At 36.6% G+C, this 56,839-nt stretch carries 60 protein-coding genes, 2 tRNA genes, 1 pseudogene and 1 riboswitch (1 of these 64 running past the window's edge); of the genes and pseudogenes, 37 read left to right on the top strand and 26 right to left on the bottom strand.

Annotation, left to right across the window (positions count from 1 at the left end; genetic code table 11):
• The 4 genes from cgtA to rplU all read right to left on the bottom strand — a co-directional run.
• A protein-coding gene (cgtA, locus tag A9501_RS07450) for an Obg family GTPase CgtA (RefSeq protein ID WP_065265438.1) crosses the window boundary here: on the bottom strand, nt 1–2 show a 2-nt sliver of it. 1,171 nt of this gene lie to the left of the window's left edge; only 2 of the gene's 1,173 nt are visible here; its start codon straddles the left edge of the window (only 2 of its three bases are visible, at nt 1–2); its stop codon lies off the left edge, out of view.
• Nucleotides 3–29: 27 nt separating this feature from the next.
• Entirely contained in the window at nt 30–950 is a 921-nt protein-coding gene (locus A9501_RS07455; protein WP_065265488.1) for a DMT family transporter, read from the bottom strand.
• Between the two features lie 79 nt (nt 951–1,029).
• Nucleotides 1,030–1,287: a 50S ribosomal protein L27 gene (gene rpmA / locus A9501_RS07460; RefSeq protein WP_005626413.1), complete on the bottom strand. Its 258-nt coding sequence runs from the start codon at nt 1,285–1,287 to the stop codon at nt 1,030–1,032.
• A 20-nt stretch (nt 1,288–1,307) separates the two neighbouring features.
• Entirely contained in the window at nt 1,308–1,619 is a 312-nt protein-coding gene (gene rplU / locus A9501_RS07465; protein WP_005626416.1) for a 50S ribosomal protein L21, read from the bottom strand.
• A 213-nt stretch (nt 1,620–1,832) separates the two neighbouring features.
• On the opposite strand from rplU, the gene ispB reads away from it, so the two are divergent.
• From ispB to gorA, 3 genes are all read left to right on the top strand, one after another.
• The gene (ispB, locus tag A9501_RS07470) at nt 1,833–2,822 is read left to right on the top strand and encodes an octaprenyl diphosphate synthase (RefSeq protein ID WP_065265439.1); all 990 of its coding nucleotides are present in this window, start codon (nt 1,833–1,835) and stop codon (nt 2,820–2,822) included.
• A gap of 50 nt (nt 2,823–2,872) precedes the next feature.
• The gene (locus A9501_RS07475) at nt 2,873–3,610 is read left to right on the top strand and encodes an epoxyqueuosine reductase QueH (RefSeq protein WP_065265440.1); all 738 of its coding nucleotides are present in this window, start codon (nt 2,873–2,875) and stop codon (nt 3,608–3,610) included.
• 156 nt (nt 3,611–3,766) lie between these two features.
• Nucleotides 3,767–5,137: a glutathione-disulfide reductase gene (gorA, locus tag A9501_RS07480; RefSeq protein WP_065265441.1), complete on the top strand. Its 1,371-nt coding sequence runs from the start codon at nt 3,767–3,769 to the stop codon at nt 5,135–5,137.
• A 70-nt stretch (nt 5,138–5,207) separates the two neighbouring features.
• On the opposite strand, the gene pnuC is transcribed toward gorA, so the two are convergent.
• From pnuC to cysZ, 6 genes are all read right to left on the bottom strand, one after another.
• Nucleotides 5,208–5,885, bottom strand: coding sequence for a nicotinamide riboside transporter PnuC (gene pnuC / locus A9501_RS07485; RefSeq protein WP_048952733.1), 678 nt, complete (start codon nt 5,883–5,885; stop codon nt 5,208–5,210).
• A gap of 150 nt (nt 5,886–6,035) precedes the next feature.
• On the bottom strand, nt 6,036–6,803 hold the full coding sequence (locus tag A9501_RS07490; protein WP_065265442.1) for an amino acid ABC transporter ATP-binding protein: 768 nt from the start codon (nt 6,801–6,803) through the stop codon (nt 6,036–6,038).
• 9 nt (nt 6,804–6,812) lie between these two features.
• Nucleotides 6,813–7,529: an amino acid ABC transporter permease gene (locus A9501_RS07495; protein ID WP_065265443.1), complete on the bottom strand. Its 717-nt coding sequence runs from the start codon at nt 7,527–7,529 to the stop codon at nt 6,813–6,815.
• On the bottom strand, nt 7,513–8,286 hold the full coding sequence (locus A9501_RS07500) for an amino acid ABC transporter substrate-binding protein (protein ID WP_065265444.1): 774 nt from the start codon (nt 8,284–8,286) through the stop codon (nt 7,513–7,515). Before A9501_RS07500 ends, A9501_RS07495 begins: the two co-directional genes overlap by 17 nt.
• A 154-nt stretch (nt 8,287–8,440) precedes the next feature.
• Nucleotides 8,441–9,391: a cysteine synthase A gene (gene cysK / locus A9501_RS07505; protein WP_065265445.1), complete on the bottom strand. Its 951-nt coding sequence runs from the start codon at nt 9,389–9,391 to the stop codon at nt 8,441–8,443.
• A 99-nt stretch (nt 9,392–9,490) separates the two neighbouring features.
• The gene (cysZ, locus tag A9501_RS07510; protein ID WP_065265446.1) at nt 9,491–10,309 is read right to left on the bottom strand and encodes a sulfate transporter CysZ; all 819 of its coding nucleotides are present in this window, start codon (nt 10,307–10,309) and stop codon (nt 9,491–9,493) included.
• Nucleotides 10,310–10,461: 152 nt separating this feature from the next.
• Here cysZ and zipA point away from each other — a divergent pair, with 152 nt between their 5' ends.
• The 3 genes from zipA (at nt 10,462) to A9501_RS07525 (ending at nt 14,205) form a co-directional block, all read left to right on the top strand.
• Complete coding sequence (gene zipA, locus A9501_RS07515) at nt 10,462–11,442, top strand: cell division protein ZipA (protein WP_065265447.1); 981 nt, start codon at nt 10,462–10,464, stop codon at nt 11,440–11,442.
• Nucleotides 11,443–11,551: 109 nt separating this feature from the next.
• The gene (gene ligA / locus A9501_RS07520) at nt 11,552–13,570 is read left to right on the top strand and encodes an NAD-dependent DNA ligase LigA (protein ID WP_065265489.1); all 2,019 of its coding nucleotides are present in this window, start codon (nt 11,552–11,554) and stop codon (nt 13,568–13,570) included.
• Nucleotides 13,571–13,707: 137 nt separating this feature from the next.
• A complete protein-coding gene (locus A9501_RS07525; RefSeq protein ID WP_065265448.1) occupies nt 13,708–14,205 on the top strand; it encodes a hypothetical protein in 498 nt (165 codons plus the stop codon).
• Nucleotides 14,206–14,233: 28 nt separating this feature from the next.
• On the opposite strand, the gene A9501_RS07530 is transcribed toward A9501_RS07525, so the two are convergent.
• Together A9501_RS07530 and A9501_RS07535 are read right to left on the bottom strand one after the other, a co-directional pair.
• Entirely contained in the window at nt 14,234–14,656 is a 423-nt protein-coding gene (locus tag A9501_RS07530) for a hypothetical protein (RefSeq protein ID WP_065265449.1), read from the bottom strand.
• A 4-nt stretch (nt 14,657–14,660) separates the two neighbouring features.
• The gene (locus A9501_RS07535; RefSeq protein ID WP_065265450.1) at nt 14,661–15,698 is read right to left on the bottom strand and encodes an IS1595 family transposase; all 1,038 of its coding nucleotides are present in this window, start codon (nt 15,696–15,698) and stop codon (nt 14,661–14,663) included.
• Nucleotides 15,699–15,829: 131 nt separating this feature from the next.
• Between A9501_RS07535 and A9501_RS07540 the strand changes: the two genes are divergently transcribed.
• From A9501_RS07540 to A9501_RS09750, 7 genes are all read left to right on the top strand, one after another.
• Nucleotides 15,830–16,162 (top strand): helix-turn-helix domain-containing protein, encoded by a 333-nt coding sequence (locus tag A9501_RS07540; protein ID WP_065265451.1) that lies wholly within the window; start codon nt 15,830–15,832, stop codon nt 16,160–16,162.
• Nucleotides 16,163–16,197: 35 nt separating this feature from the next.
• Entirely contained in the window at nt 16,198–16,371 is a 174-nt protein-coding gene (locus A9501_RS09745) for a hypothetical protein (protein ID WP_179855788.1), read from the top strand.
• Nucleotides 16,358–18,145 carry an HsdM family class I SAM-dependent methyltransferase gene (locus tag A9501_RS07545; protein WP_065265452.1) on the top strand — a complete coding sequence of 596 codons (1,788 nt, stop codon included), beginning with the start codon at nt 16,358–16,360 and terminating at the stop codon, nt 18,143–18,145. Before A9501_RS09745 ends, A9501_RS07545 begins: the two co-directional genes overlap by 14 nt.
• Complete coding sequence (locus A9501_RS07550; RefSeq protein ID WP_065265453.1) at nt 18,138–19,202, top strand: restriction endonuclease subunit S; 1,065 nt, start codon at nt 18,138–18,140, stop codon at nt 19,200–19,202. Before A9501_RS07545 ends, A9501_RS07550 begins: the two co-directional genes overlap by 8 nt.
• A 202-nt stretch (nt 19,203–19,404) precedes the next feature.
• Entirely contained in the window at nt 19,405–20,496 is a 1,092-nt protein-coding gene (locus tag A9501_RS07555; protein WP_065265454.1) for an IS1595 family transposase, read from the top strand.
• Between the two features lie 387 nt (nt 20,497–20,883).
• The gene (locus A9501_RS07560; protein WP_065265455.1) at nt 20,884–21,231 is read left to right on the top strand and encodes a hypothetical protein; all 348 of its coding nucleotides are present in this window, start codon (nt 20,884–20,886) and stop codon (nt 21,229–21,231) included.
• Nucleotides 21,232–21,261: 30 nt separating this feature from the next.
• Complete coding sequence (locus A9501_RS09750; protein ID WP_179855789.1) at nt 21,262–21,399, top strand: hypothetical protein; 138 nt, start codon at nt 21,262–21,264, stop codon at nt 21,397–21,399.
• A 132-nt stretch (nt 21,400–21,531) separates the two neighbouring features.
• On the opposite strand, the gene A9501_RS07565 is transcribed toward A9501_RS09750, so the two are convergent.
• Entirely contained in the window at nt 21,532–23,064 is a 1,533-nt protein-coding gene (locus tag A9501_RS07565; RefSeq protein WP_005635196.1) for a DHA2 family efflux MFS transporter permease subunit, read from the bottom strand.
• A gap of 9 nt (nt 23,065–23,073) precedes the next feature.
• A complete protein-coding gene (locus tag A9501_RS07570) occupies nt 23,074–24,231 on the bottom strand; it encodes an EmrA/EmrK family multidrug efflux transporter periplasmic adaptor subunit (protein WP_065265456.1) in 1,158 nt (385 codons plus the stop codon).
• A 248-nt stretch (nt 24,232–24,479) separates the two neighbouring features.
• Between A9501_RS07570 and A9501_RS07575 the strand changes: the two genes are divergently transcribed.
• The 4 genes from A9501_RS07575 to hemN all read left to right on the top strand — a co-directional run bounded on the left by A9501_RS07575 (nt 24,480) and on the right by hemN (nt 28,504).
• Complete coding sequence (locus A9501_RS07575; protein ID WP_065265457.1) at nt 24,480–26,006, top strand: catalase; 1,527 nt, start codon at nt 24,480–24,482, stop codon at nt 26,004–26,006.
• Between the two features lie 120 nt (nt 26,007–26,126).
• Complete coding sequence (yihI, locus tag A9501_RS07580) at nt 26,127–26,687, top strand: Der GTPase-activating protein YihI (RefSeq protein ID WP_048952719.1); 561 nt, start codon at nt 26,127–26,129, stop codon at nt 26,685–26,687.
• A gap of 3 nt (nt 26,688–26,690) precedes the next feature.
• A complete protein-coding gene (locus A9501_RS07585; RefSeq protein WP_065265458.1) occupies nt 26,691–27,137 on the top strand; it encodes a DUF2489 domain-containing protein in 447 nt (148 codons plus the stop codon).
• Entirely contained in the window at nt 27,137–28,504 is a 1,368-nt protein-coding gene (gene hemN, locus A9501_RS07590; protein WP_065265459.1) for an oxygen-independent coproporphyrinogen III oxidase, read from the top strand. The genes A9501_RS07585 and hemN overlap by 1 nt, the downstream gene beginning before the upstream one ends.
• Nucleotides 28,505–28,542: 38 nt before the next feature.
• Here hemN and A9501_RS07595 read toward each other — a convergent pair whose 3' ends face one another.
• The 5 genes from A9501_RS07595 to rpmE all read right to left on the bottom strand — a co-directional run bounded on the left by A9501_RS07595 (nt 28,543) and on the right by rpmE (nt 32,304).
• The gene (locus A9501_RS07595; protein WP_065265460.1) at nt 28,543–29,289 is read right to left on the bottom strand and encodes a glycosyltransferase family 25 protein; all 747 of its coding nucleotides are present in this window, start codon (nt 29,287–29,289) and stop codon (nt 28,543–28,545) included.
• Between the two features lie 12 nt (nt 29,290–29,301).
• On the bottom strand, nt 29,302–30,111 hold the full coding sequence (locus A9501_RS07600; RefSeq protein WP_065265461.1) for a glycosyltransferase family 25 protein: 810 nt from the start codon (nt 30,109–30,111) through the stop codon (nt 29,302–29,304).
• A gap of 11 nt (nt 30,112–30,122) precedes the next feature.
• Nucleotides 30,123–31,016, bottom strand: coding sequence for a glycosyltransferase family 8 protein (locus A9501_RS07605; protein WP_065265462.1), 894 nt, complete (start codon nt 31,014–31,016; stop codon nt 30,123–30,125).
• Entirely contained in the window at nt 31,017–31,997 is a 981-nt protein-coding gene (locus A9501_RS07610) for a glycosyltransferase family 2 protein (RefSeq protein ID WP_065265463.1), read from the bottom strand.
• A 94-nt stretch (nt 31,998–32,091) separates the two neighbouring features.
• A complete protein-coding gene (gene rpmE, locus A9501_RS07615) occupies nt 32,092–32,304 on the bottom strand; it encodes a 50S ribosomal protein L31 (protein WP_005625828.1) in 213 nt (70 codons plus the stop codon).
• A gap of 173 nt (nt 32,305–32,477) precedes the next feature.
• Here rpmE and mutY point away from each other — a divergent pair, with 173 nt between their 5' ends.
• The 7 genes from mutY to A9501_RS07650 all read left to right on the top strand — a co-directional run bounded on the left by mutY (nt 32,478) and on the right by A9501_RS07650 (nt 36,717).
• A complete protein-coding gene (gene mutY / locus A9501_RS07620) occupies nt 32,478–33,614 on the top strand; it encodes an A/G-specific adenine glycosylase (protein ID WP_065265464.1) in 1,137 nt (378 codons plus the stop codon).
• Complete coding sequence (locus tag A9501_RS07625; RefSeq protein WP_065265465.1) at nt 33,592–33,864, top strand: oxidative damage protection protein; 273 nt, start codon at nt 33,592–33,594, stop codon at nt 33,862–33,864. The genes mutY and A9501_RS07625 overlap by 23 nt, the downstream gene beginning before the upstream one ends.
• Nucleotides 33,865–33,878: 14 nt before the next feature.
• The gene (mltC, locus tag A9501_RS07630) at nt 33,879–34,952 is read left to right on the top strand and encodes a membrane-bound lytic murein transglycosylase MltC (protein WP_065265466.1); all 1,074 of its coding nucleotides are present in this window, start codon (nt 33,879–33,881) and stop codon (nt 34,950–34,952) included.
• A 239-nt stretch (nt 34,953–35,191) separates the two neighbouring features.
• Nucleotides 35,192–35,267, top strand: a tRNA-Phe gene (locus tag A9501_RS07635).
• 2 nt (nt 35,268–35,269) lie between these two features.
• Nucleotides 35,270–35,345, top strand: a tRNA-Asn gene (locus tag A9501_RS07640).
• A gap of 67 nt (nt 35,346–35,412) precedes the next feature.
• The gene (locus A9501_RS07645; RefSeq protein WP_083071919.1) at nt 35,413–35,790 is read left to right on the top strand and encodes a cytochrome b562; all 378 of its coding nucleotides are present in this window, start codon (nt 35,413–35,415) and stop codon (nt 35,788–35,790) included.
• 102 nt (nt 35,791–35,892) lie between these two features.
• Nucleotides 35,893–36,717 (top strand): class II glutamine amidotransferase, encoded by an 825-nt coding sequence (locus A9501_RS07650; protein WP_048952709.1) that lies wholly within the window; start codon nt 35,893–35,895, stop codon nt 36,715–36,717.
• 85 nt (nt 36,718–36,802) lie between these two features.
• Here the strand turns inward: A9501_RS07650 and A9501_RS07655 are convergent, their stop codons facing one another.
• From A9501_RS07655 to bcp, 4 genes are all read right to left on the bottom strand, one after another.
• Nucleotides 36,803–37,576, bottom strand: a complete 774-nt coding sequence (locus A9501_RS07655) for an energy transducer TonB (RefSeq protein ID WP_065265467.1) — start codon at nt 37,574–37,576, stop codon at nt 36,803–36,805.
• Between the two features lie 9 nt (nt 37,577–37,585).
• Nucleotides 37,586–38,023 carry a TonB system transport protein ExbD gene (gene exbD, locus A9501_RS07660; RefSeq protein WP_065265468.1) on the bottom strand — a complete coding sequence of 146 codons (438 nt, stop codon included), beginning with the start codon at nt 38,021–38,023 and terminating at the stop codon, nt 37,586–37,588.
• A 3-nt stretch (nt 38,024–38,026) separates the two neighbouring features.
• On the bottom strand, nt 38,027–38,479 hold the full coding sequence (gene exbB / locus A9501_RS07665; protein ID WP_048952706.1) for a TonB-system energizer ExbB: 453 nt from the start codon (nt 38,477–38,479) through the stop codon (nt 38,027–38,029).
• A 163-nt stretch (nt 38,480–38,642) separates the two neighbouring features.
• Complete coding sequence (gene bcp, locus A9501_RS07670) at nt 38,643–39,110, bottom strand: thioredoxin-dependent thiol peroxidase (RefSeq protein WP_048952705.1); 468 nt, start codon at nt 39,108–39,110, stop codon at nt 38,643–38,645.
• A gap of 102 nt (nt 39,111–39,212) precedes the next feature.
• On the opposite strand from bcp, the gene dapA reads away from it, so the two are divergent.
• Together dapA and bamC are read left to right on the top strand one after the other, a co-directional pair.
• Nucleotides 39,213–40,109 carry a 4-hydroxy-tetrahydrodipicolinate synthase gene (gene dapA / locus A9501_RS07675; RefSeq protein ID WP_065265469.1) on the top strand — a complete coding sequence of 299 codons (897 nt, stop codon included), beginning with the start codon at nt 39,213–39,215 and terminating at the stop codon, nt 40,107–40,109.
• 86 nt (nt 40,110–40,195) lie between these two features.
• Nucleotides 40,196–41,197: an outer membrane protein assembly factor BamC gene (gene bamC / locus A9501_RS07680; RefSeq protein ID WP_065265470.1), complete on the top strand. Its 1,002-nt coding sequence runs from the start codon at nt 40,196–40,198 to the stop codon at nt 41,195–41,197.
• A 54-nt stretch (nt 41,198–41,251) separates the two neighbouring features.
• Here bamC and rpsT read toward each other — a convergent pair whose 3' ends face one another.
• Nucleotides 41,252–41,515, bottom strand: coding sequence for a 30S ribosomal protein S20 (rpsT, locus tag A9501_RS07685; RefSeq protein WP_005641305.1), 264 nt, complete (start codon nt 41,513–41,515; stop codon nt 41,252–41,254).
• A gap of 266 nt (nt 41,516–41,781) precedes the next feature.
• On the opposite strand from rpsT, the gene murJ reads away from it, so the two are divergent.
• The 7 genes from murJ to A9501_RS07720 all read left to right on the top strand — a co-directional run bounded on the left by murJ (nt 41,782) and on the right by A9501_RS07720 (nt 50,864).
• Nucleotides 41,782–43,356 carry a murein biosynthesis integral membrane protein MurJ gene (gene murJ, locus A9501_RS07690; protein ID WP_065265471.1) on the top strand — a complete coding sequence of 525 codons (1,575 nt, stop codon included), beginning with the start codon at nt 41,782–41,784 and terminating at the stop codon, nt 43,354–43,356.
• A 46-nt stretch (nt 43,357–43,402) separates the two neighbouring features.
• Complete coding sequence (gene ribF / locus A9501_RS07695; protein ID WP_065265472.1) at nt 43,403–44,323, top strand: bifunctional riboflavin kinase/FAD synthetase; 921 nt, start codon at nt 43,403–43,405, stop codon at nt 44,321–44,323.
• A 35-nt stretch (nt 44,324–44,358) separates the two neighbouring features.
• A complete protein-coding gene (gene ileS / locus A9501_RS07700; protein WP_065265473.1) occupies nt 44,359–47,184 on the top strand; it encodes an isoleucine--tRNA ligase in 2,826 nt (941 codons plus the stop codon).
• Nucleotides 47,185–47,260: 76 nt separating this feature from the next.
• The gene (locus A9501_RS07705; protein ID WP_065265474.1) at nt 47,261–48,820 is read left to right on the top strand and encodes a phosphoethanolamine transferase; all 1,560 of its coding nucleotides are present in this window, start codon (nt 47,261–47,263) and stop codon (nt 48,818–48,820) included.
• Between the two features lie 69 nt (nt 48,821–48,889).
• Complete coding sequence (gene lspA / locus A9501_RS07710) at nt 48,890–49,405, top strand: signal peptidase II (protein ID WP_005639176.1); 516 nt, start codon at nt 48,890–48,892, stop codon at nt 49,403–49,405.
• Nucleotides 49,402–50,346, top strand: coding sequence for a 4-hydroxy-3-methylbut-2-enyl diphosphate reductase (gene ispH / locus A9501_RS07715; protein WP_005634483.1), 945 nt, complete (start codon nt 49,402–49,404; stop codon nt 50,344–50,346). Before lspA ends, ispH begins: the two co-directional genes overlap by 4 nt.
• 170 nt (nt 50,347–50,516) lie before the next feature.
• Nucleotides 50,517–50,864, top strand: a complete 348-nt coding sequence (locus A9501_RS07720) for a ComEA family DNA-binding protein (protein WP_065265475.1) — start codon at nt 50,517–50,519, stop codon at nt 50,862–50,864.
• A gap of 28 nt (nt 50,865–50,892) precedes the next feature.
• Here the strand turns inward: A9501_RS07720 and copM are convergent, their stop codons facing one another.
• A complete protein-coding gene (gene copM, locus A9501_RS07725; protein ID WP_046942448.1) occupies nt 50,893–51,270 on the bottom strand; it encodes a CopM family metallochaperone in 378 nt (125 codons plus the stop codon).
• A 387-nt stretch (nt 51,271–51,657) separates the two neighbouring features.
• Nucleotides 51,658–51,745: riboswitch (TPP riboswitch) on the top strand.
• Between the two features lie 51 nt (nt 51,746–51,796).
• Between copM and thiB the strand changes: the two genes are divergently transcribed.
• From thiB to bioB, 4 genes are all read left to right on the top strand, one after another.
• Nucleotides 51,797–52,795: a thiamine ABC transporter substrate binding subunit gene (thiB, locus tag A9501_RS07735; protein WP_065265476.1), complete on the top strand. Its 999-nt coding sequence runs from the start codon at nt 51,797–51,799 to the stop codon at nt 52,793–52,795.
• Between the two features lie 4 nt (nt 52,796–52,799).
• On the top strand, nt 52,800–54,416 hold the full coding sequence (gene thiP / locus A9501_RS07740) for a thiamine/thiamine pyrophosphate ABC transporter permease (RefSeq protein ID WP_065250340.1): 1,617 nt from the start codon (nt 52,800–52,802) through the stop codon (nt 54,414–54,416).
• Nucleotides 54,400–55,047: a thiamine ABC transporter ATP-binding protein gene (gene thiQ, locus A9501_RS07745; RefSeq protein WP_065265477.1), complete on the top strand. Its 648-nt coding sequence runs from the start codon at nt 54,400–54,402 to the stop codon at nt 55,045–55,047. The genes thiP and thiQ overlap by 17 nt, the downstream gene beginning before the upstream one ends.
• Nucleotides 55,048–55,166: 119 nt before the next feature.
• Nucleotides 55,167–56,165 carry a biotin synthase BioB gene (gene bioB / locus A9501_RS07750; protein ID WP_065265478.1) on the top strand — a complete coding sequence of 333 codons (999 nt, stop codon included), beginning with the start codon at nt 55,167–55,169 and terminating at the stop codon, nt 56,163–56,165.
• 206 nt (nt 56,166–56,371) lie between these two features.
• On the opposite strand, the pseudogene A9501_RS09625 reads toward bioB, so the two are convergent.
• A pseudogene (locus tag A9501_RS09625) lies at nt 56,372–56,538 on the bottom strand (transposase); the annotation flags it as partial.
• Between the last annotated feature and the right edge of the window lie 301 nt (nt 56,539–56,839).

Consider the following 56,839-nt stretch of genomic DNA (forward strand, 5'->3'; position numbering starts at 1 on the left):
ATTAAAATTTCTCCAAAATAAACCGCACTTTAATGAGTTTTATGCGGTAATAATTTATGTCCAATAGCGGATAAAATTGCCCCGCATACTACAACAAATGCGCCAATATAGCTAATATTATTCAATTCTGGTTCGGCAAAATCTGATGGGCTAAAATAATGCGCAATATGAGAAAATAGGATCGTGAAAAGAGGTACAAGTGTGATAACAACACTGACTTTTGATACATCCCAACGATTAAGTGCTTCCGCATAAGAGCCGTATCCAATTAAGGTATTTAAACAGCAGTAAATAAAACAAATCAGAGTTAAAGGTGTGAGTTCTTGTACTTGCGAGAATTCAGCCATCGGCATAAAAGCTATGGCACAACCTAAATACATCATTAGCAAGATTTGTTGTGAATTAAACTTACGCAACATTAATTTTTGCGCCATTCCATAAGCGACCCAAATAAGAGAGCCTGCTACGCTTAGGATGACTCCTGTTGAATACTGATTTAGTCCGGCAAAAACATCAAAACGATCATTAAAGAATAATCCTAAACCAATTAACAATAAGAAAAGCCCAATCTTTTGGTGCAGCCCCAATTTTTCTTTGAAGATCAGTACACCACAGATGAGCATTCCAAAAGAGGATAAATGAATAAAAATTTGTGCAACTGAAGGTTCAATATAATTCAGAGAACTACTAAATAATAGAAAATTGCCGGTAAGACCAATTACCCCAATAAGAGCAAGCCAAGCATATTGGCCGACTTTCATTAGTTCAGGTAATTTCTTTTTATAAGCAAGTAGGACTAATAATGAGATTGCGGCTACAATAAAACGATACCATACGATAGTTTGCGCATTCATTACAGATAAAGCTTGTTTGAGAGCGATAGGTAAGGATCCCCAAGCCATAGCGGTAATAAGCGCAAAGGTAAAGCCTAATAAAGGTTGTTGTTTCATTGCTGCTCGCTTATGTGAAATTAAAAAAGACAAAACGCCCCACAAAATTGTAGGGCGTTTCAATCGAATAGATTTTAAATTATTCAGTAACAATACTTACGTATTTACGGCTTTTCTCGCCTTTTACTTCAAATTTAACTTTACCATCTGCAGTTGCGAATAAGGTGTGGTCTTTACCCATACCTACGTTGCTACCCGCGTGGAACTTAGTACCACGTTGACGAACAATGATGCTACCTGCTAATACAGATTCGCCACCGAAACGTTTAACACCAAGGCGTTTAGCTTCAGAATCGCGACCGTTACGAGTTGAACCACCAGCTTTTTTAGTTGCCATCTACTTGATCTCCTCTGAAATTATGCTTGAATCCCAGTGATTTTCACTTCTGTGAACCACTGACGATGACCTTGTTGTTTACGGCTGTGTTTGCGACGACGGAATTTAACTATTTTAACTTTCTCGCCACGACCTTGTGCAACTACTTCAGCCACTACTTTTGCCCCAGCAACTACTGGTGCACCGATTTTAACATCTTCACCATTAACGACCATCAACACAGAATCGAACTCAACTGTTGCGCCAGTTGCAAGTTCAAGTTTTTCTAAACGAACAACTTGACCTTCGCTCACACGGTGTTGTTTACCGCCACTTTGGAAAACTGCGTACATAAATACTCCGCTTAATTGTGTTTCCCTGCTCTTTAGCAGTCCACACTTAAAAATTCATATAAATAGGTCGCAAATTCTACGGAAAAATCCTACCTATGGCAAGAATTTATTTACAATAAAATAAAAAAATTCCCTTCATTTGCGGATTGATTTCAGAAAGTCTGAAAATTCGGGTAAAATGCACCGCACTTTTGACTAATAATTGATGAAAAAATGAAGAAACAAGATCTTATGAGCATAGACGAGATCCAGAAACTTGCAGCTCCCGATATGAAAAAAGTTAATCAAAATATTCTTGCTCAGCTTAATTCAGATGTTCCATTAATAGGGCAGTTAGGTTTTTATATTGTTCAAGGTGGGGGTAAGCGGATCCGTCCATTGATCGCAGTTCTCGCAGCTCGATCTTTAGGATTCGAAGGCGCTAATTCAATTACTTGTGCTACTTTCGTTGAGTTTATTCATACTGCTTCTTTATTACATGATGATGTGGTGGATGAGTCTGATATGCGTCGTGGGCGCGCTACGGCGAATTCAGAATTTGGGAATGCTGCCAGTGTACTTGTAGGAGACTTTATTTATACGCGTGCATTTCAATTAGTTGCACAATTAGAGTCATTGAAGATTTTGGGAATTATGGCCGATGCGACTAACGTTTTAGCGGAAGGCGAAGTTCAGCAATTAATGAATGTTAATGATCCTGAAACGAGCGAAGCTAATTATATGCGTGTAATTTATAGCAAAACTGCTCGTTTGTTTGAAGTGGCTGGTCAGGCTGCTGCAATTGTTGCGGGCGGAACAGAAGCTCAAGAAAAGGCTTTACAAGATTATGGGCGTTATCTTGGAACTGCATTCCAGCTTGTGGATGATGTATTGGATTATAGTGCAAATGCGCAAGCTCTAGGTAAAAATGTAGGCGATGATTTAGCTGAAGGAAAACCAACCCTTCCTCTGCTACACGCTATGCGCCATGGTAATGCTCAGCAGGCAGCTTTAATTCGCGAAGCGATTGAGCAAGGCGGTAAACGTGAAGCTATTGATGAAGTATTAGCTATTATGGCTGAGCATAAGTCTTTAGATTACGCGATGAATCGTGCAAAAGAAGAAGCTCAAAAAGCAGTAGATGCAATTGCAATGTTGCCAGAGAGTGATTATAAGAAGGCATTGATTTCTTTAGCATATTTGTCTGTGGATAGAAATTATTAGCCCTTAATTTAGCTTATATACTTGATACCAATTAATTTTAATTAAACTTTATGAATACAGAACTTCAATCTAAACCTGAGCAAAGTGCGGTTAACTTTCAAGGAAAAACTCGTAAACAAAAGGTACGCAAAGATCCTAATGCACCTTTTATTCGTGAAAAACTTGAGTTGCCAGATGGGCATAATAAACTTCTTTTACATTCATGCTGTGCGCCTTGCTCAGGTGAAGTGATGGAAGCAATCCTTGCATCTGGCATTGAATTTACTATTTATTTTTACAATCCGAACATTCATCCACTCAAAGAATATTTAATTCGTAAAGAAGAAAATATTCGTTTTGCCCAAAAATTTGGCATTCCATTTATTGATGCAGATTACGATCGTCAAAATTGGTTTGATCGTGCCAAAGGAATGGAATGGGAGCCAGAGAGGGGAATTCGTTGTACTATGTGTTTTGATATGCGCTTTGAAAAAGCTGCTGAATATGCTCATGAACATGGTTTCCCTGTATTTACTAGTTGTCTTGGTATTTCTCGCTGGAAGGATATGAATCAAATAAATGATTGTGGGCATCGTGCTGCGGAAAAATATGATGATGTTATTTATTGGGATTACAACTGGCGAAAAGAAGGTGGCTCGCAACGCATGATTGAGATTAGTAAGCGTGAGCGGTTTTATCAACAGGAATATTGCGGTTGTGTGTATTCTTTACGTGATAGTAATAAATGGCGAGAAGAGACAGGTCGTCAAAAAATTGAAATTGGTAAACTTTATTATACGCCAGATTAAGCTCTCTCTTTAATAAGGCTGATATTTTCAGCCTTATTTTCTTTTAAAATTAAGATTGATAGACATTTAAAAAGACCAATTACATCAATTTATAGCATTCTTCATAAAAATTAGGCAAAATACGGGAAATTTTTGAATTCAAAAAAGGATCAAACTATGACTAAACATTATGATTACATCGCTATTGGCGGTGGCAGTGGCGGTATTGCTTCTCTAAATCGTGCTGCAAGCTATGGAAAAAAATGCGCAATCATTGAAGCCAAACATCTTGGCGGCACTTGTGTAAATGTAGGTTGCGTACCTAAAAAAGTAATGTTTTATGGTGCACATATTGCAGAAGCAATTAACAATTATGCGCCAGATTATGGTTTTGATGTTGAAGTAAAAAAATTTGATTTTTCAAAACTGATTGAAAGTCGCCAAGCCTATATTGGTCGTATTCATGCATCTTATAACAATGTATTAGCGAAAAATAACATTGATGTAATTAACGGTTTCGGAAAATTTGTAGATGCGCATACTATTGAAGTAACACTTGCTGATGGTAAAAAAGAACAAGTAACCGCAGATCATATTTTAATCGCAACTGGTGGTCGCCCATATCGTCCAAATATTAAAGGACAAGAATACGGTATTGATTCAGATGGTTTCTTTGCATTAACAAAATTACCAAAACGCGCTGCGGTTATCGGTGCCGGCTATATTGCCGTTGAACTTTCTGGTGTATTAAACAGCCTAGGCGTGGAAACCCATTTATTAGTGCGTCGCCATGCGCCAATGCGTAATCAAGATCCATTAATCGTAGAAACATTAGTGGAAGTACTTGCGCAAGATGGAATTCAATTACATACCAATTCCACACCATCTGAGATTGTTAAAAATGCAGATGGCTCTCTTACAGTAAAATGTGATGGTCAATCTGATGTTACTGTGGACTGTGTTATTTGGGCTGCGGGTCGTGTTCCTGCGACAGATAAAATTGGCTTAGAAAATGCTGGCGTAGAAACGAATGAACGCGGCTATGTCAAAGTAGACAAATATCAAAATACTAATGTGAAAGGCATTTATGCGGTAGGCGATATTATCGAAAACGGCATTGAATTAACACCAGTTGCAGTTGCAGCAGGTCGCCGCCTTTCTGAGCGTTTATTCAATAATAAACCGACTGAACATTTAGATTACAATTTAGTTCCAACCGTTGTATTCAGCCATCCACCAATCGGCACTGTAGGTTTAACTGAACCTCAAGCTATCGAACAATATGGTGCTGAAAATGTTAAGGTATATAAATCCTCTTTCACAGCGATGTACACTGCGGTCACTCAACATCGCCAACCGTGCAAAATGAAATTGGTTTGTGTGGGCAAAGATGAAAAAGTTGTGGGTTTACATGGTATTGGTTTTGGTGTAGATGAAATGATTCAAGGATTTGCCGTAGCAATCAAAATGGGCGCAACAAAAGCTGATTTTGATAACACCGTGGCTATTCACCCAACGGGTTCAGAAGAATTCGTGACCATGCGTTAATCTTCAAAGCAAACAAAAAAGAGCGGTAAAATTACCGCTCTTTTTTGTTTCTAATTTTGCTTAAGTATGTTTAGCTACGTTTAACCAATTTCGTCCAATTATAATAACCGTACAACGAGTTAAGTAAGTAGGCTGAGTACATTAAATACATGGCTGGTGTTTCTGCCCATAAGAAAATAGAAAGGATATTTAAAGCAATCCATAACAACCATTGTTCACGATAACGCAAAATCATTAAAATCTGTGCAGCAACCGTAATAATGGTAGTTAGACCATCTAAACCAGTTGAACTGCCGCCAGCCGCTTGTAATGCTTGAACAAAAAGCAAAGTACCAACTGTAGTCACAACAATTAATGTCATCCATCCTTTAACAGTTAAAGCTTTGGCAATCACACTTTCTCCACCATCACTATTTTGCATATTAGCTTTCCACATGAAGTAACCAATAAATTGAGATGGCAAATATACATAGAGTACGGTATTCATTTCGCCTAAGAAATTTGATCCCCAAGCGACATAAAAATAAGTGTAAGCAAAAATTAATCCAAAGAAATAATTACTAATTTTACCTTTACTTACTAATACCACACACAAAATACCGGAAATACCAGAAATCATTGCTAACCAAGAATCTGGCGCTTGTACATAAGCCCAAATCTGCGCAATGATGAAAAGCGCAAGCCATATTACTTCAAAAGGCTTCCAGTCAGTAATAAACTCTTGCTTAAGACGTTCAATTAAAGTCATTTTTACTCCTTTTAGGTTTTCAGGTCGGTATTTTTACACAATTATTTTTTTATGTAAAACATCCTATCAGATTATTCTAAACGTTATTTGTACACTAAATTTTATCCAATAAAAACGAGTAGTCACTCTCTTTTCAAAGTAATAAGAAAGTTAAATACAGTAATCTAAGTCTAAAGGCATTTTAGCTTGCATTAAGAATTGTCGAGTACGTTCTTGTTTTGGGCAAGCAAAGAATTTATCTGCTGTATTTTGTTCCACAATATGTCCATCAGCCATTAAAATCACACGATCGGCAACATCTTTCGCAAACTGCATTTCATGAGTAACAATAATCATAGTCCATCCTTCCTGTGCAAGCATTTTAAGGGTTTGCAATACCTCGCCTACTAATTCAGGATCCAACGCAGATGTAGGTTCATCTAATAAAATTAAATCTGGTTGTACCGCCAAGGCACGAGCAATACCAACTCGTTGTTGCTGCCCACCAGAAAGTTGTGATGGAAATAAATCTGCTTTAGCTCTTAACCCAACCTTCTCTAACAACATTAATGCTTTTTTTCGAGCCTGCTCTTTCGGTTGTTTTTGAACCACCAGCATCCCTTCCATTACATTCTCAAGTGCTGTACGATGGGGAAATAAATTATATTGTTGAAATACCATTGATGAACGACGGCGTAAACTTAATTCATCCGATTTCGTAATTTTTCGACTAAAATCAATTTTCAAATCACCATCAGTAAAAACTAACTTACCTTGCTCTGGACGCTCTAACAAATTTAGGCAACGCAAAAATGTCGTTTTTCCTGAGCCTGAGGGACCTAAAATAGCGACAACTTCACCTTTATTTATCTCAAAATCAATGCCTTTTAATACATGATTGCCATTAAAGTTTTTTTGAATATTGGTTACTTTTAACATAAACATTCCTTATAAATGGCGAGATAAGCGAATTTCAAGACGATCTTGTAAGAAAGATAAAACAAAACAGAAAATCCAATAAATCAAAGCTGCCTCACTATAAATTAAAATAAATTCATAGTTTGCTGCCGTAATATTCTGTGCTACACGGAATAATTCTGTCACTAAAACAAGAGAAGCTAATGAAGTATCTTTCACTGTACTAATAAAAGTATTAGAAAGCGATGGTACTGAAATACGTAAAGCCTGTGGCATAATTGTACGAATAAATGCTTGTCGATAATTCATACCTATCGCATAAGAGGCCTCCCACTGTCCTTTAGGTATAGCAGTAATTGAAGCACGAACTGTCTCTGCTGCATAAGCACCAATATTAATAGAAAATGCAATAATCGCTGTTGGGAAGGGCTCTAAAGTAATACCAACTTCAGGTAATCCATAAAAAATAATAAAAATTTGTACTAACATCGGTGTACCTCGAATTATAGAGATATACACTCGACATAAAGCCTGTAACAATTTTACGGGTAAATTAGGACTAGGCAAAGTACGAATAACTGCAACAATCACTGCAATAAGAAAACCACAGAAGAAGGAAATGACTGCCAATGGCAATGTGTATAAAATTGCTGCTTCCAACATAGGCCAAAACGAGCTGATTACATAATCAGCTCGTTCTGCGCTCATAAATGGAAGACTCGCCAACCAATTATTGAGTAATATCATCACCAAACCATTCAATTGAAATCTGTTTTAATGTACCATCTTGGCGAAGTGCTTCAAGTGCTTGATTAAATTTTGTAATCAATGCATCTTCACCTTGTAAAAAAGCAAAGGCTGTTGGAATTTTATCCCCACGATCATAAGCAATTTTTAAACCAGCATTTGGATGTTGTTTAAAATAATCTAATACAGCCAATTTATCATTAATTGTTGCTTCTGCACGGCCTTGTTTAATAAGCTCTAAGCTCTGTGCTAAACCATCCACTACAAGAATCTGCGCGCCTGCTGCTTTTGCATCTTTACCCCAGTTACTTGTTGCAGATTGCGCAGATTTACGACCCTTCAAATCTTCAAATGATTTAATACTGTTATCCGATGATTTTGTTACAATCACCCCACCAGAATAATTATAAGGCGTTGTGAAACTGTATTTTTTTAAACGCTCTGGGCTTGGGTTAGTTTGGTTTGCAATCACATCAAAACGTTTTGCATTTAACCCCGCATACATTGCATCCCATTGTGTTTCTTTAAATTCCACTTTCAAACCGAGCTTTTCAGCAACTTTACGAATAACCTCTACATCAAAGCCTGTTAATTTTCCACTTTTATCATGGAAAGTAAATGGCGCATAAGTCCCTTCTGTCCCTACAAGCAATGTCTTTGTTTTCTCAACGCGTTCTGAAATTTCACCCGCGTTTGAAAGTGTGGAAAATGTTAAACCCGCAGCCAAAAGTGCGGTTGTAAAAAATAGTTTTTTCATAATTGTATTCCTTATATAGTGTTTGAATTAGCTTGATTATAAAAGTCTAATTAATAGAAAAACAAGACGATTATGTAATGAGTTAGATTTTTTAGTTATAAGAAGAACATTAAAAGTGCAACAAAATTTTACCGCACTTTACCCGTAATATAACCTATCCCTCAATACCCTCAAATAATGCAGTACTTAAATAACGTTCTGATGCCGAAGGTAAAATAGCCACAACTAATTTATCTTTAAATTCTGGTAATTTAGCAATGCGATCTGCAGCAGCGACAGCAGCTCCAGATGAAATACCTGCAAGAATGCCTTCTTCTGCCATTAAGCGACGAGCTGTGGCAAGTGCGGTATCGCTATCAACAGTTTCTACACGATCGATAAGAGATAAATCTAAATTTTTTGGAATAAAACCAGCACCGATTCCTTGAATTTTATGTGGACCTGGTTTTGCTTCTTCACCCGCTAAAGTTTGAGTAATGACGGGAGATTCCACTGGCTCAACCGCAACAGAAGTGATTTGTTTACCAAAATCTAATTTAATCGAGCGAGAAATCCCCGTAATCGTACCACCTGTTCCTACGCCAGCAACAACAACATCGACTTTACCATCCGTATCTTTCCAAATTTCAGGGCCTGTTGTTTCTTGATGAATTTGTGGGTTGGCTGGATTCTCAAATTGTTTAAGCATAACATAGCGGTTTGGATCAGAAGCAACAATTTCTTCAGCTTTCGCAATCGCGCCTTTCATTCCTTTTGTGCCTTCAGTAAGCACCAAATTCACACCCAATCCGCGCAATAAGCGTTTTCTTTCAAGACTCATTGTTTCCGGCATGGTGAGCGTGATTTTATAACCTCTAGCTGCTGCAACATAAGCCAAAGCGATACCTGTGTTACCGCTCGTTGCATCTACAATTTCTTTTCCTTTTGTGAGTGTGCCATCTTTTTCTGCTTGCCATACCATATTCGCTCCAATTCGGCATTTTACGCTGTAGCTTGGGTTACGCCCCTCAATTTTCACCACCACATTGCCGTTATGACCAAAGTGTTTTAAACGCACAAGTGGCGTATTTCCGATAGAATAAGAGTTGTCTGCATAAATTGTCATAATATTTCCCTTTCGTTAGGCTTTGTTAATGTTGGTTTATTTATAGCACCGCACTTTAGATTAAAAAAATAGTTATTTGATCTATTTTATAACCGTAAGCTATTTAACAATCCCTGTATTTTGTGAATGAACCTCAAGCCCTGTTTGAGATGAAGAATCGCTATTCATATTAAAACGTAAGTCATTACGATAATTTTCCACCCACATCACAGTCGCACCACATACTGCAACAGGCATGATTAATAAATTAATCACAGGTACAAATGTGCCACAAGTTACTAATCCACCAAAAGTTAAACTTTGAGTTCGTTGATTGCCAAGCGCATTTTTCATGATATCAAAAGAAACTTTATGATTATCAAAAGGATAATCACAGTATTGAATGGCCATCATCCAACAAGTGAACAAGAAAGTTAGTACTGGCACGATGGTTTGCCCAACCAAAGGAATAAAACTCAGTAAAAACAAGGCGATAATTTTGGGTAGGCTATAACGTAATTTTTGCCACTCTCGAGCAAGCATACGAGGCACATCTCTCATTACATCCACGAGACTATCATCATTAATATTTTCACCTGTCAGCATTTTTTCTACTTTTTCCGCTAGCAAGCCATTAAAAGGGGCGGCGATAAAGCCGGAAAGTGTGGTGAAAGTAAAATAAAAGAGCAATAAAATTGTTAAAATGGACAGGGTTAACAAAATTACACTGAGAAAACTAAGCCAGTCTGGAATAAAATTCATCACCCAATCAATAGCGCCAGTAATTTGGCTAATAAAAAGCCAAAACAAACCACAAAGTAAAACGGTATTGAGCAAAATTGGAATAATAACAAACCGACGCAAACCTTTTTGTGTGATGTAATGCCAGCCCATTACAAAATAATGGAAACCCGATTTTAATTCATTAGGATTCAACATTTTTCTTTCCTTTCAATAAAAATACGCCTAAAACAGACCGCTCTTTTCCCTTAAAATTCCACGCATTGAAGTATTTTTTCACCTACTGAAATATGGTAGGATTAGCGCCATTAATAGCATTCTCGCAAGACTAGCACGCGTAAGGAATAAAGATGGATTTAAATACAATTTTGATTATTGTGGGCATTTTGGCACTTGTTGCCTTAATCGTGCACGGATTATGGTCAAATCGTCGTGAGAAATCAAAATATTTTGATAAAGCTAATAAATTTGACCGCACTTCTCATGTGCAAAGATCACATCCTCAAGAAGAGGCGATGCCGACAAATGCCAATTTGTCTCACGCAGTGCAAGCAAATGCACCAATTCGTCATCAAGTCATGCCTAATACTGCAGTAACTCAAGAACCTGTTGATTATAGACAAAGTGAAAAAAGTGTCGATGACATTAAGATTTCAATTCCAAATGTTCAACCTGTTTATGATATGGGAAATCATCGTTCTGAGCCGTTAAAGCCGACTCAACCACAATATGATATGCCGACATCAAATAGCGTTGCGAATATGACATTGGAACAAATTGAAGAACAAAGCCAAAATGCTAGTTTCGATGGAATTAATTCGTCATCACCAGAATTAAGAGCGCAACTTGCAGAATTAGCTCACGAAGAACGTCAAGTGGACTACAACGTATCTTTTAATGAACCAAAATCAGAAAAGACAGCTAAACCTAAACAAACAAGTGGTTATATTCAACTTTATCTTATTCCAAAATCTAGTGACCAATTCAATGGTGCGAAATTAGTACAAGCACTTGAAAACTTAGGCTTTATCTTGGGTGAGGATGAAATGTATCACCGCCACTTAGATTTAAGTGTGGCAAGCCCCGTTCTATTTAGCGTGGCAAATTTAGAGCAACCGGGAACATTCGATGCTTATAACTTAGTCGATTTCAGCACGATGGGAATTGTATTCTTTATGCAACTGCCATCACCAGGTAATAATCTCGCTAATTTACGAATGATGATCCGTGCGGCCCATACATTAGCCGAAGATTTACAAGGCATAGTGCTTACTGAAGAACAAGAAATCTTTGATGAAAATGCAGAGCAAACATATCTTGCTCGCGTGTAAATTCATACCTTAAATTTACCGCACTTTTATCTTTATGGAGACAGGCTTTATGCCTGTCTATTTTCACTCTAAACAAGCAAAAGTGCGGTCATTTTTCCCCGAGAATTTTATGACAAATATTCAAACTCAAATAGATAATCTACGCAAAACCTTGCGCCAATATGAATACGAATATCACGTTCTAGATAATCCTACAGTGCCTGATAGCGAATATGATCGTCTATTTCATCAGCTAAAAGCGTTAGAACTAGAACATCCAGAATTTCTTACTTCAGATTCCCCAACTCAACGTGTTGGGGCAAAACCACTTTCTGGGTTTAGCCAAATTCGTCATGAAATTCCCATGCTCTCTTTGGATAATGCTTTTTCTGATGAGGAATTCTATGCCTTTGTAAAACGCATTGAAGATCGTTTAATCGTATTACCTAAACCACTTACCTTCTGTTGCGAACCAAAACTTGATGGTTTAGCAGTGAGTATTTTGTATGTAAATGGCATTCTCAACCAAGCTGCCACTCGTGGCGATGGCACCACAGGCGAAGATATTACAGCCAATATCCGTACTATTCGTAATATTCCATTACAACTTCTAACAGACAATCCTCCAGCTCGTTTAGAAGTACGAGGCGAAGTTTTTATGCCACACGCAGGCTTTGAGCGTTTAAATGAATATGCGCTAGAACATGGTGAAAAAACCTTTGCCAACCCTCGTAATGCTGCGGCAGGTTCTTTGCGCCAGCTTGATCCTAATATTACAAGTAAACGCCCATTAGTATTAAATGCTTATGGTATTGGAATTGCTGAAGGCGTTGAACTGCCAAATACTCATTATGCTCGTTTGCAATGGCTAAAATCTATCGGTATTCCTGTGAATCCAGAAATTCGTTTATGTAATGGCATAAATGAAGTTTTAGATTTTTACCGAGATATTCAAAATAAACGAAGCTCGCTGGGTTATGATATTGACGGAACTGTATTAAAAATCAATGATATAGCCTTACAAAATGAGCTAGGATTTATTTCCAAAGCACCTCGTTGGGCGATTGCTTACAAGTTCCCAGCGCAAGAAGAATTAACTGTCTTGAATGATGTTGAATTCCAAGTTGGTCGAACCGGTGCAATCACACCAGTCGCTAAATTAGAACCCGTATTTGTTGCAGGTGTTACAGTAAGCAATGCTACCTTACACAATGGTGATGAAATTGAACGCTTAAATATTGCTATTGGAGATACTGTTGTCATTCGCCGAGCAGGCGATGTGATTCCACAAATTATCGGTGTACTACATGAACGTCGCCCTGATAATGCTAAACCAATTATTTTCCCAACAAACTGCCCAGTGTGCGATTCTCAAATTATTCGTATTGAAGGCGAAGCGGTGGCTCGCTGTACAGGAGGATTATTCTGTGCCGCACAACGTAAAGAGGCGTTAAAACATTTCGTCTCTCGTAAAGCAATGGACATTGATGGTGTAGGCGGAAAATTAATAGAACAATTAGTCGATCGAGAACTGATTCATACACCCGCGGACTTATTCAAACTTGATTTAACTATGCTCACACGCTTAGAAAGAATGGGCGCAAAATCTGCAGAAAATGCTCTCAATAGTCTTGAGAAAGCCAAAACCACGACCCTTGCTCGCTTTATTTTTGCTTTAGGCATACGTGAAGTAGGTGAAGCCACTGCATTGAATCTTGCTAATCACTTCAAAACTTTAGATGCGCTTAAAGCCGCTGATCTTGAAGAGCTTCAACAAGTACCTGATGTAGGTGAAGTCGTGGCAAACAGAATTTTTGTATTCTGGCGTGAAGCGCATAATGTTGCCGTTGTTGAGGATTTAATCGCACAAGGCGTACATTGGGAAACCGTGGAAGTAAAAGAAGCCAGTGAAAACTTATTCAAAGATAAAACCGTCGTCCTCACCGGCACCCTAACTCAAATGGGTCGCAATGAAGCAAAATCATTACTACAGCAGCTAGGTGCCAAAGTAAGCGGTTCTGTTTCCAGTAAAACGGACTTTGTGATCGCAGGTGACGCAGCTGGCTCTAAACTCGCCAAAGCGCAGGAACTAAATATTACAGTATTAACAGAAGAAGAATTTTTAGAGCAGATTAATGTTTTAAATTAGTAGGATTTAAATCCTATAAATAAGAGCGGCCAAGAATCATCATATTTTTCGGTATTATGTAGCAGTTGCACAAAGACCTAACCGCTTGAAAATACTAAAATCTCCATTGAAAGTTTAACTCAATGGAGATTTTTATTATGGCAGAATCCCACCTTATTTCTCAACTTACCAAATTAATCGAAAGTAGCTATAAAGAAAAAGCAATTCTTGAACATCAACTTGAGCAGTTAAAACAACAGAAATCAGATTTAGAGGATAAAATACTTTGTTTTGAGAATACCTTGATATACATTGAACCCAATTTCGATTTAAGGCAAATCAAAACACAATTTAATGTTTCAAGGCTAATAAAACCTCGATTGTTTAAGCAAAATCTTCAATTGTTGGTTGCAAGAGTATTAAAGCAAAGTGATAGTTGGAAAACATTATACTTTATTACAGAGGCGGCGTTGGAATTAGACACTGGCAAAGATTATCCTCTCCCCCAAAAAGAACATGAATTAGCTGTTGCTCGCGTATTGAAAGAACTGTATAAGAAAGGAATTATTGAACGGAAAGAAGTTGAATTACATAAACGGACACTAAAGCGAAGATTTTTCAGGCGTTCTGAATGGCAATTAAAACCTCTTGAGTAGAAATGGATAAGTAGCGGTAGAAATACCGCTATTTTTGTTTCCATTGCCAGTGAACCTCATTTCGGCTGATTTGAACTCTATTAATCCATTCTCTTTTATAAAACTCATTCAGTTGTTTACGAACGGAATCAAGATGTTTTTCGGACGGTGTATCAGGATTTTGTTCAATATCAAAAATGCGCTGCGTAAGCTCGGCAATTGTAAAGGCTTTATTAGGTGCTTCTCGCATCATTTGTACGATGTATTTACGAATTTTCCCTTTAAAGAGCTTATATTTGGAACGGTACACAAAGTTGTCCGTATTATAAAGGGCTACATCACTTTCCTGTTGAGTAAGTTCAATAGCACGTTTTAATGTGGCAATATTCGCCTCAAGTAACGCAAGATGATGCAAGACTTGTTTACGCTCAAACTCAAATTCTTTGAGTTTCTTATCTAGGTTATATGCCATATATCTACTGCCAAATCACTTCTTGATGAATAATTTTTCGTTGCCAATAACCGCACCATTCATTGTTATCGTTAGTGGTTTTCAAACATCGGCTTAATACATCAATAAACTGCGCTTTATTTGAGGTACGGCGATTGTCCTCACGGTACGCAATTTCATTAGCATAGTTAAGTAAGTATTCGTTGCTGATACGGTGAACTTGTCCGTAGTACATCCGTTTGAAACGACTAAATAGACTTTCTGCCTGATTGTTTGTTACACCTAAGTCACTACGATATTCTTCTTTATGGTTTACAGTTCTCAAGTTATAGTAAGGCAACAAGACATCATAAGCCGTGCTTTCATCGGTATTGATTTGTGTATTAGGTTTAATGAACTTATCGGCAAAACTTTTCACTACCGATTGCGATTCAGTATGTGCCACAAAAACGTGAGAGCGTTTTGCCCCACAATGCAACGCATTACTGGCTTTTTCTTCTGGCGAATAATGCTCACGAGCAACCATGACACAACGTTTATCAGGATTCTGATTTTCCTTTAAACGATAGTCAATGCGGTCAGATTTCTTGTTTGCTTTACGTGGTGCAGGATGAACATAAGTGCCGTCCATATCCACTGCACCTGACAATGGTTTCATATCACGACTTTCCAGTAATGCCTTGCGGAATTTATGTGATAAAACAAATGCTGTGCGAGGATTAAGTTTTGCATTACGAGCTAATTGAAGGGAAGATAAGCCTTTGACGGCATTTACCCATTCCATTAAAGCATAGAGATAAACCTTAATCGGTTTCTTGCGATTGGCAAAAATAGTGCCAGAAGTGACACTAAAAGTGTGATTACAATGTTTGCAGCGCCATTGTTTACGTGTAGAAATATAATAAGGCTGGTGTTGCACTCCACATTTAGGACAAGTGATGAATTCTTTTCCACCCCATCTTAATTCACAAAGCAAATCATACGCTTCCCCTTCCGAGAGTTGTGCAATCTCGTAGGAAGAAAGCGTGCGAGCTTTGCTAGAAAGTAAGAAATGCTGAGTCATCGTCTTGTTTAAAATTTATGCTAATAGAGATTTTAAATATGCTCAAACGTGATAAAATGCGTTTAAACTGAAAACAAATATACGCTCATTTGCGTGATTTGTCAATTGCAAATTAAAAACGGAACGCTCAAATGTGTATATCAGAAAGATTAAGACAAGTTTGTGAAGCTAAAAATTGGAAAATTACAGATTTTGCAGAACAGGCAGGAATAGCCTATCGTACGATGCAAGGTTATGTCGGTGGTGAACGTGAGCCTAATGCAGAAGGAATGTCAGGCATTGCTAAAGCAGGAGTAAATTTGAATTGGCTTGTGAGTGGTGAAGGTGAGATGTTTCAAGCTGTAATGCAAAAAAATACTATCTCAGAGCAAGAAGAAAAGCTGATTGCAGACTATCGTACTATGCCTGAAAATTTAAAGGATGCCTTTGCTATTTCTTTTAAAGAAATATCAGAAAAACAATAAATACTAATTTGACACTAACTCAATAAGGAACAAAAATGTCCCTACAAGCCTACAAGCCTACAAGCCTACAAGCCTACAAGCCTACAAGCCTACAAGCCTACAAGCCTACAAGCCTACAAGCCTACAAGCCTACAAGCCTACAAATAGCTTATTATCTAAATATCAACCTTGCAAATTTATTTGGGGAGGTTGTTAATGGCTATTTTTAAAACTGAAGATATTGTTAGAGATGAAGCAGGAAAAATTCTTGGTTTTGATCATAATTTAAAATCTACAACTTTAGGGATTGGAGTCGGGCAACTTACGACATTCAAACAACTCGGTTTTAAATCAGATAAAAAGCCTGATGGATGGTATTTACCTAGTAATTCTAATGATGTAGCAATAATTCTTGAAACAAAAAATAGTAACGAAGACATTAAAAAAGAGAAATGGATTGATGAATTATTTTCTAATATAGATATTATTTCAAGTAAATATAAAAAGGTTATTGGTATTCTCTATAATGGCTATAATATTGATGTATATAAAAATAAAGAACTAATTGATACAGCTAAAACTCTTCAAGATAAACAATACTATATAGATCTATTTAAAGATAACAACATAGACAAAAATAAAATCTATTCTTTAACTAAAAAAATTAATGATTTATTACACTTCAAATTCGGTATTAAAAATTTGTATCATCGAATGATTTTTACCGCATCAGCATTAGTGGTAGAGCGATTTGGCGGTAATTTAGGGGCAATTAAAAATAACGGTTATGAGCCATTTCGTAATAAAATTTACGATACATTAGCTAAGTCATTGCAGGAACACCGCAGGCAAAATCTTAAAATTGATATTTTGCTTGAAGTATATAGTGAAATTAGAATGAATGTCGTGGAAAACCAAGATGACATCAATTCTTTTATTGATAGCGTGATTGATATTTCCCATTCTGTTAATTCCGATAATTGGAATGGTGAAGATGTAATGGGGATTTTCTTTAATGAGTTTAACCGCTATAAGAAAAAATCCGAGAGTGGGCAAGTATTTACCCCTGAGCATATTACCTCTTTTATGTATGACTTAATCGGAGTTAGCCATAATGATAAAGTGCTAGATGCTACCTGTGGTAGTGGTGGGTTTTTAGTGAAAGCAATGGCAAATATGATTAAAGAAGTGGGTGGTATAAATACAATTGAAGCAGAAAATATCAAGAAATATCAGTTATTCGGTATAGAGTTTGATCGAGAAATTTTCGCACTAGCCTGCGCCAATATGCTCATTCACAAAGACGGAAAAACCAACCTAGAACAGCTAGATACAAGAGAAACACAAGCTTGTGAATGGATAAAATCTAAACCTATAACTAAAGTATTGATGAATCCCCCATATGAACGCAAATATGGTTGTAAAAAAATTGTAGAAAATGTACTCGAAAATGTGCCAATCGGGACAAAATGCGCCTTTATCCTACCTGATAAAAAACTGGAAAAAGACAAAATGGGTGGATTGCTCAAAAAACATACGCTAGAAAGTATAATCAAACTGCCTGAAAACCTGTTTGATGCGGGTGTTACCACCAGTATTTTTGTATTTGAAACAGGTAAGCCACAGAAAGAACGAAAAATTTTTGCTTGCTATATGGAAGATGACGGCTTGGAGCGAGTAAAAAATCAAGGGCGACATGACATTAAAAATCGCTGGGCTGAGATTGAACGCTATTGGCTAGATGTAGTATTGATGAAAACAGACGAAAAATACAAAACACATCAATGGTTAGATCCAAATGAATGTTTATCGTATCAAAAACCACAGCAAGAATTTGAGATCTTTGAAGAGGATTTTAAAAAAGTCATCTTGGATTATATTTTATTTGAAAATGGTATTGATGTGAAAACCTTTAATGATAATTTGCTTAATAAAATTCTATATCAATCAGAAATTAAAAATAATCAAATCATATTAAACCTAAAAGGGGAAAACTATGAATAGATTAGATATTTCAGATTGGAAAGAGTTTAAGATTGCTGAATTATTTGATATTAATCCTACTCGCTATCATAAGTTAATAAATAAAGATTTATTTGATGAAGAGGGTAAAAATCCAGTTGTTGTAAATTCAAGTTATAACAATGGCATTGGGGGTTATAGTAACTATGAGTGTACAGAACAAGGCAATACTATCACATTTAGCGATACAACAACAGCCGATAGTATTTTTTATCAATCCAATGATTTTGTCGGATATTCCCATGTTCAAAAGCTAGTCCCTATTATTTATAAAGATAAATGGACAAAGAATTGCTTATTATTTTTCATGATTGTGTTTAAAGCAAAAGCAAAATTAATGAATTTTGATTATGTAAATAAATTTACTAGAGAAAATGCATTAAACTTACTTATTAAATTACCAGTAAAAAATAACATTCCAGACTGGGAATACATGGAAAAGCACATTGAATGTTTATATTTGATAGAAAAAGATAGTATTTCTGCCATTGCAAATCATATAAATAACCCTCTAGAGAAAAATATTTCATTAAAAGGCTGGAAGCGATTCCATTTATACGATAATGAAATGTTTGATATAGATATGGGAACAAAACTAGATAAAATTAAAATGACTAGTGTTAATCCAACCATTAATTTTATCGGAAGGGCTAATAAGAGTAACGGAATTACTGAGTGTGTTGATGAGATTAGTGGTTTAAAACCTTATGAAGCAGGTAATTTAACTTTGTCACTTGGGGGAGAATATCTTGGGTCTTGTTTTATTCAGCCATCTCCATTTTACACAAGTCAAAATGTTGTAGTTTTAAAACCCAAATGGCAAATGTCATTCAATGTTAAAATGTTTATTGCTATTATGGTATTTAAAGAAAGTCAATTGTACTACAAAGCTTTTATTGACGAACTCAATCGACATATAAAAACCGATTTTTCTATTTATTTACCAACTAAAAATGATGCACCTGATTGGCAATATATGGAAGCTTATATAAGCTATTTATTTCAGCAACAAAGTAATACTCTACAACATTTAGTTTAAAATATATACATAAGCAACCTCGTAGGGTTGCTTTTTTCTTGCAAATCGATCAAAACTTGCTCTAAAATATTTCCCACTTTAAGCAAATTTTCTCGTTTGCTTTTTTTATATTTAATTCGTTCAACCAATTTAGCAAGAGAAACATGACTTATTGGCTACAAAACAATAAGTTGAAAGTTGATTATGCGCGTTGAACGAAAAAATGAAAAACAACAAGAAAACATCACCACTTTTACTTTCTGCACTTCGCAATCTCTCTGCGTTCGCTATTTACGATTTATCTGATACCGAAATACTCATTCTTCTTAAAAATGCTCGTTGGGGAAATTCTCATTGTTTTCATACTGTTCAATGTCCTCGTTGTCATATTGAGCATAAAGCCTATTTTATTTCTTCTCGTAAGCAATGGCAGTGCAAGCATTGCCAACATCGTTTTTCTGTAAAAAGTGGTACGATTTTTCAGCACACTAAACTTTCCCTAAAAAAGCTATTGTTATCGGTTTATTATTTCACTATCAATAGTAAAGGGATTTCTGCTCTTAACTTATCTCGTCATATTGGCGTGCAATATAAAACGTCATGGGCATTACTACATAAATTTCGTGAAGCAGTTGAAAAAACGCAAGATTACACACCACTCACAGGCATTATTCATATTGATGGTTGTTATGTGAATAACTACCTTCGACCAAAAAATTTTAAACATAAGAGAATTGATAGACGTAAGAGATGTCACCAACGTAAAGATAAATCCTGCGTTATGGTTTTCCGTCAACAAGCTGCAAATCAGGAAATAATAAAAGGAGCCGACCGCACTCTCGTTGCATTAGTTAAAGAGGAAAATGCTGATGATATGTTTGCTTTAACACATCGCTTAGTCGCACCAAAATCTACAATTTGCGCTGATGAAAATCCTGCTTATGATGGCTTGGCATTTCACTATGACTTATATCGCGTAAACCATTCGCAAGAGTATTGCTCGATTGACGGCACCACCAATAACCTAGCTGAATCCTTCTTTGCAAGATTTAGAAGAATGATTATGGGTGTGTATCATAAGATGGGAAATAATTACATGATGCACTATGCGAATGAAACCGCATGGCGTGAGGATTTTCGTTACCAGTCAGATAAAGACAAATTCGACAACGTACTAAAACGCTGTTTGAAAGCCAGACCTTCGCGAGATTTAACAGGTTACTGGCAGGGAAATAAGAAACCTACGGCAAAATTCGGATTGGAAAGTTTATGTTTGGAAGCCTCAAACGATAACCAATATTTAGCCGTAGCTTAAACAATTTAAAGCAACATAAGGAGCAATGATGGAAACCATGACACACGCCACTTAATGTGGATTTAAAAATATGGACTATCAAAAACCTTTATGTACCAGATAATAGCTACCCCAATGTCGAAGATTGTGATTATTTACCAGAATTATTCATAGTTAGATGAGTAGTATTCAGAATACTTTAGTTAGTACCATTGTTTTAAGTAAATTTATCCCTATTATACTAATATATTGGTATTTATATGTTTCCTATATAGGGAAAAGTCATCTTGACCCTATAGCAAGTTTAAGATATATTATAGAAAATTTTTTGACAAGTTGAACTGCACATGATAGTCTTTTCGCGAAAAGACTATCATGTGCAGTTTTAGATGTGATATGGATGGTAGTATGGATAATAGTGAGTTAGTCTCTCTAGCCGAACAAAAATTTGAAGAACTCCAGAGTCGTATTTATGGAGAGATCAATGCATTGCTGAAATATGCTAAATTAAATGCGCTTGATGTTTTAAAAAATAGAACGCCCACTTATTCTGAAAGTGCTGCTATTTTGAAGCAGTATGTCGGTATTATCGAAAAATTGCAAGATATGGGGATCCCGATTCCAAAACAGGCGATCGTTGAATTAGAAAAGATTGTGACTATTTTTACGTCTCTTGCTGTAGCTATTGATCAGCAAGATGTTGAAGGTTTGGGTGCTGCAATAGCTGCCTTAGACTGCGAACCTTATATATTGTAAATATATCACGTTCCATTAGGAGAATTAATTATGACTACATTGACAATGAATCAAGTAAAAGTGTTAAACTTACTAAAAAAAGCAGAAGATTGTGTAGAACGTCTTGAAAAGGTAAGAAAAGAATTCGAATATTCATTACTTAAGAAAGAAATGAAGAAAGTTGCTTAATATTTGTAAATTATAGGAAAATGCCTCTATGTTAGTAGAGGCATTTTTTTCAACTTTAGTAAGTTTTTGCCTTGTGCAACTGCTACATAATACCGATATTTTTGACCGCTCTTTTGTATCAGGGATATACCGCTAATGACGCCCGCCAAAAGGTGGTTTTGCAAACCAAATCACAATAAACAATCCTAAGAATCCCATAGCTGATAGCCAAAATATTTCATTTGCACCAATAATAAATCCTTGCGATGTTATTTGTTGAGCGAGGTAAGCTGAAGTTTGGGTATCACTTAAACCAAATTGATTCATTTGATGGTAAAAACTTTGGGAAATTGGGTTATAAGGATTAATGTGTTCTGTTAATTGAGTATGGTGAACAGCTTCACGGTTATACCACATAAATGTGGTTAGAGATGTCCCTACTGAACCTGCCAAAGTTCTCAAAAAGTTAAACAAGCTAGAGGCGGAAGCCATTTTATGCGCAGGTAAACCAGACAAGGTTATCGTGGTAAGTGGCATAAAGAAACAGGCTACCGCTAAACCTTGCACTAATTGTGGTAAAGCCACATCAGCAAAAGTCATTGATGGCTCGAAAGTCACCGCTCGCCAATAAAATGTTATTGCATATACAATAAAACTTATCGTCACTAAAACTCGCATATCGATCTTATAACCGAAACGCCCAATAATCGGTGAAAGCAAAATTGGGAATAATCCAACTGGGGAAGCCGCAAGCCCAGCCCACGTCGCGGTGTAATGGAAGACTTGTTGTAGCAAGAGAGGAATTAATACCACAGAACCTAGATAAATCAAAAAGGCTAAACTAGTACATAAACACCCTACGCTAAAATTACGAGAATGGAAAAGCGAAATATCCACTACAGGATTGTCATCCGTCAATTCCCAAATAACCAAGGCAATCAGACAAACGACAGCAACAACGGCTAATATAATGATTTCATTAGAATTAAACCAATCTTGCTCACGCCCCTGATCAAGCATTAATTGCAAACATCCCACGCCTAAGACAAGTAAAACTAAACCGACTTTATCAATAGGTTGATGAACAATTTCACTTTCTCGGCTACCTAAAATCTTCCAGCTGATTAGCACAACTAATAAACCAATCGGAACATTGATAAAGAAGATCCATCCCCAATGGATATTATCACTAATCCATCCGCCTAAAATTGGACCAAAAATAGGCGCAACAACAATAGTCATTGACCAAAATGCCAATGCCATTCCTCGTTTTTCTGGTGGATAATTATTTAATAATAAACTTTGCGAAAGAGGGATCACCGGGCCTGCGACAGCACCTTGAATGACACGAAAAATAATTAATGCCTCAAGACTATCTGCAATCCCACAGAGCCAAGAAGAGACAACAAATAAAAAAGTTGAGACTAAAAATAACCGCACTTCGCCAAAACGTTTTGCTAACCAACCTGTTATTGGAATAGAAATCGCATTTGCCACACCAAAAGAAGTAATTACCCACGTACCTTGACTAAAAGATGCGCCAAGATCGCCCGCTATAGTAGGAATCGCCACATTTGCAATGGTAGAATCTAATACCTGCATAAAGGTGGCGAGAGATAAAGCCAGCGTCAATAAAATTAGGGCGGCACCTTGAATAGGCGGGAATTTTTTTGCGGAATTGTCCATAACACCGCCTTAATGGCTGTTTTGCTGAATGATAGATTCAATCAAATCTTCTACCGCACTTTCATCATACTTAAGTGTATCAGTAGCAAATAACGTTTTCGGTTCTGATTTTTCTCTCAACATTGGGCCAGATGAATCTGCAATTCTTACTTTTGCCGTTGCAGAAAGACCAATTCGTAATGGCGTTTCAACAAATTGTTGTGGATCTAATTTAATTCGCACAGGTACGCGTTGCACCACTTTAATCCAGTTACCCGTAGCATTTTGTGAAGGCAAAAGAGAAAACGCATTGCCAGTCCCCATTTCAATGCCATTTATCACGCCATCAAATTCTTTATTTTTACCGTATAAATCAAAATGAATTTTCACTGGCTGGCCAATGCGCATATTCGTTAATTGGGTTTCTTTGAAGTTAGCTTCTAACCACATTTGCTCATTAGATACCACCGCCATTAATGCGCCGCCCACTGAAACGGCTTGCCCAACCTGAACATTGCGACGTGCCACATACCCATCAATTGGACTTCTAATTTTTGTACGTTGTAAATTCAACCAAGCCTGTTTGAGCGAACTCATTGCATTCTGTATTTGCGGTTGTTGACGTAATGGAACGTTACTCAATAAAGCCTGATTCGCAGCTAATTGGTTTCTAGAGGAATTTAAATTTGCTTTGGAGAGTTCAACGGCTTCTTTTGCATGCTGGAAAGATTCTTTATCAATTGCACCCATTTTTTCAAGTTGAACTCGGCGCGCCAAATTGCCTTGTGCTTGAGCTAAAGAAATTTCATTGGCGTGCACAGCTGATTGTAATTGCTGCACAGTAAAACCGAGTTGTTCTACCTGACGTACAGCATTGGCGAGATTGCTTTTTGCCTGTTCGAAACTAAGTTTCGCATTCGTATCATCCAATTCAACTAGAATATCACCTGCATGGACTTTATCCATATTGTCAGCATTAATCTTCGCTACATTACCCGCAACTTGTGATGATACCATCACTTGATTACCCCCCACATAAGCATCTTCTGTTTCTTCAAAATCCTTCAAGAAGAAAAACCAATACAAAGTACAAGTGATACTTAAAATAAGTAAAATAACGATAAAAATACCGAGACTTTTTTTACGTTTTGCCTGATTAGGAATATCAGATTGTTTAATTTCAGCCATAAATTAATCCTAAATTAGGAATCGCGCTCAAAATTAACTCATTAAAAAAATTTAAAGCTAATCTTGAAACGCTATGAAAGATCGAAATGCTTCATTATGAAACTTTATCAAAAGGAACTCAATATAGATAAAGTTTAAAATAGTTTTTTTGAATTGATTCAATAGATTTCAATCGTCAAAACCTTTTTGTATGATACCCAAGAAATTTATTTCAACCAAACGATTATTTACTTTACAAGGAGTATTCTATGAGTTCTCAATGTCCTTTTTCACATTTAAATGGCTCTAATCTTACCATGGGTAACGGTGCCCCTGTTGCCGATAACCAAAATAGCTTAACTGCAGGACCTCGCGGCCCATTACTTGCACAAGATTTATGGTTAAATGAAAAACTAGCAGATTTTGTACGTGAAGTAATTCCTGAGCGCCGTATGCACGCAAAAGGTTCTGGTGCTTTTGGTACCTTTACTGTCACACACGATATTACTAAATATACTCGTGCAAAAATTTTCAGTGAAGTTGGCAAAAAAACAGAAATGTTCGCGCGCTTTACCACTGTTGCGGGTGAACGTGGTGCAGCAGATGCTGAACGTGATATTCGTGGTTTTGCATTAAAATTCTATACTGAAGAAGGTAACTGGGATTTAGTGGGTAACAATACCCCAGTATTCTTCTTACGTGATCCTCGTAAATTCCCTGATTTAAATAAAGCTGTAAAACGCGATCCTCGCACTAATATGCGTTCAGCAACAAACAACTGGGATTTCTGGACATTATTACCGGAAGCGTTACATCAAGTTACTATTGTAATGAGCGACCGTGGCATTCCAGCAAGTTATCGTCATATGCATGGTTATGGTTCACACACTTATAGTTTCTGGAATGAAGCTGGTGAACGTTTCTGGGTAAAATTCCATTTCCATACTCAACAAGGTATTAAAAACTTAACCGATGCGGAAGCAGCAGCAGTGATTGCAAACGACCGCGAAAGTCATCAACGCGATTTATATGAAGCAATCGAACGCGGTGACTTCCCTAAATGGAAACTATTTGTACAAATCATGCCTGAAGCTGATGCTGAAAAAGTGCCTTACCACCCATTTGACTTAACCAAAGTATGGCCGAAAAAAGATTATCCATTAATTGAAGTAGGTGAATTTGAACTTAATCGTAACCCAGAAAACTTCTTTGCTGATGTAGAGCAATCTGCTTTTGCACCAAGCAACTTAGTTCCAGGTATCGGTGCAAGTCCTGACAGAATGTTACAAGCTCGTTTATTCAACTATGCGGATGCACAACGTTACCGTTTAGGTGTGAACTACCGTCAAATTCCAGTAAACCGTCCACGTTGCCCAGTTCATAGCAACCAACGCGATGGTCAAGGTCGTGTTGATAGTAACTACGGAAGCTTACCACACTATGAACCAAACAGCTTCAATCAATGGCAACAACAACCTGATTTTGCAGAACCACCTCTTCGTATTAATGGGGATGCTGCATTCTGGGATTATCGCCAAGATGATAATGACTACTTCAGCCAACCACGTGCATTATTTAACTTAATGAATGCTGAACAAAAACAAGCATTATTTAATAATACTGCAGCGGCAATGGGGGATGCGCCTGACTTCATCAAATACCGTCATATCCGTAATTGTCACTGGTGTGATCCTGCATACGGCGCTGGTGTTGCAAAAGCATTAGGATTAACAGTAGAAGATGCATTAAAAGCTCGTGATACTGATCCCGCATTAGGACAAGGTGGATTGTTATAATTGTAATCAGTTTTTACTGATAAAGAAAAACGGAAGTGACGTACTTCCGTTTTTTATTTGCCTATAAATTTAGACATGAAAATGATACAATCCGCAAAATTTTATAAAAAGGAACTATGAATGGCTCGTAAGAAAAAAACACGTCGCATCACTGATGTTATGCCAATCCGTAAAGCGGATAAGAAACCCGAAATCTCCAACTCTCGTCCAGGAAAAAAACTCACACGTTATGAATTAGATGCCAAAGCACGTGAAGATAAGAAAAAACGAAAACATAAAGGTTTAGCATCAGGTTCTCGTCATAGCGCAATAGAAGACAAAACGAACAAAATCCAACAAGAAATTAAAGATCCTAAAATTGGTAGCAAGAAAAAAGTACCATTAATTGTAGAATTCGTTAATAAACCAGAAAAAGGACAAACGATTCCTGTCGTAAAACAGGTGAAAAAGTTAGATCCAATGCAAGAGCTTGAAAAGCTTGAAAATAATGAGATTCTGAATGAATTATTAGATGCCTTAGATGAAGGTAAAGCAATTACCAAAGCAGATCAACAATTTGTGGATGAATGTCTCGAAAGAATTGCCGAATTAATGGAAGAACTAGGCATTGAAGAGGAAGACGAAAACGAAGATGATTTATACCGCACTTTTGAACGTATTGATATTAATCAATTTAGATAATCTATGATTTGGATCATTATTTTAAGTATTATTGCACTTATTGTTGTTCTAGGGTTAAGTGGATATGCAATTCGTTTACTAAAACAGCTAAAACAACAAAACATTATGATAGCTAAATCCAAAGCGATAAGGGAAGCCAACTTAAAGGAAAGTATTGAAATCATTGCTCGAGCAATGCAGTCTGGCGAATGTAATCACTCAGAAGGTGTAATTCGCCTTACCATGTTATTAATGCCCTTTGGTAAAACGCTTACTCCATACCCCAGTATGGCGCAATTACATGAAATCGTACATAACATGCCAACTCATGATGCTCGTAAACAATTAGAAAAAAAAGAAAGAATGCGTTTAGATTTAGCACGTGAAAGAGCCGAAGCCAAATTTGAACACGAAATTAAAGAAGAATTACGTCAGTTTTTAGACGATATTAAACAGATTGGAGTGATTTAATGTCAGAAATTATTTGGGATAGCGCACTTATTCAAAAATACAACCAATCAGGCCCGCGTTATACCTCCTATCCAACAGCCCTAGAATTTAATGAAAATTATACAGAGCAAGATTTTGAAGCCGCCGTAAAACGCTACCCAAATCGTCCGCTCTCTTTATACGTTCACATTCCTTTTTGCCACCAGCTCTGCTATTTCTGTGCCTGTAATAAAGTGATCACTCGCCATCAACATAAGGCTGATATTTATTTAGATTACCTTGAAAAAGAAATTAGTTCGCGCTCAGCATTATTTAAGCATCGTCTCGTTACCCAAATTCACTGGGGTGGCGGTACCCCCACCTATCTGAGTGAAATCCAATCAGCTCGTTTAATGGCAATGCTAAAAAAACATTTTACAGTATCTGAGACAGCTGAAATTTCAATTGAAATCGATCCTCGTAGAATTGAACTTTCTATGCTTGATCATTTACGTCACCTTGGTTTTAACCGCATGAGCATGGGTGTACAAGACTTTAATAAAGATGTGCAAAAAGCGGTAAATCGTGAACAAGATGAAGATTTTATTCATGCATTGTTAGAGCACGCTAGAGAGTTAGGCTTTCAATCAACCAACCTTGATTTAATTTATGGTTTGCCATTACAAACTGTAGAAAGTTTTATGTTCACCCTTGAAAAAGTAATTGCACTCAATCCAGATCGATTAAGTGTATTTAATTATGCGCATTTACCAAGTCGCGTACCTGGGCAAGCAAAAATTAAAGAATATCAACTGCCCACGCCAGAAACAAAACTAACCATTTTGCAAAAAACGATCGAAACACTAGGTAATGCAGGTTATAAATTTATCGGTATGGATCACTTTGCTAAACCCCATGATGAACTTGCCATTGCACAGGACCAAGGCGTATTACACCGAAACTTTCAAGGCTACACAACGCAAGAAGAATGTGATTTATTAGGGCTTGGCGTGTCTTCTATTAGCTTATTGGGTGATACTTATGCACAGAATGAAAAAGACTTAAAGCGCTATTATGCCCTCATTGAAGAACAAGGCAATGCTCTACATAAAGGATTAGCATTAACACAAGAAGACTGCTTACGCCGTGATGTTATTAAACAATTAATTTGTAACTTTAAACTCGATTTCTCACCGATTGAGGCACAATATAACATTCAGTTTACCACTCACTTTGCCGAAGATTTAGCACTATTAAAACCATTAATCGATGATGAGCTTATCAAACTCACGCATACAGGTCTCCAAGTTTCGCCAAAAGGAAGGCTATTAATTCGTAACATCTGTTTGTGTTTTGATACTTACTCACGTGAAGCAGCAAAACGTCAGCAATTTTCAAGAATAATATAACAAAAAAGTGCGGTAAAAATTTTACCGCACTTTGTCATTTATGGATGCAACAAATTATAAATATTCCTTTTAATACTGGTACTAATATTAAATAACTCTCTTGCAATCACTGTTTTTAATGTCTTGATTTTCTTCTGCTTTTCAAAAATAGTTGATTCAATTTCATAATCTGCCTCTAAGCAAAACGGTACAATTGCATAAGGTGGGACTTTATTTTCAAAAAAACGATCCATTGTCACATCTACAGTTAAATACCATTCTTGGCTTTGCGCTAAAAATTTCTTAGCCGCTTTAGGTGTTAAATAATAACCTGTCGCACCAATAAAACCTTTACTAAATTGATAAACAGAGAAATGCCCAAAATCCGCCACTAATTTTCTTTTATTTTTTAAACGATCAGGCTGTAGCCAGAAAAACTCAAAGGTATTTTTCTCACTATTAATAAAATCAAGCACGTCTAGAAAATTATCTTTAAACTTAGCGTCATCTTCCAACACAATAATAGGGCTATCTAACTCAACACATTTTTCCCACATTGAATAATGGCTAGCATAGCACCCTAGTTGATTGAGTGTGAGTGGATACCCTTTCACATTCACTCTCTTCTTCTCATTATAACGTTGAAATAAGGGGTGATTCGGATTTTCTTTTCCATTAATTGCCTTAAAGAAATGAATAGCCTGTTCTGAATTATTCAAAAATAATTGATCAAACTGAGCCTGCATATAAGCTTTACGATCGGTAGATTTTTCTAGATTGATGATATAAATGGGTATGAGAGACATAATTTCTCCATATTATTTAAATGGAATAATAAATTTCTGCTTATTTCTTTTAGCAATAATCCTTTTATGTTTAGTAAATAATCTTATTATATTTTCTAATACTGTCCTTTTTTCTTTTACTTCATTTGCTTTTTGAATAACAATTCTCTCGCTTTGTAACGAACTATCTAATTTACTTTTTGACTTATTTAACTGTAATTCTTGAACGCAAATGCCTGGAAATAATTGATAAATTTTTAATTCAGGATTTTTAATACTTTCTTCAAATATCATCCTATCAATAGCATCAAGCTCATCTGCTTCTAGAGACTTAAGCCAAGACATAAGATAAATGATCATAGAACGAGAGATTACATATCCAGCTGTACCATATTGAACTTCGTTTAATCGTTTAAACAACCGATTTTTATAAGCAGGTATTAGAGTATCTTCATAAAAAGATGGTTTTAAAAATGTCTCTAATCTCAAGATAAAATTCTCACTAAAATTAAATCGCTCTTTGAGCCATTCGTCTTCAGCTAAAAAATCATAAGCATTTTCACCTAATAATATATCGTCTTCAAAAATATAAATATAAGGCAAATTATCATCAATACACTTTTGCCAAAGTATCCAATGACTCATAAAACAAGCTTTTTCACCTTCAGTTAATTTTGCATATGTAAGATTTGGTAAATGAGTTTGAATAAGTTGGGTAAGCCTTTCTGATGGCATAAGTGCATCATAAAATTCAAATGGAATTTTATGGTAATCAAATTCCTGCCTTATATGTTTTCTACGTTTACTGGCAGAAATTAGACTAACTATATAATTTATGTGCATAAATGAGATTCCTAATAGATGCCATATTTTATTTTATCTTTAATTTTTCTATTAAATTTATTTAGTTTAGAAAATAAAGAGATATCTTCAAACTTATTGTTCCAAGAATTCGGTGTATTTATTATATTATTAATTTCTTTTAATAAGCTATACCCTAGCTGACTATTAGTATGATCACAACTTTTATGCCAAAACTTGGTTCCACCACAATAATGATATATAACAATTGGCATTTCTGTTTTAGATTTATAACCTTTTTTTATAAGGTGTCTTTCTGATGGAGTAAAGTTGAATCTATTATTAATAAATTTTACTTTACCTTTTAAAATTCCATTTAGAACATCCTGATCTTGATACTTAATGATCTCTTTGTATTCTAGAAGCCAGTCAATAGAATTTTTTAATATGCTATCCTCTCTCCATTTATTAAAATTTATCAATAAAACACCCGCATTAAAGTAAGTAGAGCAATCTAATCCAATCTTACTTTTATACTCTGCGTTTTCTATATCTATAAATGTATCTTGACAAGCAGCTAAATAATAATCATCTATATTAGTATTCCAAAGCTCATCTAATGAACCATTTGTTAACGTATCAACATCGATATAAATTGCTTTATCAATATCTTTAATATACTCAGATAAATTTAATCTTGCATATGTTGCCAATGAAATATAATCAATTGTTTTTGGAAAATTAATAAAATCGTTATCATCAATAGGTATGAAACTTATTTTTCCATCATAATAATCTACAATTCTTACTATACAATCCTTATTTAATTGACTGATACCTAAATCTAAAACATAAAATCTTACCTTATCATTGTTCTTTAATATACTAAGTATACTGATTGCTAGATAAGGAGAATAATTATCATCTGATGAAAATATAATATTCATTTATACTAGATTACTTTTGTATTTATTCTTTCTTAAAAATTTTTTCACTATCTTTATCTTTTGACTTATATTAAATAATTTAAAATGATACTTTATAAAATGATGAAAAGAAATAATATTGTATTTATTTAAACTCATGTATATTTCATATAATATTTTAACTAAAACCTCATTGTCTTTATCTAGATTATATAAGGTTAATAATGAAACTTCATTTCTTATATCTATATTTATACCAATTTTATTAAGATAATATGTAATATTTTCTCTCTTTATTCTTTTTGCTATCTCATTTTGCTTACCATTATGAATAGAAGACGTTTGATTACTATGTAACCTATACTTAACTAGAGCTTCAGGATAATTAGCCAAATTACCAAACTTGCTAACTTCCGACCAAAACTTATAATCTTCAGCATGAGGGTAGTCTTTATTAAAGATTAATCCATATTCTTTATATACACTAGCCCTCATAATCATAGTATTATTATGCATCACGTTATTAAAAAGCATAGATTCACAAATCTCATTATGCTGTAGAGGATTTTTCCATATATCTCCTGTTTTATATTGAGCTCCAATCACCCCACATTCTTTCTCTACAATAACTTCTAAATATGTTCCTATAGCGATAATATTAAGGTTACTCTCTAAATATGTAATCAACTTCTCTATCCAAAATGGCTTAGCTATATCATCTGCATCCATTCTTGCAATATACTTACCAGAGAAATATCTAAGCCCTATATTTAAAGAATTTATAAACCCCAAGTTATGTTTATTATTAATAATTTTAATCCTTTCATCTAACTTATTAAGTCTCTCTAAATGAGATAAAGTTAAGTCAGTAGAACCATCGTTAATAATGATAATCTCTAGATTCTTATATGTTTGATTAATAATAGAGGTAATACTCTCATCTATATACTTTTCAACATTGTAAGCACAGACTATAATAGATACCAATGGATAATATTTCATATATTCAAACCTTTATTTTTTCTGTTTCTATTCTACATGTTCTTCAGATAAAACAAAACCCCACCATTTGGCAGGGTTTCGAAGCAAGTTCAAACTATTTTGTGCTTGGGATTTTGAAACGGCTGTTAAAGCGTTCAACACGACCGCCAGTATCTACAACCCGTTGTTTACCAGTGTAGAATGGGTGACAGTTACCACACACATCAAGGTTAATATCTTTGCCTAAAGTTGAACGAGTTTTGATCACGTTACCACAAGAGCAGGTTGCCGTGATTTCTTTATATTCTGGGTGAATACCTTGTTTCATAGAAAACCTCAAAATGAAGCCACGCCGCTATAAGAACTTTCTTCCTACACCGCGTGAGTGAATAATACGCCATATTTGGCACCAAATAGACTGCGAATTATACTGAAAAAACATAGATAAACAAGCCCCATTTTAGTGTAGAATCAAAAACATTCTTAACAAAACTTTTCCTTATGCAAGCACAATCTTCAATACATACTTCTTTTGCCAAATCTATTTTAGATTGGTACGACAAATTCGGGCGTAAGAATTTGCCTTGGCAACAAGATAAAACGCTCTATGGCGTATGGCTTTCTGAAGTAATGCTACAGCAAACACAAGTAGCCACTGTTATACCTTATTTTAAGCAATTTATAAAAACATTCCCCTCTATTACCGCACTTGCTAATGCATCACAAGACGAAGTCTTACATTTATGGACAGGCTTAGGCTATTATGCGCGTGCACGTAACTTACATAAAGCAGCCCAAAAAGTGCGGGATGAATTTAATGGGAATTTTCCAACTAATTTTGAACAAGTATGGGCATTGCCTGGCATAGGGCGCTCCACAGCGGGTGCGATTTTATCTTCGGTTTTAAATCAACCTTACCCGATTTTAGATGGTAATGTAAAACGTGTACTTGCCCGCTATTTTGAAGTGGAAGGCTGGACGGGTGAAAAAAAAGTGGAAAATTACCTGTGGCATTTAACTGAACAAGTCACGCCTGTAACACACGTTGCTGACTTTAACCAAGCGATGATGGATATTGGTGCAATGGTATGCACACGAACAAAACCAAAATGTGAACTTTGCCCTTTAAATAAGGATTGTTTGGCGAATAAACATGAAAGTTGGGGGAAATTTCCAAATAAAAAACATAAAAAAACCATACCAGAAAAAGAAACCTATTTTTTAATACTATCAAACAAAGGAAAAGTGTGGTTAGAACAAAGAGAAAATTCGGGATTATGGGGAGGATTATTTTGCTTTCCTCAATTTGAGGATAAATCAACGTTATTGAACCACCTCATACAAGAAGGTATTTCCCATTATCAAGCCTGGCCAAGTTTTCGACATACTTTTAGTCATTTTCATTTAGATATTCACCCAATTTACGCAGAAGTTAATGATAATTTACATATTGAACAAGAAAACGATGATTGGCGTAAAATCTCGGAAAACCCAAAAGAATATCAATCAAATCTATCCAGTACGGTCAAATATTGGTATGATCCGCAAAATCCTGAACAAATCGGGCTTGCTCAACCGGTAAAAAATCTTTTAATTCAATTTGTAAGGAATCATTATGGCAAGAACAGTATTTTGTGAACATCTTAAAAAAGAAGCAGAAGGTTTAGATTTCCAGCTCTATCCTGGTGAACTCGGAAAACGTATTTTTGATTCAATCAGCAAACAGGCTTGGGGAGAATGGATCAAAAAACAAACGATGCTGGTTAATGAAAAAAAACTCAATATGATGAATACCGAGCATCGTAAATTATTAGAACAAGAAATGATCAATTTTTTGTTTGAAGGAAAAGATGTGCATATTGAAGGTTATGTTCCACCATCAAATTAATTGCCTGTAACACAATGAAAAAGTATTTATTATTAGCATTACTGCCTTTTTTATATGCTTGTAGCGACTCTCCGAACCGCAGTATTAATTACGATGAAGCCTTTGCAAAAGATACACAAGGTTTAGACATTCTTACTGGACAATTCTCACATAATATTGATCGTATTTGGGGTGTAAATGAATTATTAGTGGCCAGCCGTAAAGATTACGTAAAATATACCGATTCTTTTTATACTCGTAGCCACGTAAGTTTTGATGAAGGTAATATTGTCATTGAAACACAACAAGACCTTAATCGTTTACATAATGCAATTGTTCATACGTTATTAATGGGAGCAGATGCAAAAGGAATTGATTTATTTGCCTCAGGTGATGTTCCCATTAGCTCTCGTCCGTTTCTTTTAGGACAGGTGGTAGACCACCAAGGTCAGCAAATTGCAAACCAATTTATTGCAAGTAATTTTGCAACTTATTTGATCCAAAATAAATTACAAACACGCCGCCTACAAAATGGTCATACCGTGCAATTTGTTGCAATTCCTATGATTGCAAACCACGTGGAAGTCCGCGCTCAGAAATATTTACCATTAGTTCGTAAGGCCTCTGAACGTTATGGCATTGATGAAAGTCTGATCTTAGGTATTATGCAAACAGAATCAAGCTTTAACCCTTATGCAATTAGCTATGCAAATGCTATTGGTTTAATGCAAGTTGTTCCACGCACTGCGGGCCGTGATGTATTTGCTATGAAAGGGAAAAGTGGGCAGCCATCAGAGCATTATTTATACGATCCAGCAAATAATATTGATTCGGGCGTCTCTTATTTATGGCTTCTTCAAAACCAATATTTAGATGGCATTACCAATCCGACATCAAAACGCTTTGCTATGATTTCTGCTTATAATAGTGGTGCAGGTGCGGTGTTACGTGTATTTGATAATGATAAAGATGAAGCGATTTATAAAATCAATCAAATGTATCCGGAACAAGTTTTCCGCATTCTGACAACCGCTCATCCATCTGCTCAAGCACGAAATTACCTATTAAAAGTAGATCAAGCACAGAAAAAATTCCGTGTAAGACGATAATACAGCCCTTTAATCATAACTAAATGCTCGTTGAACCATTTCAACGAGCATTTTTTTATAAAAAGATGATTGTAAAATAAATAAGCAAATTATAAATTTTAGTTGTTTTAATAAACACTTTGATGATTAACTATCCAAACAAAACAGTTTTTTCATTTTTTTTAAATTTAGTTATTGACCGGCTCTCGAAAAAATAGTTTAATACGCTCCGTTGTCAGGCAGCAGCCGATAATGATAACGCCTCGATAGCTCAGTCGGTAGAGCAGGGGATTGAAAATCCCCGTGTCGGTGGTTCGATTCCGCCTCGAGGCACCATTTCCTCCTTAGTTCAGTCGGTAGAACGGTGGACTGTTAATCCATATGTCGCAGGTTCGAGTCCCGCAGGAGGAGCCAAATTCTAAAAAGCCGCTAAAGAAATTTAGCGGCTTTTTGCTATCTTTTATTTTTTAAGGGTATACAAATGAAAAAATTTCTTGCATTTATGGGCCTTGCTGTATTTGCCTCTTCCACTTTTGCAACAAATCCTATTAATCTTCGTGATGAAATGATGATTATGTCCCAACGTTTGGTATTAGCATCAAAAACCTCTTCATCAGAAGAATTCCAAAATAACATAAGCGCATTTATTAATGCTGCCGAACACTCAAAAGTAACCATACCGACAAAATGGAACGGAGATCAATCTCAATTTCCTGGTTATCAACAAGGTATTCAAAAAGTGATTGATGTAGCCACAGAGGCCTCTAATTTAGCTAAAGAAGGCAAACTTGATGCGGCTAAAACAAAGCTATATGAAATGTCAGAATTACGACAAATGTACCATAAGTTATATAAGTAATAAAATGTAACGTTTTATTATAAAAATTCACCGCACTTCTCTTGAAATCCCCCCTATAATGGTGTTAAATCAATACATATTATGGGGTTATATATCTAAACTATGTGTCAATTACTCGGAATGAACTGCAACACACCAACGGATATCGTTTTTTCTTTTGAGGGATTTCGTCGTCGTGCAGGGTTAACAGATTGCCATTCTGATGGCTTTGGTATCGCTTTTTTTGAAGGGCGTGGCGTACGTGTTTTTCGTGATAATCATCCTGCAAGTAACTCGCCTATTGCAGATTGCGTCAAACAATACAAGATTAAATCACTAAACGTTATTGCTCATATTCGTAAAGCAACTCAAGGTGATGTTAATATCGAAAACACCCATCCTTTCATTCGTGAAATCTGGGGGGAGAACTGGGTATTTGCGCATAATGGTAATTTAAAAAATTTACCTGATATGAGTAACTACTTTTTACAACCTATTGGTTCTACTGATTCTGAGGCTGCTTTTTGTTATTTAGCAGAATATCTCAAAAATACCTACCGCCAAAAACCTAGCGAAATGGAAGTTTTTGAGGCAATTCAAAAAGTGACAAAAGAGCTGGCTCAACACGGTACATTCAACTTTATTTTATCCAATGGTGAATGGATGATTGCGCACTGCTCCACTAACCTGCATTATTTAATGCGAAAAGCGCCTTTTGGAAAAGCACATCGTATTGATGACGACGGCGTCATTGATTTTAGTGATTATGCAAAAGAGGGAGATAAGGTAAACATTATTACAACCTTTCCACTTACCAAAGATGAAACCTGGACAAAAATGGAAAATGGCGGATTTGTTTTTTTTAAAAATGGAGATAAAATCGCTGAAGTCATCGGTACACCCAAAGCAGCAATTGATGATGGCACATTAGGTAATAGAACGATCTAACTATTTTCTAGTCAGAATAAAAGTGCGGTTAAGTTTCATTGATTTTAACCGCACTTTTATTTTATCCTATATACCTTTATTTTTATTACTGAAGCGTAAAACTAATCGGTACATTTAATCCCGAAGGGAATCCAGCAGGTCTTGCACCAACAGAGCTCGCACTATTCACCGCATCAAGCGCTGCATTATCTAAACTTTCATCACCGGATGACTGAGTTATATGTGCACCAGTTAATGAACCGTCACCCGAAACATTAAAGGATACGCTGACTTTACCCTGTTTACGCATCATTTTTGCCCTAGTTGGATAACGTTTATGACGTTCAATTTCACGACGAATCGCCGAACGATAAGCAGCTATTTCACTTGAATCAGTTCCTGAACCAGCTACTTGAGCATTGCTATTAGCTGTACTCGTTGTTGTCGCTTTTGCATTAGCATTCGCAGTAGAATCGATATTTTTATCACCTTTTGGTAAATCTTTATTAATAGGCTTATCTTGAGGTTTAAGCTCTTTCTTAGGTTTATCCTTTGGTTTTTCTTTAGGCTTTTCCTTAGGCTTAGGCTTTTCTTTTTCTGGCTCTTTAATTTTTTTAGGCTCAGGCTTCACTGTGGGATCTTCCACAACCTCTTTCTTCTCCGGCTCAGGTTCTTTCTGCATATTTTGAGGCTCAGGTGCAGGCTCTTCCATAACCATTCCCTGCACCATTTCCATAGAAATGCTCGTTGCAATGTCTCCTGCGGCATTATTGGCGCTATCACTTGGTTTATTCCAAGTCCATAAAAGTAAACCAACTATAATGCCATGTACCAATAAAGAAACTAGCAAACCTAAGAGCGAACGTTTTGTTTGCTGCATAATGATTCCTTAAGGTGCGGTAGAAATAGATTGAGTAGAGACGGGAGCCCGGCCACTTTTTCCCTGCCCTTTGTCTTTCATTGAAACAATCGCAACATTTTTAATATCATTTTTAGCAAGCATATCTGTGATTGTTACAAAATCCTGAAAAGATGCTTCTGCATCAATCTTCAAGGTGACTTTCTGATCCTTATTCCAGCGTGCAACCTCAGCCTCAAGAGCCTCTTGCGAAATAGGTTTATCATTAAAATAGAGTTGTTTATCCGCTGTAACCGTTAATAATTTAGCGAGATCATCAGATTTGAATGCCACAGCAGTACTCGCCTTTGGCACATTTACTTGAATTTTACCTTGAGAAATAAATGATGCTGTAATCAAGACGACAGCAAGTAACACCAACATAATATCGATAAAAGGGATAATGTTGATTTCATCAAATTTTTTCACAGACTATTCCTTATCTTTTGGTTCGTTTAACACTTTCCATTTCAAACGATTAACTTCTACCTTACGTCCTAAACCGTTATAAAATACCATAGAAGGAATTGCGACGAGAATCCCTAATGCTGTTGCTTTTAACGCAAGTGAAAGATGCATCATAATAATGCCTGCATCAATATCACCACCACCGTGGCCAATTTGATAAAAAGTAAGCAAAATTCCGATAACCGTTCCGAGTAATCCAACATAAGGCGCATTAGCTCCAATTGTTGAAATCGTGGTCATGTTACGATTCAAATCAATATCTAACTCATGAATAGTTGAGTAATGCGCAACATTAACTTTACGTAAAAAAATATAACGCTCGGTTACCATTGCTAACATCGTCACACTCATCAGTAGCAGTAAACCAATAATGATAAAATCACTGTATTGTTGTAAAAAATCAAAAAGCTGTAACATTTTTCTGTCCTTATTATTTGAGAATTTTATTGGAAATATAATTGAGAATGAATTTCAATTGTAGAGAATTTTAGCAAAGCTAGGATTAGACGTAAATATCGAACTAAAAAATAATGTTTTTTTACCGCACTTTACATAAAGCGCGGTAAGTTTTGAAAAAGGTTTAAAGATTTTTAAGATAATCTACGATAACTTGGTGATGAACTGTAGTTTTAAATTTATCAAATACATGCATAATTTTTCCATTTTCATCAATTAAAAAGCTGACTCTATGAATACCATCATAGGTTTTTCCCATAAATTTCTTCTCCCCCCATACGCCAAACATTTCTGCAACTTGATGATCAGGATCTGAAAGTAGCGTAAAATTAAGTGCTTTTTTCTCAATAAATTGCGCCAATTTTTTCGGCATATCTGGGCTAATCCCCAATATAACAAGTCCTAATTCATCTAACTCAGACTTGCTATCACGTAATCCACATGCTTGACTCGTACAACCAGGGGTAAGTGCTTTAGGATAAAAATAGACAAGCACTTTTTTTCCCCTAAAATCACTTAAAGAAATAGGACTTTCTTGTTGATTCAATAATGTAAAAGCCGGTGCTTGGTTTCCCGCAATCAATCTATTCATAAAAGACTCCTTTGAAAAAAAAAGATTTGCAAATTCAAGCCATTTTAGCGACTATAGAGAGATATACCAAATAATAAAATCAAAAAGATAAACGGAGGTTCTATGTCAGCTCAAAATCCTTTATTTTCTGGCAGTATTGTGGCTCTTGTCACACCAATGAATAACTATGGCGAAATTGATTTTGCTTGTTTAGAAAAATTAGTTGAGCATCATATTGATGCCGGATCTAATGCGCTTGTTTCTGTAGGAACAACCGGTGAATCTGCCACATTAAGTATTGAAGAAAATGTAAAGGTTATTGAGAAGACAGTAGAATTTGCGAAAGGACGTATTCCAATTATTGCAGGGGCTGGCGCAAACGCTACTAGTGAAGCAATAACGATGACAAAATTATTACGCGATAGTGGTGTCGCCGGTTGTTTATCTGTCGTGCCTTACTATAATAAGCCGACTCAAGAAGGTATGTACCAACATTTTAAAGCCATTGCTGAATGTACCGATCTACCACAAATTCTTTACAATGTACCAGGACGTACTGGTAGTGACATGAAACCTGAAACAGTTGCTCGTTTAGCCCAGATTAAAAATATTGTAGGTATTAAAGAAGCAACAGGCGATGTAAGTCGTGTAACAAAAATTAAAGCACTTGCAGGTCAAGATTTCATTGTTTTAAGTGGCGACGATGCAACTAGTTTAGAAGCAATGAAATTAGGGGCTGAAGGGGTTATTTCCGTTACTAATAATCTTGCTTCAAAAGATATGGCTGATATGTGTCGTTATGCACTTTCAGGTGATTTTACTAAAGCCGAAGAAATTAATGCTCGCCTGATGCGCTTACATAATGATTTATTTATTGAATCCAATCCAATACCAGTTAAATGGGCAGCTTATCGTTTAGGTTTAATTAAATCTCCTCACTTACGTTTACCGCTAACCATATTAAGCGAAAACGTTCAACCCAAAGTAGAAGAAGCATTAAAATTTGCGGGATTATTATAAATAAAATAAGGGGCAGATCATTGTCCCATATTTTTATTATCGCAAAAGTATTATTGATTTTTCGTTTATTTTATAGGATTCTAAACATGAAAAAAATAATATTAGGTTTGGCTGCAACTGTTGTGCTAAGTGGTTGTTCATCTGATCCAGAAAAGCTAAAAACCGCTAATGATACATTCCAAAAATCAGAAGCCAGTATTCCAGGTTTCTCTCCATTAGCAACAGGAGGCGTTAACTTACCTGTTGCAGACAACACTTATGCATTACCTAATATTGCCTTCAAAAAAGGGGAAAATATCGATATTCGTCCACCATCAACACCATTAGCAATTATTCAAAATTCATTAACACAATTTGATGGAGAACGAGCCCTTATAGTATATCCAGAAGAACAAACAAGCATCTATAATTTAAAGCAAGTTGAACGTCTACTGAAAGAAGAAAATATTTCATCCACTGTTCAGGGGAGTGTTTTAACGACGGATTGGTCACCAACTGATCGTATTGGAGATAAAAATGTCGAAATTAAATATCAAATAGAGCATGTTACCGATCGCCGCTCTAGTGCACTTGCCGTATCGGTGTTACAAACACGTCGTGATGGTATCATCTTCACACCAAGTGTGTCTGAAAAACAGCGTTATACCTCTGATCGTCTGAATCGTCTCATATATTCATTAACATCAGCTTATACAAAACAACAGCAAGATTTATCTAACGCTTCAGTAGGGGCTATTTCATCGCACATTATCCAAGATCTAAATGGTCAAATCGCTTTAGCAATGAATACGACATTTAACCAAGCATGGGAAAAATTAGGCTATGCCTTACCTAAAGTGGGTTTTGCGATTAAATCTGAAACCTCTGGCAGAGGATATCGCGAATTGAAATATTCCTCTTTAAATAAAGAAGACTGGCTACGCTTAGGTATCGAATCCCCCAAAATAGATAACGGTATTTACAATATGCAAATCTCGGATCATGGCAAACAAAGTTCAATGGTTATCTCTGATGAAAAAGGGCATTCACTTTCTGGAGATGATGCAAGAAAGATCTATCAGGCGATAAGTAATATCATATCAAGATAAAGAAAAACCGCACTTTAAAGTGCGGTTTTATTTTTCATTCTTTCTAGCTAAAAATTACGCTAATTTTTTGATTTGTGCAGCTAATTTAGATTTGTGGTTTGCTGCTTTGTTAGCGTGGATTAAGCCTTTAGAAGCCATACGGTCAACAACTTTTTGCATTTCAACGAATGCTGCTTCAGCTGCTGCTTTTTCACCTGCTGCTACTTGAGCATATACTTTTTTGATGTAAGTACGCATCATAGAGCGTTGGCTTGCGTTATGTTGGCGGCGTTTTTCAGATTGAACCACGCGTTTTTTTGCTGACTTGATATTAGCCAAGGTCAAACTCCTAAAATTTCTGTTGATTGATAGACAAAATAAAGGGCGTCAATATGCCGATTTTTTATACTTTTGTCAATGAAAAATTTGTGTTGATTTCGGTGAGACACAACCGAAAGTAAGTATCGTTATTTTTACAAGCTCTTTCAATATGGGCTCACACAAACGATGTGCGGCGGATTTTATCAGTTTTTTTTCACGGAATATAGCGTAAAAACAAAATTTCTATACAATTAGGCAAAAATTTTAGGGTAGAGAAGAATATTTTGAGTAAACGACTTTTAAAATCTAGCATTGTTGTTAGTTCTATGACTTTATTATCAAGAGTGTTAGGTCTTGTGCGCGATGTAGTTATCGCTCATCTCATTGGTGCAGGTGCTGCGGCGGACGTTTTTTTATTTGCTAATCGTATTCCAAATTTTCTTCGCCGTTTATTCGCTGAAGGGGCTTTTTCACAGGCTTTTGTCCCTGTTCTCGCAGAATATCAAAAATCTGGTGATATTAATAAAACCCGAGAATTTATTGGAAAAGTTTCTGGTACCCTTGGAGGATTGGTGAGTATTGTTACGATCCTCGCGATGGTTGGTTCGCCTGTCGTTGCTGCTTTATTTGGGATGGGCTGGTTTACCGATTGGATGAATGATGGCCCTGATGCACATAAATTTGAACAAGCCTCTCTTCTTCTTAAAATAACTTTTCCCTATTTATGGTTTATCACTTTTGTAGCCCTTTCTGGAGCTGTGCTTAACACGATTGGGAAATTCGGCGTGATGTCCTTTTCACCCGTGTTATTAAATATAGCGATGATTGCCACCGCACTTTTCCTTGCACCACAAATGGATAATCCAGATCTTGCATTGGCTATCGGTATTTTTCTAGGCGGCTTATTACAGTTCTTATTTCAAATTCCATTTATGAAACAAGCCGGTTTACTGGTGAAACCCAAATGGGCTTGGCGGGATGAAGGCGTAACTAAAATCCGCAAATTAATGATCCCTGCGTTATTTGGTGTATCGGTAAGTCAAATTAATCTTTTGCTGGATACAGTGATTGCAAGCTTTTTAATGACAGGTTCAATTAGCTGGTTGTATTATTCCGATCGCTTACTAGAATTTCCTCTCGGTTTATTTGGTATTGCTATTTCTACCGTAATTTTGCCAACACTTGCTCGCCACCATGTTAATCGTGAAGGCGATTCAGCTAAAAGTGCGGTTGATTTTCGTAATACAATGGATTGGGGCGTGCGAATGATTTTACTACTTGGCGTTCCCGCAGCCATTGGTATTGCAGTATTGGCTCAACCGATGTTACTTACGCTATTTATGCGTGGAAATTTCATGCTAAATGATGTTCATGCCGCCTCTTATTCTTTATGGGCATTTAATGCGGGTTTACTTAGCTTTATGTTGATTAAAATCCTCGCCAATGGCTATTACGCCCGCCAAGATACCAAAACGCCAGTAAAAATCGGCATTATTGCCATGGTGAGTAATATGGGGTTTAACTTATTGGCGATTCCTTTCAGTTATGTGGGTTTAGCTATTGCTTCAGCAATGTCAGCAACCCTTAATGCCTATTTACTCTATCGCGGCTTAGCCAAAGCGGATGTCTATCATTTTTCACGTAAAAGTGCGGTCTTTTTTGGAAAAGTTTTATTGGCAGCAATCGCAATGGGCGCAGCAGTTTGGTATTACGTGCCTGAAATCAACCAATGGGCGAAAATGGATTTCTTCATGCGTGTTTATTGGCTTGTTTGGTTGATTGTATTAGCCGCAATAGTTTATGGAGCAACGTTGATTTTATTGGGCGTTCGCAAGCACCATTTGCTGACAAAAAACTAACTTCTCGCTATAATGCCGAAATTCTCTTATTTTCATGGATAAGGACATGCAATTAATTCGTGGGCTTCATAATGCAAATCGTGTTTTACAAGGTTGTGCGCTAACGATCGGCAACTTTGATGGTGTGCATTTAGGGCATCAAGCAGTCCTTCGCCATTTGCGCCAAAAAGCTGACGAATTAAATTTACCCATGGCGGTATTGTTGTTTGAATCACAGCCTCGTGAATATTTTATGGGAGAAAATGCACCAGCGCGCTTAATGCGTTTGCGTGACAAAATTTATTATCTAGAAAAGGCCAAGGTTGATGTCGTAATTGTGGCGAAATTTGACCGCACTTTTGCTGAGCAACCAGCCGATGTTTTTATTGAACAAACGCTTGTTAATCATCTACATGTGAAATTTTTAAGCATTGGCGATGATTTCAAGTTCGGTTCAAAACGCCAAGGCAATTTTGCAATGTTGCAAGCAGCAGGTAAGCGTTTTGGTTTTATTGTTGAAGATAACCGTAGCTTTTGTCTAGATGAACAGCGAATTAGTAGTACGGCAATTCGTGAAGCGTTGGCGAATGATGATTTACAACTTGCAGAAAATTTACTCGGTAAACCTTATCGTATTTTCGGACGTGTGATCCATGGTAATAAGTTAGGTAGAACAATCGGATTTCCAACGGCAAATATTCGTTTGCATAGACAAGTCAATCCAATCAAAGGCGTTTATGCCGTAAAAGTGCGGTTAAAATCGGGTGAAATTTTTAACGGCGTGGCAAATATGGGAAAACGCCCAACTATAAATGGATTAATGCAATTATTAGAAGTTCATTTGTTTGATTTTTCTCAGAATATTTATGGCCAAATAGTGGAAGTCGAATTCTGCCACAAGATTAGAAACGAGATTAAATTTCCGTCTTTTGATGATTTGAAAGTGCAAATTGAGAAAGACGTAGAAACTGCGAAAGCGTTTTTTTAATAGTTAATTTTAAAATGTAAAAATTGGAAAATAAAATGACAGTCGATTACAAAAACACTCTTAACCTACCGGAAACCAGCTTTCCAATGCGCGGTGATTTAGCTAAGCGCGAACCGGATATGTTGAAAAATTGGTACGAGAAAAATCTTTACCAAAAAATTCGTGAAGCGAGCAAAGGCAAAAAATCTTTTATTTTGCATGATGGTCCTCCGTATGCGAACGGTAACATTCATATTGGTCACGCAGTAAACAAAATTCTGAAAGATATTATTATTAAATCCAAAACGGCATTAGGTTTTGATTCGCCTTATATCCCAGGTTGGGATTGTCATGGTTTGCCTATTGAACTTAAAGTAGAAGGTTTAGTGGGCAAACCAAACGAGAAAATTACAGCAGCTGAGTTCCGTCAAAAATGTCGCGAATATGCTGCGGAACAAGTGGACGGTCAGAAAAAAGACTTTATCCGTTTAGGTGTGTTGGGCGATTGGGATAATCCATACCTCACGATGAATTTCGATACCGAAGCGAATATTATCCGCACTTTAGGTAAAGTGATTGAAAACGGTCATTTATATAAAGGTTCAAAACCAGTGCACTGGTGTTTGGATTGTGGCTCTTCTTTAGCGGAAGCGGAAGTGGAATACGAAGACAAAGTTTCTCCGTCTATCTATGTTCGTTTCCCAGCAGTAAGTGCGGTTGAAATTGAAGAGAAATTTAATGCAGTAGGCAAAGGCCATGGCAAATTATCTGCGGTGATTTGGACTACCACTCCTTGGACAATGCCATCTAACCGTGCAATTGCGGTCAATGCAGACTTAGAATACAACTTAGTACAACTTGGCGATGAACGTGTAATTTTAGCTGCTGAATTAGTGGAGTCTGTGGCGGAAGCCGTGGGCGTAGAACAAGTTGAAGTTTTAGGTTCAGTAAAAGGTCAGGCGCTTGAGTTAGTACGCTTTAACCATCCGTTCTATGATTTCACTGTACCAGTAATTTTAGGTGATCACGTGACCACTGATGGCGGTACAGGTTTAGTACATACCGCACCTGATCACGGTTTAGACGACTTTGTCGTGGGTAAACAATATGATTTACCGATGGCGGGGCTTGTATCTAATGACGGTAAATTTATTTCGACCACCGAATTCTTTGCAGGCAAAGGCGTATTTGAAGCCAATCCATTGGTTGTTGAAAAATTACAAGAAGTGGGCAACTTATTAAAAGTTGAGAAAATCAAACACAGCTACCCACACTGCTGGCGTCATAAAACCCCGATTATTTTCCGAGCGACACCACAATGGTTTATCGGCATGGAAACACAAGGTTTACGCCAACAAGCATTAGGCGAAATCAAACAAGTTCGTTGGATTCCAGATTGGGGTCAAGCACGTATCGAGAAAATGGTTGAAAACCGCCCAGACTGGTGTATTTCTCGTCAACGTACTTGGGGCGTGCCGATGACCTTATTCGTGCACAAAGAAACCGAAGAACTCCATCCGCGTACCTTAGAGTTACTTGAAGAAGTAGCAAAACGCGTAGAGAAAGCTGGTATTCAAGCATGGTGGGATTTAGACGAAAAAGAATTATTAGGTGCGGACGCAGAAACCTATCGCAAAGTGCCTGATACCCTTGATGTATGGTTTGACTCAGGATCAACCTATTCTTCTGTTGTGGCGAATCGTCCGGAATTTAACGGTCAAGATATCGATATGTATTTAGAAGGTTCTGACCAACACCGTGGCTGGTTTATGTCTTCTTTAATGCTTTCTACGGCAACAGACAGCAAAGCACCATACAAACAAGTATTAACCCATGGTTTCACTGTGGATGGTCAAGGCCGTAAGATGTCAAAATCTATCGGTAACATCGTGACACCACAAGAAGTAATGGATAAATTCGGTGGTGATATTTTACGTTTATGGGTCGCTTCTACCGACTATACCGGTGAAATGACGGTTTCTGATGAAATCTTAAAACGTGCAGCGGACAGCTATCGTCGTATTCGTAACACCGCACGTTTCTTATTAGCGAACTTAAATGGTTTTGATCCAAAACGTGATTTAGTCAAACCAGAAGACATGATTAGCCTAGATCGTTGGGCGGTAGCTTGTGCATTAGATGCGCAAAAAGAAATCAAAGATGCCTACGATAACTATCAATTCCACACTGTGGTACAACGTTTAATGCGTTTCTGTTCGGTAGAAATGGGGTCATTCTATTTAGATATTATCAAAGACCGTCAATATACAACCAAAGCAGACAGCCTTGCTCGTCGTAGTTGTCAAACTGCGTTATGGCATATTGCGGAAGCATTAGTTCGTTGGATGGCACCGATTTTATCTTTCACTGCCGATGAAATTTGGCAACACTTGCCACAAACCGAAAGTACTCGTGCAGAATTCGTATTTACTGAAGAATTCTATCAAGGCTTGTTTGGTTTAGGCGAGAATGAAAAATTAGATGATGCTTACTGGCAACAACTGATTAAAGTTCGTTCTGAAGTGAACCGCGTATTAGAAGTTGCGCGTAACGATAAAGTGATTGGCGGCGGTTTAGAAGCAGAAGTAACCGTTTATGCTAATGACGAATATCGTGCATTGTTAGAACAATTAGGCAATGAATTACGTTTCGTGTTAATCACCTCAAAAGCTGAAGTGAAAGCATTAGCAGACAAACCAGCGGATGTGGCTGCGGATGAGTTAGAAGGTATTGCGGTAAGCGTAGCCCGTTCAAACGGTGAAAAATGTCCACGTTGCTGGCATTATTCTGACAAAATTGGGGGAAATCCCGAACATCCTACACTTTGTCCACGTTGTGTAGAAAATGTGGCGGGTAATGGTGAAGTGCGCCATTTTGCATAATTAAATTCGTTGTAAAACATAAAAGTGCGGTTGATTTTAACCGCACTTTTTTACTTTTGTACAAAAGGAAGTAGAGATGATGTTAGGAAAAGAAATGATTCGCTCAAAAACAATATGGTTTTATCTCTTATTGCTTGTTTTCTCCATTTTTACCAATATGGGGTTGGGTAATGTATTAAGTGAGAATATTCCCGTTTCAGATTACGCAATTTTATTTATTATCACGGCGATTTCTTTTTATTTCACCCCTTGGATTGGGCGAATATTAATCACCGTATTATTCCTCAGTGCGCTATTTTATTGCTCTGCAGGTTTTTTCTATGGTATTCCATCTTTGGGTATTATCGCTTCTGTTTATGAAACGAATATTAATGAAACTTTGGAATACTATACAACCATTCCTTTTTGGATATTTTTATTTCAAGCTACTTATCTCATTCTGTTTGTTGCTTTAATGAAATTAAGTTTTCATGCTAAACAACAAGCATTTAAATGGCTAAATACGGCTGTTATCAGCCTATTATTAGTTTTTTCTTACAATCAATTTTCTGATTGGAACTATGCGTATAAATTCCGTTTTTATCCTGTTCTGTTTTACTCAGAATTTGATCGTATGAATGATCTGTATTTAGAACAACGAGATTTTCTAAATCAATCCGTTAATGCGCCTTCTCAATGGGATATTCAATCTTTCACGCCAAAGTATAAAAATTATATTTTGATTATCGGTGAAAGCATGCGAAAAGATTATATGTCGTTATATGGCTTTCCACTGAAAACCACGCCATTTTTAGAGCGTGTGAAAGGCACAGTTTTTGAAAATTATTATTCTGCGGCACCAAATACGCAACCGTCTTTACAACGCACCTTATATCGAGCAGATAAAGGGGAAACGGTTTATACGGATAATATTATTTCTTTAGCCAAAAAAGCGGGTGTGAAAACCTATTGGATTTCTAATCAAGGCAAAATTGGTGAATTTGATACGATGGCCTCTCGTATTGGTCAAAGTGCGGATGAAACGATTTTTATGAAGCCGTTAGGTTATAACTCTAAAAAAGTGTATGACGATGAAATGTTGCCTGTATTAGATAAAGCCTTAAAAGAAAATATTACGAATCCAAAATTAATTGTGATTCATTTAATGGGCTCACATCCAGCCTTTTGCGAGCGTCTTCCGTATGAGGTTAAAAATTATTTTATTAATCAATCTATGTCTTGTTATTTAGAATCGATTAAATATACGGATCAGTTTTTAGAAAAATTAAATTCACAATTAGTGGCGCAAAATGAACCCTATTCGGTGATTTACTTTTCTGATCACGGGCTTGCTCATTATGAGGATTCTAAAGGCTTATCATTGCATCCAAATAATCTTTATAAACAAGATTATGAAATTCCTTTCGTTATGTTTTCGAGTGATAGCCAAAAGGTAGAAAAAATAAAAACGCCACAATCTGCATTTAATTTTGTTTATGGTTTTGCTGATTGGATGGGGATTAAGGAAAAACATTTACAAGGTGTGAATTTCTTCCATCCTGAAAAACAGGAAATTAAGGTATTTGATTGGAAGAAAGTGGTGAATGTTAAAGAATTGGCTGATGATCCAGCAAAATTACCCGAAGCCGTTCAGTAAATGAGATCGTGCTTTATCATTTATCGGCTTATGCTAGAATTAGCGGAATTTTTTTAAAAGGGAAATAGTATGTCCAAAAAATCAGGGCTTTCATTTTTATGGTTAAGTGCGGTCGCTTTTGTGGTTGATTTGCTCACTAAATACATTGTAGTACAAAAATTTGATTTGTATGAAAGCGTTAATGTATTGCCTGTATTCAATCTCACCTATGTTCGCAATTATGGTGCGGCATTTAGTTTCTTAGCGGATCATAGCGGCTGGCAACAATATTTCTTTATTTTGTTAGCATTGGCTATCTCTGGCATGTTGGTTTATTTTTTAGCAAAAAATAATGCCCAACAAAAAATCCAAAATTCTGCTTATGCACTCATTATTGGAGGGGCGCTAGCGAATATGGTAGATCGCGCTTATAACGGTTTTGTCGTAGATTTCTTTGATTTCTACTGGGATATTTACCATTATCCGGTATTTAATATTGCCGATATCGCCATTTGTATTGGCGCAGGGTTATTAGCATTGGATGCTTTTAAGAGCGAAAAGAAAAAAGTACAAGATAAACAAGCAGAAAAGTGCGGTCAGAAATGAAGATAATTTTAGCTAATCCACGAGGATTTTGTGCCGGTGTAGATCGTGCCATTAGCATTGTTGAACTAGCCTTAGAAATTCATGGCGCTCCGATTTATGTTCGTCACGAAGTGGTGCATAACCGATTTGTTGTGAACGGATTGCGTGATCGTGGCGCGATCTTTGTAGAAGAATTAAGCGAAGTTCCTGATGGTGCTATTGTTATTTTTTCTGCGCATGGTGTATCTCAAGCTGTTCGACAAGAAGCGAAAGACCGCAATCTCAAAGTATTTGATGCAACCTGTCCTTTGGTAACAAAAGTGCATATGCAAGTTGCGCGTGCAAGTCGAAAGGGAACAAAAGCGATTTTGATTGGGCATAAAGGGCATCCTGAAGTTGAAGGCACGATGGGGCAGTATAGCAATGAAGATGGCGGTATTTTCCTGATTGAAAAAGTAGAAGATATTGCACGTTTGCCGATGCAAGAAAATGATGATTTAACCTTTATGACGCAAACGACGTTGTCGCTAGATGATACGGCTGAAACCATTGCTGCATTAAAGGAAAAATATCCCGCTATTCAAGGGCCACACAAAAACGATATTTGTTATGCGACAACTAATCGTCAAGAAGCGGTGCGAGAATTGGCAAAATTATCAGATTTAGTGTTGGTTGTAGGTTCTAAAAACTCATCAAATTCAAATCGTTTAGCTGAATTGGCCTCTCGAATGGGGGTAAAATCACAGCTTCTTGATGATCCTTCCGATATTCAAGCGGATTGGTTTAATGATGTGAAAACCATTGGGATTACAGCTGGCGCGTCTGCACCCGAAGAATTAGTTCAATCGATTATTTCCCGCTTAAAAGAGTTTGGTGCGAATACCATAGAAGAACTACAAGGGTTAGAAGAAAATATGTTCTTTGAAGTTCCAAAAGAGCTGAGAATAAAAGAAGTTAACTAATCTTAAGGGCTTGTCGTAAATGATAAGCCCTTTGTTTTTTCATTAAAATCAAGAATTTTTGCGATCTGAATCGCAAAAGTGCGGTAAGAATCTTGAGCGTTTTTTTGAAAGCATAAAAAATGGCTGTGTTGATATGCTCGTCAACATGTTCATATTACAAGGAAACCTCTATGAAATTAATGAAAACATTATTTACTTCGATGGTATTGTGTGGTGCGCTTGTTGCTTCTTCGTCTTTTGCTGAGGAAAAAGCAACAGAACAAACCGCTCAACCTGTTGTAGCAACTCAAACTGAAGCTCAAGTTGCACCAGCTACTGTGAGTAATAAATTGAATATCAATACGGCAACCGTTAGTGAAATTCAAAAAGCCTTAACAGGAATCGGTGCAAAAAAAGCAGAAGCGATAGTGCAATATCGTGAAAAACACGGTAATTTCACGAGTGCTGAACAACTATTAGAAGTGCAAGGGATTGGTAAAGCAACACTTGAAAGAAACCGTGATCGAATCACTTTTTAATTTTAAAACCGCTTATGGATGCCCTGTTTTACAGGGCTTTTTTATTGTGCACTTTAAGCCATTTTTGCATTTGTTCAATTTCCGCTTGTTGTGCGTTAATAATATTCTCAGCAAGCTTACGCATCTCAGGATCTTTTCCGTATTTTAATTCAACTTCCGCCATTTTTACTGCGCCAATATGGTGTGGCAACATACCTGCTGCAAAAGCAACATCAGGATCTTTATATTGCATGGCTGCCATCATGTCTTGATGCATTTGATTCATACCTTGCATTAATTCTTGTTGCATTGCAGAACCTGTCGGCATTGGCATATTCATGTGTGCTTGATGCGGTTGTTCATTAGCTTGGGCACAAATTGAAACTGCAGCAGCGCTAAGTGTGATAAAAGTCATAAGTTTTTTCATGTTTTTCTCCTATGTGATAACTGAATGAGCACGAATCATAAACCTTGACCTAAGGTTAAAGTCAATATTTATTCCGAAAATTTTTGGTGAGATATTAAAATAAGACAATGTTTGATATGAGGGACAGAATTACGAAGCAAAGATTTGTACTTGCCACGGGCAATAAAGGCAAAGTAAAAGAAATTGCAGATGTATTAGCTGATTTTGGTTTTGAAGTCATTGCTCACACAGATTTAGGCATTGAAAGCCCAATCGAATCACTTTTTAATTTTAAAACTTCTTATGAATGCCCTGTTTTACAGGGATTTTTTATTTTTTCAGGAAATGTAGAAAGTTTATTTCTTTTGAAAAATCCGTTGGCAATCTTAGTAAATTTTAATAAACTAAAAAGCCTAGTCGGGGTGCAATATGCTGAGATCATACCCGTGAACCTGAAACAGTTAATACTGACGTAGGAAACTAGGAATACAGCCTTATCTCCTTCCCGTCATTATTGCTGCCTTTTGATATAAATAAGGATGTAATAATGAAACTTCTTAAATTAACCTTAATTTCTACCGCACTTTTTTCCACCGCTGCATTAGCCCAATCACAGCAAAGTGTTAACGTATATAGCTATGATTCTTTCACTTCTGAATGGGGAGCTGGTCCAAAAGTAAAACAAGATTTTGAGAAAGCGCACCCACAATGCGCTATTAATTTTACGCCTTTTGAAAGTGGTGGCGTGTTATTCAATCGAGTTCGCTTGGAAGGAAAGAAAACCAAAGCAGATATTGTTCTAGGTTTAGATAACTTTGTTTTAGAGCAAGCTGAAAAAACAGGTATTTTCGCGCCAAATAAAGTAGATTTAACTCAACTTGATCTGCCAACAAAATGGACGAATAAAACCTTCTTACCTTTCGATTTCGGTAACTATGCTTTTGTGTATGACAAAACTAAATTACAAAATCCGCCGAAAAGTTTGAAAGAATTGGTTGAACGCCAAGATATCCGTGTAATTTATCAAGATCCTCGTACCAGCAGTGTGGGTCGTGGTTTATTGGTTTGGATGAATGCAATTTATCCAGCGGACAAAATTCAATCTGCTTGGAAAGCGTTAGATAAGCATACGGTAACAGTGGGTAAAGGCTGGTCAGATACTTACGGTGCATTCTTAAAAGGCGAAGCTGATTTAGTGTTAAGTTACAGCACATCACCACTTTATCACCAACTTTTTGAGAAAAAAGATAATTATGCAGCGACTGATTTTGCGGAAGGGCATATCACTCAAGTGGAATTAGCGGCTCGAGTCGCAAACCATCCAAATCAATGTGCGGATGATTTTATGGCATTTTTAATTTCACCTACCTCACAAAAACATATTGTGACAGCCAATATTATGTTGCCAGTCATTCAAGGTGAAATTGAACCGCACTTTGATGCGCTTAAAGCCCAACAAAAAACTCAAACTCCAATTAATCCAACGGTGAATACGGAACACTTAAAAAATTGGATTAGCACTTGGCAAACTACATTAACAAAATAGTTTGATGTTTTCGTTATTTCATCATCCACAACTCCGCCCTCGTCATTATGTGGGCGGCGTTGTTGTCATTAGTTTCATTACTCTTTTTTATGGTAGCGCATTAAGTTCGATCTTTGCATTGGGCGATGAATTACAATGGAAAACTTGGTTCACGGATGATTACCTACAGCATTTGATTCTTTTCAGTTTTGGACAGGCCTTACTTTCTACTGTTTTATCTATTTTTTTTGGTCTGCTCCTCGCTCGAGCATTGTTTTATCAACCATTCTCAGGAAAAAAATGGCTATTAAAATTAATGTCGCTAACTTTTGTCTTACCTGTTTTAGTGGCAATTTTTGGTTTGATCGGCATTTATGGTTCAAGCGGTTGGTTAGCTTGGTTTGCTAACCTTTTTGGAATGCCGTGGCAGGGACATATTTACGGGCTCTCGGGTATTTTAATTGCCCATCTTTTTTTCAATATCCCGCTGGCAGCTCAGCTTTTCTTACAAAGTTTGCAAAGTATCCCTTATCAGCAACGTCAGCTTGGTGCACAACTCAATTTACAAGGTTGGCAATTCGTTAAATTGGTGGAATGGCCTGTTTTTCGTCAGCAATGTTTGCCCACATTTAGCTTGATTTTTATGCTTTGCTTCACCAGTTTTACCGTTGTTCTTACACTAGGCGGAGGACCTCAATATACAACGTTAGAAACCGCAATTTACCAAGCGATTTTATTTGAATTTGATCTGCCAAAAGCAGCACTTTTTGCCATGTTACAATTTGTATTTTGCTTGGTTTTATTTAGCTTAACATCGCGTTTTTCTCCCTCTAATCAAAATGGCTTGAGCAATAGTAATCCTTGGTTTGAGAAACCTAAAAGTGCGGTCAAAATTTTCCATGTTTTTGTCTTACTTATTTTTATATTTTTCCTTTTTTCGCCAGTGTTGAATATTCTTGTCAGCGCATTGAGTTCACCAAGTTTGCTCACAGTTTGGCATAATTCTCAACTTTGGCGTGCGTTAGGCTATTCACTTTCTATCGCGCCCTTGTCCGCATTGATTGCATTAATGATGGCGATTGCCTTATTGCTTTTATCACGCCGTTTAGAATGGTTGCATTATCAGAAAATTGCGCAATTTATTATTAATGCAGGAATGGTGATTTTGGCAATCCCGATTTTAGTACTCGCAATGGGGCTATTTTTATTATTACAAGAGCGTGATTTTTCGAATATTGATTTGTTTACGATTGTTGTATTTTGCAATGCGTTAAGTGCAATGCCTTTTGTTTTGCGTATTTTGAGCGCACCTTTTCATAACAATATGCGCTATTACGAAAATCTGTGTAATAGTCTGGGAATTTTGGGCTGGCAACGTTTTTATCTGATTGAGTGGCAAACTTTACGTGCACCATTGCGCTATGCTTTTGCTTTAGCTTTGGCGCTATCTTTAGGGGATTTTACGGCTATTGCGTTGTTCGGCAATCAAGAGTTTACTTCTCTACCACACTTGTTATATCTGCAGCTAGGTAATTATCGTAATCAAGATGCAGCTGTAACTGCAGGGATTTTATTATTGCTTTGTGGCATATTGTTTACCTTTATTCACACACATAGGGATGACAATGATTTATCTAAATAATGTGATTTTGAACGATAAAACCTTACCGATGTGCTTTAATTTGAGCGTAAATGCTGGCGAGCGTGTCTCAATTATTGGCGAAAGTGGGGCGGGGAAAAGTACGTTATTGAATTTAATCGCTGGATTTGAATTTCCTCATCAAGGAGAAATTTGGTTAAATGATAAAAATCATACTCGTAGCGCACCCTACGAGCGTCCAGTTTCCATGTTATTTCAAGAAAATAATTTATTTCCTCATTTAACCGTACAGCAAAATCTTGCGTTGGGGGTAAAACCCTCTTTAAAATTAACCGCACTTGAGCGGGAAAAAATTGAACAGGTCGCTTGTTCTGTAGGATTGGGCGATTATTTGCAACGTTTACCGAATTCTCTTTCAGGTGGTCAAAAACAACGAGTGGCTTTGGCGCGTTGTTTATTGCGAGATAAACCCATCTTGTTATTAGATGAGCCTTTTTCCGCATTAGATCAGAAACTTCGTGTAGAAATGCTTGCTTTAATTGCCCAACTTTGTGATGAGAAACATCTGACGTTGTTACTTGTTACTCACCAACCATCGGAATTAGTTGGTACGATAGATCGAGTATTGTTGGTGGAAAATGGTCAGATAAGTCAATTGCAAAAAGAGACGTAAAATTATATAGATTTTATAACTTGTGAATCTATTCATGGCTATCGATACCAGCCTATAAACTGAATAAAGATAAGATACAAAAATGCGGTGATTATTCACCGTACTTTCAAAGGAAAAATATGTTAACTGAAAAACTACAAATTAACTCCATTACACCACATCCAAGCGTTGAATATTGGTCTGTTTGCAAAGTTGAGGCGTTATTTGAAACGCCATTTTTGGAATTGGTTTACCGAGCTGCGCAAGTTCATCGCAAGCATTTTAATCCTCGAGCGATTCAGTTATCCACGTTAATGTCTATCAAAACGGGGGGATGCCCTGAAGATTGTGGTTATTGCCCTCAATCAGCCCGTTATCACACGGGGGTACAAAATCAGCAATTATTAGATGTTAATGAGATCGTCGCGAAAGCAAAAATTGCGAAAGCGCGTGGAGCGGGGCGTTTTTGTATGGGCGCAGCTTGGCGAGGCCCTAAGCCAAAAGATATTGAGAAAGTCACAGAAATTATTAAAGCAGTGAAATCGCTCGGTTTAGAAACTTGCGGTACTTTTGGTTTATTGCAAGATGGTATGGCAGAAGATTTAAAAGAGGCGGGATTAGATTATTACAATCATAATCTTGATACAGCACCAGAACATTATGCAGAAGTGATTGGTACTCGCCGCTTTGATGATCGCCTTAGCACGTTAGGAAAAGTGCGCAAAGCTGGGTTAAAAGTGTGTTGTGGCGGCATTGTGGGGATGAATGAAACCCGCAAAGAACGAGCTGGATTAATCGCTAGCCTTGCAAATCTTGATCCGCAACCTGAGTCAGTGCCGATTAATCAACTCGTTAAGGTTGAAGGTACACCGTTAGCCGATGCGGAAGAATTAGATTGGACAGAATTTGTGCGAACGATTGCCGTTGCACGTATTACCATGCCAAAAAGCTATGTTCGCCTTTCTGCAGGCCGTAGTGGTATGAGTGAAGAAATGCAAGCAATGTGTTTTATGGCGGGTGCAAATTCGATTTTCTATGGCGATAAATTACTTGTCACAGGTAACCCAGAAGAAGATGGCGATCAGTTATTAATGGCAAAATTAGATTTAGAGCCAGAAAATGCAGAAAATAAAAGGTAGTAGTTTGCATTAGGTAGCTGAGAAATTAAGTATTAATCTACTCTTTTCTTTATTTTTATATATCATAATACTTTTCCAGTAGCCAATAACAATCCGCACAAAACGTCAGTTCTTAGGCACTCTTATAACGCCCTATACTTCACAAGCCTTAAAAGGGCTTGTGAGAATTGACAATCTATCTAATTATTTTCTTACCTTCCCTTAAAGAGAGCAAAGAGCATATGAATATGGTCTGGCATTATACATACTTCAATTATCTTATATTTTTATAACCATATAACCGTCTCAATATTTACCCTATATCTACTCTTCACCTTCCATAAATTGGTTTTATCCTGTTTACTTTTCTTATGTACTTCGGAATAAAAACAATATGATACTTACCATTCCATTTTGTAAATTATAGACTTCAGTCGTCATTAACTTTACTTACTATGATAATCCTCCTATATGTTAAATTTTGGCATTATATAGTTAGGATTTTTCTATTCATCGCTTAAGCTATTTGGCTCCATATTAATAGCGTATATTATTATAGCCAGACGAAAGTCTGGCTATAATAATAGAAAAAACCCAGCCTTTCGACTGGTTTTTTTATCTTTTATTTTATTCTCTATTCTGAAGAAGCTTTATTCTATCTTATCTACTTCAAATAAATAGTTGTTAGTTAAAAT

It is taken from the genome of Haemophilus sp. CCUG 66565 (genome assembly GCF_001679495.1).
Classification (GTDB): domain Bacteria; phylum Pseudomonadota; class Gammaproteobacteria; order Enterobacterales; family Pasteurellaceae; genus Haemophilus; species Haemophilus haemolyticus_K.

Excerpts from the sequence above, each read along its gene's own strand:
- A9501_RS07605 (WP_065265462.1), bottom strand. The coding sequence starts at position 31,016 with ATGAATATTATATTTTCATCAGATGATAATTATTCTCCTTATCTAGCA.
- copM (WP_046942448.1), bottom strand. The coding sequence starts at position 51,270 with ATGAAAAAACTTATGACTTTTATCACACTTAGCGCTGCTGCAGTTTCA.
- A9501_RS07455 (WP_065265488.1), bottom strand. The coding sequence starts at position 950 with ATGAAACAACAACCTTTATTAGGCTTTACCTTTGCGCTTATTACCGCT.
- lspA (WP_005639176.1), top strand. The coding sequence starts at position 48,890 with ATGTCCAAAAAATCAGGGCTTTCATTTTTATGGTTAAGTGCGGTCGCT.
- thiP (WP_065250340.1), top strand. The coding sequence starts at position 52,800 with ATGTTTTCGTTATTTCATCATCCACAACTCCGCCCTCGTCATTATGTG.
- zipA (WP_065265447.1), top strand. The coding sequence starts at position 10,462 with ATGGATTTAAATACAATTTTGATTATTGTGGGCATTTTGGCACTTGTT.
- A9501_RS07575 (WP_065265457.1), top strand. The coding sequence starts at position 24,480 with ATGAGTTCTCAATGTCCTTTTTCACATTTAAATGGCTCTAATCTTACC.
- A9501_RS07595 (WP_065265460.1), bottom strand. The coding sequence starts at position 29,289 with ATGTCTCTCATACCCATTTATATCATCAATCTAGAAAAATCTACCGAT.
- ribF (WP_065265472.1), top strand. The coding sequence starts at position 43,403 with ATGCAATTAATTCGTGGGCTTCATAATGCAAATCGTGTTTTACAAGGT.
- A9501_RS09750 (WP_179855789.1), top strand. The coding sequence starts at position 21,262 with ATGACTACATTGACAATGAATCAAGTAAAAGTGTTAAACTTACTAAAA.
- yihI (WP_048952719.1), top strand. The coding sequence starts at position 26,127 with ATGGCTCGTAAGAAAAAAACACGTCGCATCACTGATGTTATGCCAATC.
- dapA (WP_065265469.1), top strand. The coding sequence starts at position 39,213 with ATGTCAGCTCAAAATCCTTTATTTTCTGGCAGTATTGTGGCTCTTGTC.
- A9501_RS07540 (WP_065265451.1), top strand. The coding sequence starts at position 15,830 with ATGTGTATATCAGAAAGATTAAGACAAGTTTGTGAAGCTAAAAATTGG.
- gorA (WP_065265441.1), top strand. The coding sequence starts at position 3,767 with ATGACTAAACATTATGATTACATCGCTATTGGCGGTGGCAGTGGCGGT.
- A9501_RS07555 (WP_065265454.1), top strand. The coding sequence starts at position 19,405 with ATGAAAAACAACAAGAAAACATCACCACTTTTACTTTCTGCACTTCGC.
- A9501_RS07565 (WP_005635196.1), bottom strand. The coding sequence starts at position 23,064 with ATGGACAATTCCGCAAAAAAATTCCCGCCTATTCAAGGTGCCGCCCTA.
- A9501_RS07705 (WP_065265474.1), top strand. The coding sequence starts at position 47,261 with ATGATGTTAGGAAAAGAAATGATTCGCTCAAAAACAATATGGTTTTAT.
- A9501_RS07570 (WP_065265456.1), bottom strand. The coding sequence starts at position 24,231 with ATGGCTGAAATTAAACAATCTGATATTCCTAATCAGGCAAAACGTAAA.
- A9501_RS07475 (WP_065265440.1), top strand. The coding sequence starts at position 2,873 with ATGAATACAGAACTTCAATCTAAACCTGAGCAAAGTGCGGTTAACTTT.
- cysK (WP_065265445.1), bottom strand. The coding sequence starts at position 9,391 with ATGACAATTTATGCAGACAACTCTTATTCTATCGGAAATACGCCACTT.
- mutY (WP_065265464.1), top strand. The coding sequence starts at position 32,478 with ATGCAAGCACAATCTTCAATACATACTTCTTTTGCCAAATCTATTTTA.
- ligA (WP_065265489.1), top strand. The coding sequence starts at position 11,552 with ATGACAAATATTCAAACTCAAATAGATAATCTACGCAAAACCTTGCGC.
- A9501_RS07525 (WP_065265448.1), top strand. The coding sequence starts at position 13,708 with ATGGCAGAATCCCACCTTATTTCTCAACTTACCAAATTAATCGAAAGT.
- A9501_RS07610 (WP_065265463.1), bottom strand. The coding sequence starts at position 31,997 with ATGAAATATTATCCATTGGTATCTATTATAGTCTGTGCTTACAATGTT.
- pnuC (WP_048952733.1), bottom strand. The coding sequence starts at position 5,885 with ATGACTTTAATTGAACGTCTTAAGCAAGAGTTTATTACTGACTGGAAG.
- A9501_RS07490 (WP_065265442.1), bottom strand. The coding sequence starts at position 6,803 with ATGTTAAAAGTAACCAATATTCAAAAAAACTTTAATGGCAATCATGTA.
- A9501_RS07535 (WP_065265450.1), bottom strand. The coding sequence starts at position 15,698 with ATGACTCAGCATTTCTTACTTTCTAGCAAAGCTCGCACGCTTTCTTCC.
- rpmA (WP_005626413.1), bottom strand. The coding sequence starts at position 1,287 with ATGGCAACTAAAAAAGCTGGTGGTTCAACTCGTAACGGTCGCGATTCT.
- A9501_RS07650 (WP_048952709.1), top strand. The coding sequence starts at position 35,893 with ATGTGTCAATTACTCGGAATGAACTGCAACACACCAACGGATATCGTT.
- A9501_RS07720 (WP_065265475.1), top strand. The coding sequence starts at position 50,517 with ATGAAATTAATGAAAACATTATTTACTTCGATGGTATTGTGTGGTGCG.
- bioB (WP_065265478.1), top strand. The coding sequence starts at position 55,167 with ATGTTAACTGAAAAACTACAAATTAACTCCATTACACCACATCCAAGC.
- thiB (WP_065265476.1), top strand. The coding sequence starts at position 51,797 with ATGAAACTTCTTAAATTAACCTTAATTTCTACCGCACTTTTTTCCACC.
- A9501_RS07500 (WP_065265444.1), bottom strand. The coding sequence starts at position 8,286 with ATGAAAAAACTATTTTTTACAACCGCACTTTTGGCTGCGGGTTTAACA.
- A9501_RS07530 (WP_065265449.1), bottom strand. The coding sequence starts at position 14,656 with ATGGCATATAACCTAGATAAGAAACTCAAAGAATTTGAGTTTGAGCGT.
- A9501_RS07545 (WP_065265452.1), top strand. The coding sequence starts at position 16,358 with ATGGCTATTTTTAAAACTGAAGATATTGTTAGAGATGAAGCAGGAAAA.
- thiQ (WP_065265477.1), top strand. The coding sequence starts at position 54,400 with ATGATTTATCTAAATAATGTGATTTTGAACGATAAAACCTTACCGATG.
- A9501_RS07600 (WP_065265461.1), bottom strand. The coding sequence starts at position 30,111 with ATGCACATAAATTATATAGTTAGTCTAATTTCTGCCAGTAAACGTAGA.
- A9501_RS07550 (WP_065265453.1), top strand. The coding sequence starts at position 18,138 with ATGAATAGATTAGATATTTCAGATTGGAAAGAGTTTAAGATTGCTGAA.
- rplU (WP_005626416.1), bottom strand. The coding sequence starts at position 1,619 with ATGTACGCAGTTTTCCAAAGTGGCGGTAAACAACACCGTGTGAGCGAA.
- ispH (WP_005634483.1), top strand. The coding sequence starts at position 49,402 with ATGAAGATAATTTTAGCTAATCCACGAGGATTTTGTGCCGGTGTAGAT.
- A9501_RS07645 (WP_083071919.1), top strand. The coding sequence starts at position 35,413 with ATGAAAAAATTTCTTGCATTTATGGGCCTTGCTGTATTTGCCTCTTCC.
- A9501_RS07655 (WP_065265467.1), bottom strand. The coding sequence starts at position 37,576 with ATGCAGCAAACAAAACGTTCGCTCTTAGGTTTGCTAGTTTCTTTATTG.
- exbB (WP_048952706.1), bottom strand. The coding sequence starts at position 38,479 with ATGTTACAGCTTTTTGATTTTTTACAACAATACAGTGATTTTATCATT.
- A9501_RS07585 (WP_065265458.1), top strand. The coding sequence starts at position 26,691 with ATGATTTGGATCATTATTTTAAGTATTATTGCACTTATTGTTGTTCTA.
- hemN (WP_065265459.1), top strand. The coding sequence starts at position 27,137 with ATGTCAGAAATTATTTGGGATAGCGCACTTATTCAAAAATACAACCAA.
- cysZ (WP_065265446.1), bottom strand. The coding sequence starts at position 10,309 with ATGTTGAATCCTAATGAATTAAAATCGGGTTTCCATTATTTTGTAATG.
- A9501_RS07625 (WP_065265465.1), top strand. The coding sequence starts at position 33,592 with ATGGCAAGAACAGTATTTTGTGAACATCTTAAAAAAGAAGCAGAAGGT.
- A9501_RS07495 (WP_065265443.1), bottom strand. The coding sequence starts at position 7,529 with ATGATATTACTCAATAATTGGTTGGCGAGTCTTCCATTTATGAGCGCA.
- A9501_RS09745 (WP_179855788.1), top strand. The coding sequence starts at position 16,198 with ATGTCCCTACAAGCCTACAAGCCTACAAGCCTACAAGCCTACAAGCCT.
- mltC (WP_065265466.1), top strand. The coding sequence starts at position 33,879 with ATGAAAAAGTATTTATTATTAGCATTACTGCCTTTTTTATATGCTTGT.
- ispB (WP_065265439.1), top strand. The coding sequence starts at position 1,833 with ATGAAGAAACAAGATCTTATGAGCATAGACGAGATCCAGAAACTTGCA.
- bamC (WP_065265470.1), top strand. The coding sequence starts at position 40,196 with ATGAAAAAAATAATATTAGGTTTGGCTGCAACTGTTGTGCTAAGTGGT.
- bcp (WP_048952705.1), bottom strand. The coding sequence starts at position 39,110 with ATGAATAGATTGATTGCGGGAAACCAAGCACCGGCTTTTACATTATTG.
- A9501_RS07560 (WP_065265455.1), top strand. The coding sequence starts at position 20,884 with ATGGATAATAGTGAGTTAGTCTCTCTAGCCGAACAAAAATTTGAAGAA.
- rpmE (WP_005625828.1), bottom strand. The coding sequence starts at position 32,304 with ATGAAACAAGGTATTCACCCAGAATATAAAGAAATCACGGCAACCTGC.
- ileS (WP_065265473.1), top strand. The coding sequence starts at position 44,359 with ATGACAGTCGATTACAAAAACACTCTTAACCTACCGGAAACCAGCTTT.